The organism is Corynebacterium freiburgense, from assembly GCF_030408815.1.
In the GTDB taxonomy this organism is placed as follows: domain Bacteria; phylum Actinomycetota; class Actinomycetes; order Mycobacteriales; family Mycobacteriaceae; genus Corynebacterium; species Corynebacterium freiburgense.
This window is the reverse complement of sequence record NZ_CP047355.1, coordinates 2,421,238-2,478,908: the sequence shown is the minus strand read 5'-3', so window position 1 is coordinate 2,478,908 and position 57,671 is coordinate 2,421,238. Positions and strand designations below refer to the sequence as shown.

Below are 57,671 nucleotides of genomic sequence, written 5' to 3'. Positions count from 1 at the left end.
TAATGGTTTTTTGAGCCCCACCATTGTCGTGGAAGTGGTGGTAATCGCCATTAAACATATCGAGGAATTCGCTGGTATTACCGTCGCCTTTAGTAAACGCGCGGACTGCATCACGGTAGCGGCCATTCCATTCGCCCCAACCGCGAGGGAAATTGCCAACCTCATAGCCCCAAAGGTCCCAAGCTTCGGCAATAACTTCGACGTGTTCCTCTTCGGCAAACTTTGCGATTTCAACCAAAAGTGGATGATCGGTAAAGAAGCGTTTTTGGTTACCCCAATCATCTGGTTCCGCCCCGCCAGGCTTACGGCCAAGGACTGTGGCAAGGTCAAAACGGAAACCATCAACATGCATATCGCCTGCCCAGTAGCGAAGAGAATCAAGCACAAGTTGCTGGGCGGCGTCGGACGAGTAATTTAGCTGGTTTGAGGTGCCGGTCGCGCCGTCGACAAGAATTTTTTCGCCGGTCATTTGGTAATACTCGGCGGTGGCAAACCCACCGAGGCTAGTAAATCCAGTGGTATTTACATCCCCATTCCAGTTGCCGCCCTCGGCCGTGTGATTATATACAACATCCAGGTAAACCTCCATACCAGCGTCGTGGAATGCGGAAACCATTTCTTTGAACTCGCGAGTTGGCCCGCCCCAACTTTTATCAGATGCATAGCGGCGGTTTGGCGCAAAAAACGCCAAGGTCATATAACCCCAGGAATTTGTGGCGCTATCACGTCCACTTTCAGAAACATTAGTTTCATGCACCGGCAATAACTCAACGGTGGTGATACCCATGGCCTTGAGATAAGGTGCGAGCATACCGGCGCCTTTATATGTGCCGTGGTATTCCGCAGGGATATTTTCGACGCCCCCAAAGCCCGGCTCATCACGCAGGAGATCGGCGAGGCGTGCGACAGAAGGGTGGCCGGTTAACTGTTCGATACTTGCCTCGTAAATTATGGCTTCTTCAGCTGGCAGTTTTGGTTTTGGTGAAACTTCTGAACCTTCCGAAATTACAATGCCTTTTGGTGCATATGGTGCGGTATCAATGAGTCGACGTGGCACACCATCAATAAGGTCGCCGCCGGTGCCAAACACACCATCATTGACACCAAGACGCTGTAATTCGTCCGTGAAAACATTGTGCGTAATCTCCCTGGAATAGGGGTCAAAAAGCACTTTATTTGGGTTAAAACGATTGCCGTGCTCATCTAGGTCAGCAATAAACCCTGCATCTGATCCAGGCGTCCAAGCCTCGTCCCAAACCCAGTTGGGGCCCCATACGCGAAATCCAATAAGTGAACCGATCTGCAGGCCTTGAATTTTGGCGCGCCATACGCCGTCATTTCCGCGAGCTGGAAGGAAGGTATGCGTTGCGCTTGCGCCGAGTGCTTCAGGATACACCTCAAGTTGGATACGGGTGGCGTCAGGGGCAAACACCGCAAAAGTGACACCGTCAGCATGAGGATGAGTTCCAAGCGGCCAAGTGGCTTGAGACCACGTTGTTTGGTCAAGTGCAATGATTTTGGTCATGGGGGCCATAATTCCATGAATAGGAGAGATGCGGCAGGCCCTATAGATATTTTTTTGATTACTGTGCTGCATTGCCCCCAACTCATCGAACAGTTGAACGAGGCATTGTAATCTTCCAGATTTTTGTGCATGTACGCAGCTGACTGCTTGAATACATGACCCGTAGTGCATAACTTAAGCTCGCTGGTTTTTGCGAGTCAGGATTGGCGATGTAGAACGTCTTGCGTTATAAGGTGCGTTCCCCACCGATGGGGGTAATTTTGAACTTGCTGCCGAAAGTTAAACTGGCTTTTGTTCTATGTTGTTGCAGGGATCGGATGCGGTGGTTTGGGTGCGCTTGATTTAGTTGGTTGGTGGGGTGGGCTTGATTTAGTTAGTGGGTGGGGTGGGCTTGTTGCCACGGATTGACTTGGGGTGGATTGACTTGGGGTGAGGACTAGGAAATGGTCTGAAAGGCCTGATGCAGTCCGCGCCAGACCCGGGGAAGGTCTGAGAAAGCTTTGGGGCCTAGCCAGGCTTGGGAAAGGCTCGGGTAGGCAGATTTGTGTTGTGGGCTTTTGGTTTGGGGGTGTGAGCTGGGGAAATGTTCTGGTGGGTTGTGGGTGATGTGAAATCTGCCTGATTTTCGGGGCGTGGGGTGTCAGATCTGCCTGATATTTTGGGGCGGGTTGGCTGGAAATCCAGGGTTTCCCGGGGTTTGAGTTGGTTTCCTGGGGTACTGGCTGGCTTTCCGAGCTTTCGAGCCGCTTTCCCTGCAGTTTGATAGGCACACCCTATCAAACTAGCGATGTTTTCATCCGCATTGTCGCAGATTCCGTAAAATCGCCTGAAAAATCGCCTGAAAAAATGGAATTTGTGACAGCAACCAACATTGCACACAATCGTTGACCTGGGGTTTGTCGCAGATTCCATAAAAACAGTGAAAAAAATGGAATCTGTGACAGGTTCCCTACCTATCGTGTCGCAGATTCCATAAAATCGGCCGAAAAAATGGAATCTGTGACAACACGTCCAACCAGCGCCCAACCAGCACCCGAAAGGACCAGGTCATCAGACGCAAACAACCAAACCACAAGCGCACAATCAAACCACCGGCCAAGCCCAGATCAAACCCCGCAAACCCAGGCTGCAAACTCAGATCAAACCCAGTCTCGCCCAGTGGAGTCCGAGACGCAGCAACCACATTGGCCTCAAGAGGCACGCAAGCCCCAAGGCATTTATGGTCTCAAAACTGGGACCAAACTCAAACCCCGCACGGTGCAGTCCAATAAGTGGGGGAGTAGTTCATTTTGATAGTGGTTTAAGGTTGTACTCGGTACTCAAGCGCATCCACCAATTCCGGCAGTGCAGTGGCTGCGGTGGCTCGCCAAGAATAGTTTGCTATTCCCGTAAGCTCAGTGTCTGCTGGGGAAATTTCTAGAATTGGGATTCCTAAGTTCACCGCAATAAGCGGAAGAGAGGCCGCTGGTTGTACAACGCCCGATGTGCCTACGATAACTAGCAAATCTGCATTCGAGATATGCGTCTCGGCGGTTGTCCATTCACGCTGTGGAAGTGCCTCTCCAAACCATACAACACCAGGTCGAATGTAGTTTCCACATAGTGGACAGTTTGGCGGAGTTAAGCGTTCGATAGGGGTGTTAATAGCTTCGACATTGCGGTATGGCCTCGCGCAAATGGTGCATCGCCAAGCAAATAAGCTTCCATGTAAATGTGCTACCGCTGGCGAACCCGCCCGTTCGTGCAGATTATCGATGTTCTGTGTGGTGATATGAACATCGCTTATCGACGCCCAACGGGCCAATGCATAGTGCCCCGCATTAGGTTCTGCATTCGAAGCCAAATGTGTGCGCCAGAGGTACCAAGCCCACATGGGTTCTGGGTCGTGAATCCATGCGGAAATCGATGCCATTGCTTGCGGATCAATATTTTCCCATAGGCCTGTAGTGTCATCTCTATAAGTCTGAATGCCGCTTTCCGCGCTCATCCCGGCACCGGTAAAAACCTCGACTTTTTGTGCGAATTCTGCAAGTTTGAGGGCGTCGCTAAGGGTCATAATATCGAGGGTAACGGGGGAGTGGGTTTTTGTAACCCTATTGACATTAATTCTGAGACATATTTATAGTTCTCATAGAAAATTGGTGAACGCTGATTTTCGCGGCCTGACGCACGAGGGGCGCGTGAGCGTCTCAAAAGGTTGGTGATGACAAGCCGCCGCCATGTTGTGCCTTAGGAACAATATGGAACTTCAGGCAATCTGTAAATTTCAGTCTTATTGGGGTTTTCCTGGTGAGGCCGTTATGGTGAGTATTATCGGGAGCCTAAAAGCGCTAGGTTCATCTGGGTAAGAACGCAACCCAAAACGATATGACCGCAAACCATGGTGTATTTACAGAAGGTTCAATAGTCCGAGACCGTCAATCAAGGGCGTGAACCAGAAACATGATAGATGGGTTGGCGAATCTATTTACAATGTTTGAATACTAGTAGCTTGACCGCGAACGTTATTAAGGCGTGAAGCATTTTGTTGTTGGAAACATCAACGAAACTTCGAGAGGGAGCACGTCTTTTTGTCAATTGCTGCGCTCGTTTGGGAGTGTTTTCCTGCATTAGCAGGAGAATAAAAGGTTCGATACCTTTCGCAAAGTCACCAAAGCAAAAGTCTTCCTCCGTGATAACTGAAAGTGCCTTAATGGTTGGCAGGGAAACCTGAATCAACCCCAAATAAACGCTGCAAGCGAATGTTTGGTTCATATGGTAGTAATGCAGTTTAGGGACTAGCTATCCATAAACGAATTGAACCCTGTGGAGTAGGAAATCACGTATCAGAGTGGTGAGCTTAACTGACCAGGCACGGTGAATACCGTAGGGATACGGTGGATAAGTTGAGAACTCATAATGCAACGAAAGTTCACTATTTAAAAGGTTGAATCTAGGCCTTTTGTTTCTCTCAATGCAAGGGCGCAACCCCAAAGCATCCAAAACCTTAGGTGCGGAAGCTTTGGGGTCTTGTTTTGCGTGAAACTGCCTTTAGGAGGATTGAGGATTCTATTGCTGCATACTGCTTTGTTTAACATTCATTAGCCGCGTATTATCCAAAAGGCCCTTCAAATCACTTTCATTATATGCATCGGCCGGGCAAACATAATGCAATGAAACTGCTGCAGGTTTTTCTGTGGTGGTGAAAGTGCGGAACCAAGCCGTTGACCGATATGGAACGCCGTCCTGACCGTTATATGTAGTGTTGACGCGTATTGTTTCTACGCTGCTATTGCCGATTCCCCGAATATCGGAAGATTTTTCCGAGTTAAATACTGGATCAATAGCAGAGCCAGCTATTTCGTCTTGCCATGCAGTTACTTGTGCTTTTGTAGCATCACCATCAGATCCTGCTTCCGGGGTGACACTGTAGTTTTGGTTTGCAAAAAACTTGCAGTCATTTGTATGATCCAGCTGGCTTTTCCCTTCCGCATCCGCTGGGGTGGCAGTCCAATCTTTATAGACGAGCGGGAAATTCCAAGTAGCTGCACCATCATTCAGCGTTTTATCGATATACCCAGAATCCATGCTTCCTGGCTCGCCACTATTCGTTGTACTTTCTTGAGAACGCGTATTCTTCATAGTTGAAAGCACCGGCACATGAGTTTCGAGGCTAGGATCACTCTCTCCACTGCAACTTGAGAGTGCGAGTGTAGCCGCAAAAATTACACTGGTCCGAAATAGAGGAACAGTAAGATGTGGACGGTGCTGAGCATGCATGGGCTCGCTCCTTAGGTTTTGATGATTCCATCACGATTGAAAATATTGGGCACAAGTGTACCCAGGGAATCGGCTCATGCTGGGGAACGAACCGCAACGAGCTAGAATATTTGCGGCAAAATACGCGTAATTTCAGCAACAATTGGTCAAGATATCTGTTACGAGCATCTAGGACTATTGCAGAGATCCGTAACCAAGCAGCCCTGTGTAGTCCTTTTGATTATTGGTGTATATGCGAATTTTTCCTTCTTCATTGCCACCAACGGTGGTGAGTACGCCATTTGATTCTTGGAGCACGATATTGGCGTGGTCTCCAAATATGGGGGAGCCCTGGTAGATTGCTATATCTCCAGTTTGGGGAACGTACCCGGAATCTACTGGGTGAAAACGCCCGTTGGTTTCTAAGTATTCCTTGAGCGTGTAGATCCCTGGTATTCTCCAACCGCCCGAGTTTGGATTCTCCAAAGGAATATCTGCCTCCCGGTAAACCCAGCTGATGAAATTTGCACACCATGCCTCATTGGCGCCATCACTATATTTGGAACCCGGTGGTTGTGCTTGAAATTCTTGCTGGGAAATACCGACTATTTTTTGTTGGACGGGGTTGAGATTTTGAATAGTGGGGAATTCAGTGACGGTGTTGTTTTGGGATGGGTTGTTGCCAGGCGTGCTACCACAGCCAATTAGCATTATTGCGGCTGTAAAAAGTGCTGCGGTGAGTCGAAGCATACGTTGGGCTTTCAGTGAGAAGTCGCGGGCGGGGCGTCGTCAAGCTGTTGCAAAAAGTTTTCCTGTAGGGCGTAAACGTTTTTATTTCGCCTTATTTGCACGCCGAGTACAGCCATTCCTATACCTACAATAATGAACAATAATCCAATGCCGCGGGTATCGCCTACCCCCAGAAATACGCCAATTGAAGATGCTAGTGGGCCATTGGGTGTTAAAAGGGGGTTGAATACGTGGTCGACAAGTGGGCCGGCGATAGCATAGGCGAATATAAACCCGAATTGAGATAGTAGGGAAATTAAGCCCCAAATTCTTCCCTGGGTTTCATTTGGAATCGCAGACCGAACAAGCACTTCCAAGCTGGTATTCATAGGCGGCAGCGAACAGAAAAACAGGAAAGCAAATATTCCGATTACTACAATATAGGTGCTAGTGCCCATGCAGCTTACGGAAATTCCGGCGCAAATCAGCCCAATTGAAAGATAACGGATATGGTTATTTCCCATATTAAATACGCCGATAAGTATGCTTGCCACTAGCATTCCAGAAGCGGCTAGAGAGGTTAACATACCAAGGGTTTGTTCATTGGAAAGATCGAGTACAAGAGGGGTGAACAGGGTTTGTATAAAGCCCATGCAGAATGTTACAAGCGTAATGAGCCAAAGTAATGTGAGAATATTGCGTTCTCGTGAAAGGAAGCGGATACCAAATTGAAAATCGCTCCAAAAATCCCCTAATGTTTCTTTTGGTGTGGTTTTTACTTTTTTCCAAATAAAGACCATGCAAATAATGGTGGTTGCCATAGTGCATATATCGATTGTTACAAGTGTGACTATGTTATATTTGGAAATTAAAAATCCAGCTACCACGGGCGCTAGTAAGTACTGTGCTGCCGATGCTAATTGCACCATTCCGCTGGCGCGTGCATATTCTTCTGGTGTTAATAAGTCCGTAACGGTTGCGCGGTATGCGGGGTCCATTACTGAATTGCATATTGAACTTAAGATCACGCAAGCACAAATTATTGGCGTGGTGGCGTTCTGTTGGAGGGTAGCTACGAGCAAAAGTAGACCGATAACCGAGGCGGAATCGCCGAGGATCATAAGTAAACGGCGATCTATTCGGTCTGCAAGGACTCCCGCAAACGGTGCAAGTAATACGGAGGGGAAGAAAGCGGCCATAGTGACCATAGCGACGGGTGTTGCCAGTCCTGTTTGCTGATATAAGTACACCCCTAGTCCGAAGGCAGTAAGCCCGTTGCCAATTCGTGCAATTAGCTGGGCTGTCCAGATGGTGAGAAAGATTTGAAAGCCGCGTTGGGTTGCGCGTGAAGTATTTGCCGTGTTCATGGTTTTTGAGCCGCCGTTTCGGAGCCTCGATTGTCTTAAAATGCTTTCTTTCTACGGTCCTAGTGTACGCCACCGACTGACAGTCGGTCTAGGGTGCCGTGTAAAGATCTTTTGAAAATTCAGTGAAAGGGTTGTGGCAAAAGTCACCCCGCTTGCAATCTCAAAGCCTGCCAGGAAAACCTGCCAGCTCTACGACTAAAAATGTGTCAAAATTGAGGGAAGAAAACCCAGGGCAGCATGCCAAAACTTAACCACTGTAAGGAGCGCCCACAATGTTTAATCCGCAGTATTGGCCACAAGCAGGACTCTCGATAGGTGTGGGGCATATGCGTCTCTGTTGGGCTACGGATGAAATTCTTTGTCAGCTTGCTGAAGTGGCGGCTGAAGGGGAACAGCCGCCTCAGGAGCATCCATTCCACTCTGAGTGGTCACTAGCAAGTCCCGAAGAACGTGCCCGCTGGGTACTGCAGCAACAGTGGAAGCATCGTGGGAATGTTGCGCATGGTGTTTTAAATTTTCAGCTTGCAGTGTTGTACAAAGACGAGCCAGTCGGATTGCAAATAGCCCGCAGTCAAGATTGGCAAACCACTCGTGTTGCAGAAACGGGTGCATGGCTTGGGCACAAATACCAGCGCCAAGGCTGGGGTACCCAAATGCGTGCACTTATTTGTGAGCTTCTTTTTAGTGGATTCGATGCTTTAGAGGTTCATTCAGCATCATTTGTGGACAATCACGGTGCTATTGGAGTGTCGCGCAAATTAGGTTTCGCGCCAAATGGCACGGTGTGGGCGGACCGGGCGGGCGAGCGTGTGGAGGTTGAACGCTTTCGGCTAACAAAAGAAAAATGGGCGCAACGTCGCCTTGAAGCCTTCCCTGCTCCGGTGCGAATGGAAGGCGTCGAAAAGGTGCGTGAAATCTGGGATTTATAGGACTCATGTTTTCGCTGTTCAGGGCTTGATTTGCGAACTTTGCTTAGAGTGCGTATATTTCTCTCCAGTCGCAAGAAAACTTTCTTGTCGATAAGCTCCCATCGTCTAGGGGCCTAGGACACCGCCCTTTCACGGCGGCGACACGGGTTCGAATCCCGTTGGGAGTGCAAGGAAACTGGCTGTAATGGCCAGTTTTTCTGGCCCTGTGGCGCAGTTGGTTAGCGCGCCGCCCTGTCACGGCGGAGGTCGCGGGTTCGAGCCCCGTCAGGGTCGCAATTCCTTCAAAAGAATGCCCTTGTGTTGTTTTTGCACAAGGGCTTTTTTGTATTGCTGGGTATGAGGCAGCTAAAGCTGAGCGGGTTGTAGTAGTTGCCTGTTGCCTAATAACTCCATAATAGTTAGTATACGAATTGTGGATATGCAAGAGTTGTCTTTTCTTGATGCGTCGTTCGGATTTCGCATGAATCGCATCGCTCGCGCATTAGGTATTCAGTTTGCCAACCAGCTGAAACCTCTGGGTCTGACTCCCGCACAATTTGCCGTGTTACAGGACATTGATGAGCATCCTGGTACCGCACAACACGATATTTCGGCCCGGACCAGTATGGATATGCCCACATTGACTGAACTGCTTCTACGCATGGAGCAACGTGGCTATATCACTCGCGAGCGTGATGAACAAAATCGCCGCCGCTATGTCATCCACTTATGCGATCAGACCGACGCCATGCTTGCCGACGCCCGGGACCTCGCCAGCGCCACAAACAGCTACGCGCTCGCGGGGCTGAGTGCGCAAGAATTAGATACCCTCTTCGATTTGTTAGCTCGCGTGGAGAGGAATCTGAAATGACATGGCTTCTAATGGTAAATGCCCTGTTAGCGTTAGCTTCGAGCATGTTTGGTTTGGTTGCGCTGTGGCGACCAACTTTACTTTCCGGCGAGTCTAAACATTCCCCTTATTATGTCCAAATGTACGCTGCTCGAGCAGTTCCATTCGGCCTGGGCATGGCAGTAGTGGTGTGTTGGTTACCTAGCCAAGCTTTTATTTGGCTTCTGGTGGCTGGTGTGATTCAGGGAGTAGATGCAGTTATTGGACTTCGGCGTATGATTCCAGCTGCGGTGATTGCGCCTATATGTGCTGCAGTAGTCCATTTTTCCACCGCATGGTGGCTGACGTGATTCTGTGCCTGTTTCGCCCTGGAAAAAGGTTCTTCTACATGCGGGTTTGCGCCTGTTGAAGAATTCTCTGTATAGTTACTTTTCGTGCACAGCACGGGTTTTTGAATACAAAACTCGAGCAAGTACACGGCCCTGTGGCGCAGTTGGTTAGCGCGCCGCCCTGTCACGGCGGAGGTCGCGGGTTCGAGCCCCGTCAGGGTCGCGAGTAGCCAAGCTACTCTGGCCAGATAGCTCAGTCGGTAGAGCATCCGCCTGAAAAGTGGAAGGTCACCAGTTCGATCCTGGTTCTGGCCACAAATTTCCCCCAGTGTTATTGTCGCTGGGGGATTTTTGGTTTATAAACAGTCGGAATGCGATTGAAAGGAACTCAAAATAATGTCCGAGTCGCCAGAATTGCGTGTTGAACATGATGCTAAAAATTTTCGGTTTCTGCTTTTTTCCGATGACACCATAGCCGGCGTTGCAGAATATTGCGAAGTGCAAAAAACTGATGGTCCAAGTGTTCGGGATTTCAACCATACGGTGATCGATCCGCAGTTCCAGGGAATGGGGCTTTCTAAGCCGCTTATCCAAGCGGCATTAGCGCAAACCGAAAAAGATGGATTGCTAGTTCGCCCATCCTGCTCTGCCGTATTTGGGTTTATGAGTAAAAACCCAGAATTTCAAAACCTTATTGAACGCTAGGCTTAGTGTTTAAGTATCCGGTAAGGCGTCCACCCCAAGGAGCGTAAGCAATTGAGGTGTGATACCCGTAACCGATATTTGTGGTGCGTTTACATAGCCGCGTTGATAGCGCTGTGCACTGAGTTGAGCAACAATGGCTTTTTCCGGTTTGGCTTCGGGCCCAACGGGCGTTTCTGTTTCGCCGGTATGGATGTATCCTAATTTTTCACTGACCCGGCCAGACGCGATATTACTGGGTACCCAAGCTGATTGTAGTTTTGCAGCCTTAAAGTAATGGAAGCATAGTTCGGCGAGGCCATGACGAATAAGGGTGCCATAGCCTTTACCTTGATGCTGGTAGTAATTCCATGATCCGGTTTCTATGGTCCGGTTGGTGCAGTAATTTACTGCACGGAGATCGGCTACGCCGATAAGTGTTTCGTTTTCATATGCGGAGAAATCAAAGCTCCAGTTTCTGGCGGACATATTTGCGCGGTTTAACCAGCGTAATTGAAGACTGCTATAGGCGCGTTGAGTTGGTTCTTGGAAGATCCATGGGAATGCATGGTCGGGGATGTCGGGGCCGTAAACATCTTCGGGCTTTATACTGGCGATTTCAGGTAGGTCCGTATCTGTAATTGCGCTAAGGGTGAGGTGATGTTGTGGCGTTATCACAGTTACGCGGACACCATAGGGTGGCCAAAGTGTTGCTAGAGGATTCATTGCGCAATCTTTTCGTCAGTTAGCTGAAGGATAAAAGCGTATGCACATAAGACCCGAAACGTTAAGTACGACTAGATCCCTGCTCCGCGCTCTTTCGCTACATAAGCGTCCGGGTCAACAAGTTTGATGCATTCATCTTCTTTGCGTGGACGGTTCTTTGCGGGAATTCCAATAGCAATGTGATTGGCAGGTACGTCTTTGGTCACTACCGCATTGGCCCCGATTGCACTTCCACATCCAATAGTGATTGGCCCGAGTACTTTCGCACCTGCTCCTACTGTGACATTGTCCTGGAGGGTGGGGTGTCGTTTGGTTTGAGTGAGTACTTGCCCACCAAGGGTGACACCATGGTAAAGCATAACACCATCTCCAATTTCCGCGGTTTCGCCGATGACTACACCCATGCCATGGTCAATAAAGAAGCGACGACCAATGGTTGCGCCGGGGTGGATTTCCACGCCAGTCATAAACCGAGTAAATTGTGCGAGAATTCGGGCGGGTGCTTTAAAGCCGCGAGTCCATAATGCGTGGGCTATCCGGTGAGACCAGATGGCGTGCAAGCCGGAATACACAATGGCGTTTTCCAGGTTGCCACGTGCTGCGGGATCATGTTCACGGGCGTTAGCGAGGTCTTCGCGGATCATCGAAATGATGCGGTACATAACGCTCAATACTATCAGCGGTAACATTTATCGACGCCCACGTCGCACCGGTGCAATAAGCATAGGTCGGCGCGGGCGTCGATACGCACAAGTGTTAGCTACGGATATCGTCGAATAAAACAGTGGAAACGTAGCGTTCTCCATAGTCGCATGCCACGGTTACGATAGTTTTACCTGCGTTTTCTTCCAATGCTGCAAGCTTCAATGCAACATGAATATTTGCGCCAGTTGAAATGCCTCCAAGGATGCCTTCATTGGCGGCAAGGGCACGAGAAGCTGCAATTGCATCCTCATTGGACACGGTGTAAATATCATCAATGACCTTGCGATCTAGGACCTCAGGAATGAAGTTTGCACCAATACCCTGGATTTTGTGAGGGCCAGCCTTGCCGGTGGTTAATAGCGCGGAATCTGCGGGTTCCACACCGACGATCTGAACGCCAGGCTTGCGATCTTTAAGTACCCGCCCAACGCCGGAAATCGTGCCACCAGTGCCAAAGCCAGCAACAAAAATATCAACTTCACCATCGGTATCAGCCCAAATCTCTTCAGCGGTGGTCGCGCGGTGAATTGCTGGATTTGCTGGGTTTGCGAACTGACGTGCGAGGATTGCGCCTTCGCGAGAAGCTACGATCTCATTCGCTTTATCAACAGCACCCTGCATGCCTGCTGAGCCCGGAGTCAAAATGATCTCAGCGCCATAGCCGCGAAGCATAACGCGCCGCTCCATAGACATGGTTTCCGGCATTGTAAGAACAACCTTGTAGCCTCGGGCTGCTCCGACCATGGCTAATGCGATGCCAGTATTACCGGATGTTGCCTCCACAATGGTGCCGCCGGGCTGTAAGGATCCGTCTGCTTCAGCGGCGTCGAGAATCGCCCGTCCGATGCGGTCCTTCACGCTATTTGCAGGGTTAAAAAACTCCAATTTGACTAGGACTTCAGCGGGGAGGTCAGCTGTCAGTCGGTTCAAACGAACAAGCGGAGTTCCGCCAATGGTTTCGGTGATATTGGCGTGGATGCGTGCCATAAAAATGCTCCTTGTAAGTACTTCAATGAAGGGCCGTGCGTGGCCGACTTCCAAAGAATACCTTGCATGGCTAGGAAATTCTAGACAGGGTGGTCTAACGTTCTGTCTGTTTTGGTGCAAGCGTAGAAAAATCAAAGTTCAAACACGGCTTAATGGGAAAGGCGTGACGGAGAATCTGCTGGTGAAAGCGTGACATTTGCCTTGTACAAGCCCCCGAATGCGCAAGGCAAATAAATACAGCATGCCCGTGGCGGCGTTCGGGCGCACCTCGCAAGGAATATCAAGGCGGTCTGGGATTTCCAGAGCGAAGGGTAACCCTGGTTGAAAACCACCACTACCAGTGTATTTCCTTGTGATCCGAACAGAACCTTTCCACGGGCATGTGCGGGCTATAACTTTCCAATATGTGTTTCAATCATTAGCATTGCAGACCCAATTGCCGCCTAGGAAAAGTAAAGGGTGCCGCCTTTGAGGTGCGGGCAATGAATACGCAATCCCAAGTTGAAAACAGGTTATTGAAGTTATAGCGCAACTGGCAGGTATCGGACTTTCCGGCATACTTGCTGGTTACCGTTGCGGGACAGTTTCAGAATCGCACTGAATTCCCTCTTGCGCCTTCCGTTTCAAACAACGGAAAGACCAGTTGTGCCAACTACACTAGCCGGTTTTTATTTATGGCGATACGGCAGGGGGTGGTTCGTGATCTGCTCCCTACTTGTCGGGGATGGCTTTGGGGCCGTTGTGGCTGGGTTTGATCTGGGTTTGTGGGCTGGTTCGTGGGGTTTGGGGCTTGTTTTTGGCCGGTGGTTTGGTTGTGCGCTTGTGGTGAGCTGGGATTTGGTTGTGTACGTCCGGCGACCTGGTTCTTTCGGGTGCTGGTTGGGCGCTGGTTGGGCGTGTTGTCACAGATTCCATTTTTTCGGCGGATTTTATGGAATCTGCGACACGATAGGTAGGGAACCTGTCACAAATTCCATTTTTTTCGCTGATTTTATGGAATCTGCGACAGTAGGGATGAAAACATCACTAGTTCAATAGGGTGTGCCTATTAAACACCCGGGAAAGCGGCTTAAGCCCCTGGGAAAGCGGCTCGAAGGCTCGGGAAACCAGCCAACTCACCCCGGAAATCAGATCAAACACCCAGCGAAGCAGCCAACACCTTTGACAAACCAGCCCACCCACCCCGGAAATCAGATCAAACACCCAGGAAACCAGCCAACACCTTTGACAAACCAGCCGAGTTACCCCACATAGCCAAACAATTCGCCTGGGAAATCCGAGAAATCCCATGAAAACGGCCCACGCACTTGAAAACTAGCTCACGCACTTGAAAACGGCCCACGCGCCTGGAAACCAACCCTGACAATCGGTGGCAGCTAGCCAACGCAGGCATCAATCAGCTGAATCAGGTGTGTCAGGGCCGCATTCTCTCATCGCGAAGCAGCATAGAACACTAATCCAACTTTCCGGGGCAAGTTTCCTGGCGGGGTTGGGTGACTTTAGTAGTGCGCTGGCTGTCCTTCAGGGCTTGGTTTCGGGCAGATTTTCCGGCCCGGAAGCCGCTTGAAAAAGTGATATTGATTACGCTGTGTTCGCGCTGTGTGTTTTTGAAACTGGATTACGTAAATGGAGTTTGGGAAATATGGCATCAAACTGAACACCGATAGTAAGGGCACGGTTTATTTTTCAAAGTAATTTGTATTTTGCGGATTTCTTGTGGAACTCATTTTTATGCCCTCACGGCAACCTGCAGAGATGCAGTATTGTTCTACAATTCACCCCCAAAATCCACATCGAAAAACGGAGAAACTTGTAGAGCAATAGATCTATCTGGGGGCACCTTTTAAGGGGGAGAGTTTCGATTTTGGGGGCAGAAGGTTACCCCTAATTCAAAACCAAGTGGGCAGTCGTGGTGAAAAAACAACTCAAAAGATGACTATGCGTACCCCCGGTATGGCATTATACTTCACCTCTAAGAGTTTTCTTATGTTCGAGGCGGGTGTGTCTCTTTCATAGTTGGATGGGCTGCATCTGACGATGTTGTGGGCGTGCCGGGTTGGCCATGTATCTGTTGCAGGAGGTTAGTGTGGATTCTCAGCGCATCAAGGATGATGAGGATGCGATTCGATCGGCGTTAACGTCGCTCAAGACTGCGACGGGGATTCCCGTAACAATGTTTGCTACTGCGTTGCCGGATGGGCGGCTCCAGATTGGCGCATGGGTAGGGTTACGGACTCCGGCGTTGCAGAATCTCATTATTGAAGCTGGTTGTGGTGTTGGTGGTCGTGTTATGACTACTCGACGCCCAGTGGGCGTGAGTGATTACACTCGCGCAAATGTGATCAGCCATGAGTATGACAGCGTCATTCAGGATGAGGGATTATTCTCAATCGTTGCGGTGCCGGTGATTGTGCAGCGTGAAGTTCGTGGTGTGCTGTATGTGGGTGTGCATTCCCCAGTGCGTTTGGGGGATAAGGTCATTGAAGAGGTCACAATGACGGCTCGTTCATTGGAACAAGACTTGGCGGTAAATGCGGCGTTTCGTCGCGCAGATGGCGGCCGTTCAGGTTCGCTGAAGTCTGGTCGGGTTATGAATGGTGCAGAGTGGGAGCAGGTTCGCTCGACACACTCCAAACTTCGTATGTTGGCGAATCGGGTCGGTGATGATGATTTACGCAAGGAATTGGAGGAGCTTTGCGATCAAATGGTCACTCCGGTCCGTGTAAAGCAGACAACAAAGCTCAGTGCTCGTGAACTAGATGTTCTAGCGTGTGTTGCTTTGGGGCATACCAATGTTGAAGCTGCAGAGGAAATGGGCATTGGTGCGGAAACCGTGAAAAGCTATTTGCGTTCGGTAATGCGCAAGCTTGGGGCGCATACCCGCTATGAGGCTGTTAATGCTGCGCGCCGTATTGGTGCATTGCCTTAAACGCTGAGTATCGACGCCGCGTCGAGTGCGGCGTCGATAAGCTTATGTACGTTGGCCGCCTGGCACCCACTGCACATCTTCGCCGTTGTTTTCGGCACGGGCCAAGATAAATAAGAGGTCGCTCAGGCGGTTTAAATATTTCGCGGGGAGGGTGGTTGTGGTTTCTGGAAATTCCCTTACTGCCGCCCACGCTGAGCGTTCGGCACGCCGGACAATCGTGCGAGCAGTATGGAGAAGGGCCGACGCGGGGGTGCCTCCCGGAAGGATAAATGATGAAAGTTTCGGAAGACTCTCATTAAACTGATCGCAATCTTTTTCTAGGCGATCAATATATGCTTGTTCGATTCGAAGCGGGGGATATTTAGGGTCTTTTTCGATCGGGGTTGCTAGGTCAGCGCCAGCGTCAAATAGCTCGTTTTGTACGCGACGCAGCACGTTAGCGATATTGGGGGATGGATTTCCTAATGCGAGAACTTGGCCGAGGGCGCAATTGGCTTCGTCGCAGTCGGCATAAGCGATAAGCCGTGGATCATCTTTGGGAACACGTTCAAATGAGGCGAGTCCGGTCGTGCCATCGTCACCCGTGCGAGTGTAAATCTTCGTTAAGTGCACAGCCATACTTTCACGCTACTAGTGTAGGAAAGGTGAATGATCGTTTTTTGGTAACCGGTGGGGCTCGGTTGTGCGGTGAGGTGCGGGTATCCGGCGCCAAAAATAGTGTGTTGAAGCTAATGGCTGCTGCACTCCTTGCGGAGGGTGTCACAACTATTCATAACTGCCCCAAAATTGACGATGTCCTTTATATGCGCAAAGTCCTCGAAGGATTAGGGTGTGATGTATTTTTGCGGGGTGATTCCGTATATATCAATACCCCAGCAACGCTAAAAAGCGATGCGGACTTTGAGGCAGTCCGTAAATTCCGTGCCAGCGTCTGCGTACTTGGCCCACTTACTGCACGCTGCGGTCGCGCGGTGGTTGCACTACCTGGTGGTGATGCAATTGGTAGCCGCCCGCTGGATATGCACCAAACAGGTTTGGAAACTATGGGTGCCACAACCCGAATTCAACACGGTTGCGTGATTGCGGAAGCAAGCCACCTGCAAGGCGCAGACATTAAATTAGATTTCCCTTCGGTTGGCGCTACCGAAAATATTCTTACTGCAGCGGTGCTGGCTCACGGGGTGACCACACTGGATAATGCCGCCCGCGAACCCGAAATTGTGGATTTGTGCAATATGTTGATTGCTATGGGGGCCAAGATCGAGGGTGCAGGCACAAATACCATTACGATTACCGGCGTAGAAAAGCTACACCCTACCGAGCACAATGTTATTGGAGATCGAATCGTTGCTGGTACCTGGGCGTATGCGGCGGCAATGACACAGGGCGACATTACCGTGGTGGGCATTTCCCCAACGTGGTTGCATTTGCCTTTAGAAAAACTGAAGTCTGCTGGCGCGGAGATTGATACCTTCGAGGCGGGTTTCCGTGTACGGATGCGCCAGCGGCCGGTAGCTGTAGATTTTCAAACATTGCCTTATCCAGGTTTTCCAACAGATTTGCAACCTATGGCGATTGGGCTCGCTGCGGTTGCGGATGGCATGAGTGTTATCACCGAGAACGTGTTCGAGTCACGATTCCGCTTTGTTGATGAAATGCAGCGCCTTGGCGCAGATTGTGTGGTTGACGGCCACCATGTTGTGGTGCGCGGTGTTGATCAGCTTTCATCGACTTCCGTTTGGAGCTCCGATATTCGTGCTGGCGCTGGGCTGGTACTTGCGGCATTATGCGCGGATGGTGTTACCGAGGTACTCGGCGTTTACCACATCGATCGTGGCTACCCGAATTTTGTTGAGTCACTCAATGCAATGGGTGCGCGGGTGGAGCGCGTTACCGAAACAACATAGGCATTTCACTCTTGCTTATCGACGCATCCCGCAGGTAAAAGTATGCTTCTACCTGCGGGTTTGTAGGTTGTTGTGGTGATGTGTAGATTAGATCGAGTCAGCGCGACAGGAACTACTTCCAAAATGCTGATAAATCCCATCAAGTGAGCTTAATGCTTATAGTGTGTTGTGCTCTGCTTAATGGAATGTGTTGTTTGAGAACTCGATAGTGTGCCATGTTTGTTTGTTGTGGTTGATTGGTTTGTTTTGGCTGTTTGTTGTGGTTGGTTGTGTGTTGCTGGCGGGGTTCATGCTTCGTGAGCTGGCGTGTGGCTGGTCATGGTGGATGGTTGGGACTTGGTTTTCGACTGTTTTTTTGTTTTTGTTTTTTTGGGCAACTGATTGTTTTTGTTGGTTGTTTGTTTTTGTTGGGATGTTGGCTTTTCATGATTGTTTGAGCTGATTGTTCTTTTTTTGTGGAGAGTTTGATCCTGGCTCAGGACGAACGCTGGCGGCGTGCTTAACACATGCAAGTCGAACGGAAAGGCCCTGCTTGCGGGGTGCTCGAGTGGCGAACGGGTGAGTAACACGTGGGTGATCTGCCTCGTACTCTGGGATAAGCCTGGGAAACTGGGTCTAATACTGGATAGGACCATGCTTTAGTGTGTCATGGTGGAAAGTTGTTTCGGTACGGGATGAGCCTGCGGCCTATCAGCTTGTTGGTGGGGTAATGGCCTACCAAGGCGTCGACGGGTAGCCGGCCTGAGAGGGTGTACGGCCACATTGGGACTGAGATACGGCCCAGACTCCTACGGGAGGCAGCAGTGGGGAATATTGCACAATGGGCGCAAGCCTGATGCAGCGACGCCGCGTGGGGGATGAAGGCCTTCGGGTTGTAAACCTCTTTCGGCAGGGACGAAGCGTGTTTGTGACGGTACCTGTAGAAGAAGCACCGGCTAACTACGTGCCAGCAGCCGCGGTAATACGTAGGGTGCGAGCGTTGTCCGGAATTACTGGGCGTAAAGAGCTCGTAGGTGGTTTGTCGCGTCGTCTGTGAAATTCCGGGGCTTAACTCCGGGCGTGCAGGCGATACGGGCATAACTTGAGTGCTGTAGGGGAGACTGGAATTCCTGGTGTAGCGGTGAAATGCGCAGATATCAGGAGGAACACCGATGGCGAAGGCAGGTCTCTGGGCAGTAACTGACGCTGAGGAGCGAAAGCATGGGTAGCGAACAGGATTAGATACCCTGGTAGTCCATGCCGTAAACGGTGGGCGCTAGGTGTGGGGGTCTTCCACGACTTCTGTGCCGTAGCTAACGCATTAAGCGCCCCGCCTGGGGAGTACGGCCGCAAGGCTAAAACTCAAAGGAATTGACGGGGGCCCGCACAAGCGGCGGAGCATGTGGATTAATTCGATGCAACGCGAAGAACCTTACCTGGGCTTGACATATGCAGGATCGCGCCAGAGATGGTGTTTCCCTTGTGGCTTGTATACAGGTGGTGCATGGTTGTCGTCAGCTCGTGTCGTGAGATGTTGGGTTAAGTCCCGCAACGAGCGCAACCCTTGTCTTATGTTGCCAGCACGTGATGGTGGGGACTCATGAGAGACTGCCGGGGTCAACTCGGAGGAAGGTGGGGATGACGTCAAATCATCATGCCCCTTATGTCCAGGGCTTCACACATGCTACAATGGTCGGTACAGTGGGTTGCGAGACCGTGAGGTGGAGCGAATCCCTTTGAAAGCCGGCCTCAGTTCGGATTGGGGTCTGCAACTCGACCCCATGAAGTCGGAGTCGCTAGTAATCGCAGATCAGCAATGCTGCGGTGAATACGTTCCCGGGCCTTGTACACACCGCCCGTCACGTCATGAAAGTTGGTAACACCCGAAGCCCATGGCCTAACCGGCTGTTGCTGGAGGGAGTGGTCGAAGGTGGGATTGGCGATTGGGACGAAGTCGTAACAAGGTAGCCGTACCGGAAGGTGCGGCTGGATCACCTCCTTTCTAAGGAGTTTTGTTTTTTGTTTTTGTGGCTGCGCATCGTGTTGGTGTGTGGCTGGTTTGTTTTGTTGTTTCCAGGTGGACGGCATGTGATTGATTGCGTGCAGGTGGTTGGGGCAGATTGGTTGGCCGGTTGGTAATGGATGAGTGTGGCATGCTGTTGGGTGTCTGGGGTGACACGTGTTGTTGTGTTGTTTCGGGTGTTGTTTGTTGAACTGTATAGTGGACGCGAGCGTTTTTTCTTTTTGTGTGTGTTTTGTTGTGTTGTAAGGGCGCACGGTGGATGCCTTGGTATGCTGAGCCGATGAAGGACGTGAAAGGCTGCGATAAGCCTCGGGGAGTTGTCAATTGAGCGTTGATCCGAGGGTGTCCGAATGGGGAAACCTGGCCGTGGTTGTGTGCGGTCGCCATGCTGGTGAAGGTTTGATAGCTGGTGTGGAGGTTACGCGGGGAAGTGAAACATCTCAGTACCCGTAGGAGAAGAAAACAATAGTGATTCCGTGAGTAGTGGCGAGCGAAAGCGGATGGTGGCTAAACCATATGCGTGTGATACTCGGCAGGGGTTGCGTGTGTGGGGTTGTGGGATGTTGTTGTTGCGGGTGCTGCCGTGCCTGTGGCGTGCTGCGCGTGGTTAGGGGAAGTGGCTTGGAATGGTCTGCCGGAGTGGGTGAGAGTCCCGTACCTGAAAGCTGTGTGTGGTGTGTGTGATGATGTCCCGAGTAGCAGCGGGCTCGTGGAATCTGCTGTGAATCTGCCGGGACCACCCGGTAAGCCTGAATACTCAGTGTGACCGATAGCGGATTGAGTACCGTGAGGGAATGGTGAAAAGTACCCCGGGAGGGGAGTGAAAGAGTACCTGAAACCGTGCGCTTACAATCCGTCAGAGCCTGTGCCTCATGTGTTTGGGGTGGGGGTGATGGCGTGCCTTTTGAAGAATGAGCCTGCGAGTCAGCGGCATGTCGCGAGGTTAACATGTGTGTGTGGGAGCCGTAGCGAAAGCGAATCCTAATGAGGGTGTTGTAGTGGCATGTCCTGGACCCGAAGCGGGGTGATCTACCCATGGCCAGTGTGAAGCAGCAGTAAGATGCTGTGGAGGCGCGAACCCACTTAGGTTGAAAACTGAGGGGATGAGTTGTGGGTAGGGGTGAAAGGCCAATCAAACTCCGTGATAGCTGGTTCTCCCCGAAATGCATTTAGGTGCAGCGTCGTGTGTTTCTTGCCGGAGGTAGAGCTACTGGATGGTTAAGCGGGACCAACATCTTAGCGATGCCAGCCAAACTCCGAATGCCGGTAATGTTAGAGCACGGCAGTGAGACTGCGGGGGATAAGCTTCGTAGTCGAGAGGGAAACAGCCCAGATCGCCGGCTAAGGCCCCGAAGCGTGTACTAAGTGGAAAAGGATGTGGGATCGCGAAGACAACCAGGAGGTTGGCTTAGAAGCAGCCATCCTTGAAAGAGTGCGTAATAGCTCACTGGTCGAGTGGTTCTGCGCCGACAATGTAGTGGGGCTCAAGTACACCGCCGAAGCCGCGGCATCCATGCAGTGTTGTGTGGGTGGGTAGGGGAGCGTCGTGTGGCCGGTGAAGCTGCCGAGGAATCGAGTGGTGGAGGCTATGCGAGTGAGAATGCAGGCATGAGTAGCGAATGACGAGTGAGAACCTCGTCCGCCGAATGACTAAGGGTTCCTGGGTCAAGCTAATCTTCCCAGGGTGAGTCGGGACCTAAGGCGAGGCCGACAGGCGTAGTCGATGGACAACGGGTTGATATTCCCGTACCCGCGCACATGCGCCCATGGTGAATCAGTGAGACTAACCACCCGATAGTGCGCCTGCCGCGGACACGGTTACGTGTTCGCATGATGGTGGGTGTGGTATTCGCGTGGGGCCTAATATCTGGTAGTAGCCAAACGATGGGGTGACGCAGGAAGGTAGTCGAGCCACTGATTGGATTGTGGTGTAAGCGTGTAGCCCGCAGGCCAGGGAAATCCGGTACTGCCCCAATACGGTTGGGAGGGTGAGACGTGATGCGTACCCACAGTATGTGGGGATGTCGATGATCCTATGCTGCCGAGAAAAGCCTCTAGTGAGTGTGTGTGCGGCCCGTACCCGAAACCGACACAGGTAGTCAGGTAGAGAATACTCAGGCGATCGGGCGAACTGTGGTTAAGGAACTCGGCAAAATGCCCCCGTAACTTCGGGAGAAGGGGGGCCACGCGTGGTGACCCACCCTTGCGGTGGTGAGGCTGCGCGGGGCCGCAGAGAAGAGAGGGAAGCGACTGTTTACTAAAAACACAGGTCCGTGCGAAGACGATCAAGTCGAAGTATACGGACTGACGCCTGCCCGGTGCTGGAAGGTTAAGAGGACCTGTGAAACCCACCTGTGTGGTGGGTTGAAGCGGAGAATTTAAGCCCCAGTAAACGGCGGTGGTAACTATAACCATCCTAAGGTAGCGAAATTCCTTGTCGGGTAAGTTCCGACCTGCACGAATGGCGTAACGACTTCCCTGCTGTCTCAACCACAGACCCGGCGAAATTGCACTACGAGTAAAGATGCTCGTTACGCGCGGCAGGACGAAAAGACCCCGGGACCTTCACTATAGCTTGGTATTGATATTCGATACGGTTTGTGTAGGATAGGTGGGAGACTATGAGCCCATCACGCCAGTGATGGAGGAGTCGTTGTTGAAATACCACTCTGATCGTATTGGGTATCTTCAAACCTCGGCCCGTGATCCGGGTCAGGGACAGTGCCTGGTGGGTAGTTTAACTGGGGCGGTTGCCTCCCAAACAGTAACGGAGGCGCCCAAAGGTTTCCTCAGCCTGGTTGGCAATCAGGTGGCGAGTGTAAGTGCACAAGGAAGCTTGACTGTGAGACTGACAGGTCGAGCAGGTACGAAAGTAGGGACTAGTGATCCGGCACCGGCTTGTGGAAGCGGTGTCGCTCAACGGATAAAAGGTACCCCGGGGATAACAGGCTGATCTTCCCCAAGAGTCCATATCGACGGGATGGTTTGGCACCTCGATGTCGGCTCGTCGCATCCTGGGGCTGGAGTAGGTCCCAAGGGTTGGGCTGTTCGCCCATTAAAGCGGCACGCGAGCTGGGTTTAGAACGTCGTGAGACAGTTCGGTCTCTATCCGCCGCGCGCGTAGAAACTTGAAGAAGGCTGTCCCTAGTACGAGAGGACCGGGACGGACGTACCTCTAGTGCGCCAGTTGTCACGCCAGTGGCACCGCTGGTTAGCTACGTGCGGAAGGGATAACCGCTGAAAGCATCTAAGCGGGAAGCCCGTTCTAAGATAAGGTTTCACCAACAGGTGCCCCACAGACTATGGGGTCGATAGGCCAGAACTGCACACATAGCAATATGCAAGGTGACTGGTACTAATCCACCGAACACAACCACACCACACCACGCCACGCGTCCACTACACAGTATCAACAACCAACACCCACCCCACCAACCAGTCGGTGGCAACAGCGGCGGGGAAACGCCCGGACCCATCCCGAACCCGGAAGCTAAGCCCACCAGCGCCAATGGTACTGCACACGGAAGTGTGTGGGAGAGTAGGACACCGCCGACACCACAACCCACAAAGCCCAACCACCACGGTTGGGCTTTTTACGTACCGCGCTAATCAGACTGTTCGATGATTTCCTTGATACGTGCAAGCGTGGCTGGGATACCTTCGAGAGCGTCGCGACGTCGCGACTCAAGAACATTGGATGCGTCAGCCCCGTATTTATTTTCAAAAAACATAAACCCGTGGTCGGTGACTTCCCAAAGTTCGGTAAGAGTAGTTCCGTTATTTGCTGGTGCGAGTTCGAAACCCCAATTCACAATTCCATCTCCAACAACCCATGTAAAACGAGTTGGGCGCTCTGCTGCAGTTACCGTGCATTGGGTTTCCCAAGTGCGTTCTGGGGTCACATTGCGGCCGAAGAAAATATCTCCAACTTGCGGATCACCCGCAGGTTCAGTCTCCCACCAACATGTTTCTACGACTGGACTCCACTCGCCAGTCCGTTTGATATCTGTAATCGTGTCGAACACAGTATTAGGGCTGGCATCAATATGAATTGATTCGGTAGCGCGAAAATCTTCTGGATTCATGGTTTCGATTACACCATGAATCCGATAGGCAATGCGAGGGCAATACCGTTGAAGTGGGCTGATTGCTGTGCGGGGCGTGGCGTCGATACGCGCTTAGCTCTGTAGCACGTATCGAACACAGGGATTACTTCCAATCAGTGCCCTCGGCGCGGAGGAACTCCCGAACCTCCGAAGAAGGCTTGCGTAGCTTGGGGTCAAACTTAAGGTAGGCGGCCGTTTCGCGTGCAACCAATCCGGAGAGAAGCAGCAGCCCAATCAGGTTCGGCATAACCATTAAGCCATTAAGCAAATCCGCCACGGTCCATACGGTTTCCAAGGGGATGGTTGCGCCTATAAATACGACCATCGTAAAGATCATCCGGTAGGGTATCGACGCCCACCGCCCAAGAAGCGATGTAGCGCACCGCTCTCCATAATATGACCAGCCCAATAATGTAGAAAAAGCAAAGAACACAATAGAAACCGACACAATAGTGCCACCCCATTGCCCAGGCAGCCCAGCAGAAAACGCGGCCGCGGTCATAACGTCTGCTTTTTCCTCCCCCATTGTCCAAGCGCCAGTACACACAATGACCAACCCAGTAAAGGTCACCACAACGATAGTGTCAATAAAAGTCTGGCTCATAGACACCAAACCTTGGCGCACCGGGTGTGACGTCTTTGCCGCAGCAGCGGCAATGGCAGCTGATCCCATACCAGACTCATTAGAGAATAGGCCACGGGCAACACCCATCCGCAATGCAATTAAAATCGTCGAACCCACGAAACCACCCGTAGCAGCACTACCAGTAAAAGCATCCGTAAAAATCAACGCGAAAGCACCTGGAATTGCGCTCGCATGCATGACTAACACTACGGTTGCGCCAACCAAATAAATTACGATCATTAATGGCACAAATGCAGCGGTTACCTTGCCAATAGCCTGAATGCCACCCAAAAGGACAGTACCCGTGGCCACAAACAACACCACGCCTACAATCCACTTATCCCAACCAAATGCATCATGCAGCCCAGCCGAAACAGAGTTTGCCTGTGTCATATTTCCAATGCCGAACGAAGCTAATGCCGCAAAAGCAGCAAATAGTGTGGCTAGGACCTTTCCAATTGGGGCCTGAATGCCACGCTTTAAATATTGCTGTGGGCCACCCGACTGCTCGCCAGCGGCATCGGTTACACGGAAACGAACGCCAAGATAAGCCTCCGAATACTTTGACGCCATACCGACCAAACCCGTTACCCACATCCAGAACAACGAGCCTGGGCCACCAATAGAAATAGCCGTGGCAACGCCAACAATATTGCCCACACCCACCGTAGCGGCGAGTGCAGTAGTCAAAGCCTGATAGTTCGAGATATCGCCGGCGCCCTCAGTATCATTCCGGTCAATAATTCCATGACGCAAGGCGGGGCCCAGCGTTCGAAACTGAATCCCTCGTAGCCGAACGGTCAAAAACAAACCCGTGCCAATCAGCATCGGGATTAATAGAAAAGGACCCCAAACAAGACTATTAACAGCAGAAATTGTCTCACTAAAACTAGACAACGGCGCCTCACCCCATAACGGTCAAAGTAAATAAAGAAAAATTGTGAGCTAGCTTACGGCTGCCCAAGGTGTGGAAACACTATTACATACAAAAACCTCAGTTGGTGGAAAGCCAAGTAAGAAAGGCTAGAAAACACCAACTTCGGGGGTAGAAATTGGGAAGTTCTGGGGTAAGAGTTTTCCAGAACTCGTATTTTCGGCTCTTGCGTGTGGCGGTAACAAGTTGTGTGCTGCTGGTGGTGGTGTGCTGGTGCCGGTGTGCTGGTGCCCGGAAAGCTAGGAAAGTTTTTGTCCTAGGTTGCTAGGGGGGGAGGTTCGGGGGTGGGGTGGAACAGGTCTAGCCAGGCTTAAGGAAGGCTAAGGCAGGCAGATTTGTGTTGTGGGGTCCTGGCCTTGTGGTGTGAGTTGGGGAAATGCGGTGGTGGGTTGTGGGTGATGTGAAATCTGCCTGATTTTCGGGTGGGGGGTGTCAGATCTGCCTGGTTTTCGGGGCGGGTTGGCTGAAAATCCAGGGTTTCCCGGGTGTTTGAGTTGGTTTTCGGGGCGGGTTGGCTGGTTTCCCGAGCCTTTGAGCCGCTTTCCGGGGTGTTTGATAGGCTCACCCTATTGAACTAGTGATGTTTTCATACTGAGTGTCGCAGATTCCATAAAATCGCCTGAAAAAATGGAATTTGTGACAGCAACCAAGATTGTGCACAATCGTTGACCTGGGGTTTGTCGCAGATTCCATTAAAACAGCGAAAAAAATGGAATCTGTGACAGGTTCCCTACCTATCGTGTCGCAGATTCCATAAAATCGGCCGAAAAAATGGAATCTGTGACAACACGCCCAACCAGCGCCCAAAAAGACCAACCAGCGCCCAAACAGTACCCAAAAAGACTGAGCACATCCCAACCAGACCAAGCACCTCCCAACCAAATCCCAGGCCGCCGGACGCACACAACCAAACCACAAGCACCCAACCAAGCCACCGGCCAAAAACAAGCCCCAAACCCCACAAACCCAGATCAAACCCAGCCCCAGCGGCCACCAAGTAGTGAGTAATTTAATTCTAAGCAACCCTACTACCAATTGGCGCAAATATGTGTTCGAAGATCCCTTATTTCGTCGTGCTTTCCCACCACCTCTGGGGGAACTTATGCACGAGGCGAAAAAAGAGAGGAAGATGGGCATGAGGAGTGTGTCTTTGTAGATTGGAGTTGGAAAAGCTTATGGCTCATGAACGCGCTGGTCAGCTTGCCGAAGATCGTGATTTGATTGATATTGCCGAGCTTGTTACTGCGTATTACACTCGCCAGCCGGATCCGGAGAATCCTGATCAGCAGGTGGTGTTTGGTACGTCGGGGCATCGGGGTAGTTCATTGGATGCTGCGTTTAATGAGCATCATATTTTGGCTACTACGCAGGCGATTGTGGAGTTTCGGGAGCGCGCGGGGATCACCGGTCCGGTGTTTATTGGTCGTGATACGCACGCACTTTCGGAGCCGGCGATGGTGTCTGCGTTGGAGGTGTTGCTTGCGCATGGTTTGACTGTGCTTGTCGACGCCGCGGGTCGTTATACGCCTACTCCGGCGGTGTCGCATGCGATTCTTGCGCATAATGCGAAGCTTGATGGTGGAGTGACGGGTTCGGATCCGAAACGCGCCGATGGGATTGTGATTACGCCGTCGCATAATCCGCCTCGGGATGGTGGGTTTAAATACAATCCTCCAAATGGTGGCCCGGCTGATACGGACGCCACCGATTGGATTGCGGATCGTGCGAATGAGATTCTTCGGGGAGGTTTGAAGGATGTGAAGCGCACTCCGGTGGAGGGTGTGCTTGATTCTCGCGCGGTGCGCTATGAGTATTTGCAGAATTATGTGTCTGATCTCCCGAATGTGGTTGACCTGGCTGCTATTCGCAATGCGGGCGTGCGGATCGGTGCAGATCCGATGGGTGGTGCCTCGGTAGATTATTGGGGTGCTATTGCGGATGCCCATGGTTTGAACCTCACAGTGGTGAATCCGAAGGTCGATGCAACATGGCGGTTTATGACCCTGGATACTGATGGCAAGATTCGCATGGATTGTTCCTCCCCGAATTCAATGGCTTCATTGGTGCATAATCGCGATAAGTTTGATATTGCGACCGGTAATGATGCGGATGCGGACCGGCATGGCATTGTGACTCCTGACGCCGGTTTGATGAATCCTAATCACTATCTTGCTGTTGCAATCGAGTATCTATTCGCGCACCGTCCAGGTTGGGCTGCTGATACAGCGGTGGGGAAGACCCTTGTTTCCTCGTCAATGATTGATCGTGTTGTGGCAGAGCTAGGGCGGAAACTTATTGAAGTTCCTGTTGGTTTTAAGTGGTTTGTACCAGGGCTTATCGATGGTTCGGTTGGTTTCGGCGGTGAGGAATCTGCGGGCGCTTCTTTCTTGCGCCACAATGGCACCGTATGGTCCACCGATAAAGACGGGATTATTCTTGATCTTTTGGCGAGCGAGATTACTGCGGTAACAGGGAAAACACCTTCGGCTCGCTACGCGGAACTTGCTGCTAAGTTTGGTGCACCGGTGTATGCCCGAACGGATGCTGAGGCCAACCGCGAACAGAAGGCGGTGCTAAAGAAACTGTCACCGGAGCAGGTCACGGCGTCGACACTCGCGGGTGAGACGATTACCGCAAAGCTTACGCAGGCCCCAGGTAATGGTGCGGCTATTGGTGGCCTTAAGGTGACCACTGAAAATGCCTGGTTTGCGGCGCGGCCGTCGGGCACAGAGGATAAGTATAAGATCTATGCTGAATCCTTCCTCGGCGCTGAGCACCTTGCACAGGTTCAGCAAGAAGCCCAGGCATTGGTAAGCTCAGTGTTAGGCTAAGGTTTTTCTACTCTCCTCCTTATTATGGGAGGGGAGTTTTGCTATGGTTGGGGATTGTGTCCGTAACCGCAAAAAACGTATCGACGCCCGCGACCGGCGTTGTCAGTGAAATCGTTTCAGCACTCGCGCGTTTTGGGCTGGCTGCCGTGTGGATTGTAAGCGGTTGGTTGAAAATCGCCGACCCTGTGGCCACAAAACAATCGGTTCTTGCCTATGAAATTTTCAACGCCCAAATAAGTTACCTTATAGCTGATATTTTGCCGCCTCTGGAAATCGCCTTGGGGATCCTGCTTATCCTCGGTGTATTTCTCCGAGCAACGGGAATTGTTTCCGCACTGATTTTCGTTGCTTTTATTGGAGGTATTGCTTCCGCCTGGGCCCGTGGACTCACCATTGACTGCGGCTGTTTTGGTGGCGGTGGCTATGATGCTTCCGTTACAGGCTGGACATACTTCGTGGAAATCCTGCGCGATATTGCATTTATTGCAATGGCTGCCTGGACTGCGTATCGTCCATTTCGGCGATTTGCCATTTACCCGTAAAACTCAACAAGGAATCAAGTGAGCAATAAAGTTAAAAACCCAAATGAAAAAAGCAATGGCTTCCTCTGGGCATTGCTAATCGTACTTCTGCTTGCCGTGGGCCTTGTAGGCTACATTGTGGTCAGCGGCAAATCCGCCAAACAGGAAGCCCTCCTTGGCGATTACCAAAAAGAATCCGTTGCATTCGAAGCGAAGCTCGAAGACGGTGCAGTGGTATTGAAGTCTGATAAAGCAACCGATTCGACTCCGGTAGTTGACCTTTATGAAGACTTTTCCTGCCCAGCCTGTGCTAGTCTTGCCGAACACTCAGATGCGGACATGAAAAAAGCCATCGAGGACGGCAAACTCGTTGTGAATGTACGCAGCCTCAATTTCCTCGATCGTGGGAATAACGATGGACACTCCACCAGGGCTGGTACTTCCGCTCAAAAACTCGCATCTGCAGGCGAAGCTGAAGCTTATTGGAATTACCGAGTTTTCCTAATGAAGCAACAATCCAGCATCCAAGGAAAATGGGGCCTCGATGACTTTGCCAGCGCAGCCTCCAAACTCGGCTCCGCCGAAAGCACAGTAAACGCTATTCAAGAAGGCAACCAAGACGACTACCTCAAAGCCACACAAACCAATAGCAAGAAACTCGAAGGCGATATTGGCAATGTCTCCTCCCCACATGTGATCTACAAAGGCGAAGATGTGCCTCTAGAAAACTGGGTTGAAACCGTAGTGAACGGCTAAGTTCCTAGGCGCGAGAGCTACGCCTGTTCATTATGGAATCAACTTCAGCCCCATGCGTAGGTTGTATCTACTACACATGGGGCTGAGTCGGTTTTGAGGGTGCTTTCGAGACCACCATTGCAATTTCACACACCCAGTGAGCAGTGGATTTGTCGAACCTGAGAGATGCGTGTACATTGTTGAGAGTCGCATCAAGTAGACAAAGGGGCTATGGCGCAGCTGGTAGCGCACCACACTGGCAGTGTGGGGGTCACGGGTTCGAGTCCCGTTAGCTCCACTAAAAACTCAGTACTTAAAATCAAATACCCACTAAAACAATTTGCTCCCCGTCTTTGGAATCCTTTGAATGGTTCTTTAGATGGGGATTTTTGTGTTGCCGCACGATCGCTTGGGTGGTTGGCTTTTCCGGTGGTTCTCTGGCTAGGTTTTGTCGCTGGTGGGGTTTGTGGCCTGGTGGTGTGGTTGCGCACGTCCGGTGACCTGGTCCTTTCGGGCGCTGGTTGGGCGGGTTGTCACAGATTCCATTTTTTCGGCTGTTTTTATGGAATTTGTGACACGATAGGTAGGGATCCTGTCACAGATTCCACCAGAACGGGCCTGTTTTATGGAATCTGCGACAAACCGCAGGTCAACGATTGTGTACAACATGGGCTGTTGTCACAAATCCCACCGGAACGGGCCTGTTTTATGGAATCTGCGACACTCGATATACAAACATCACTAGTTCAATAGGGTAGGCCTATTAAACGCCCGGGAAACCGGCCCACCGGCCAAAATTATCAGGCAGATTTCACATCACCCACCTCAAAACACTATAGAGTCAAAAGTCGGTTTAACTTTCGGGGGTGTGCTCAGGAGGTGGGTTTTATGTGCTTAATTCATTGATCCCGCTGGTGTCAGTTGCGCATACTCGCAATCGGTGGCCGTCAGGGTCTGTGGCTACAAAGGTATATCCGAATTCGAGTTCTGTGGGGGCGAGTGCGATTTGGAAGCCTAGGCCTGACCATCTGCGGTGGAGCGTATCGACGTCGTTACGCTTGGCATAGCTCATTGAAAGTTCGACGCTGCCAGGTGCACCTTGAGCTTTAGGGTCGATTTCACTGCGAGTTTGGAGCCCAATAGTGACGTCGTTGGTCAATGCGAAAATAGCGAAGTCTTGGAATATTTCAACTGGTTCTTTATCAAGCGCGGCACGGTAGAATTCCGTGCTCACATTGACATCAGTGACGTAAAGAATAATGCTTGTTGGCGCGAATGTGGTCATGGGGAGATCGTAAGTGGTAACGGTGACATTTTTGTCCTTCCTGTTTAGATTTATGCTTCACCCCGTGCGAGTTTTACCAGACGTTGTTCGCGTGCAAGTTCGGTATTGATTCGCTCTTGGTCGAAAGTGATATCGGCGCACGTCCGCCGTCATTTGAAAGTGCCTGGACAAGACTGTCAATATCAATGTCGATAATATAGCCTTCGCGGTGTGCGCGAATGAGTGTTCCGCCTTCTGGGGCTTCTTTGATGGCGTGCCCGGCTTGAGATGCTCGTTCCGTTCGGTCTTTATTAAGTTTGAGTTCTCGATCTAGTGTTTTACGGAATCCTCGGGATACACCTGTTGTTAAGGTCTCCACCCGAATGGAAATAGATGTGTGGTGAATAAACGCGATTATAAGAAACACATTCAAAATGGCGAGAAGAATTGCAATGCCAACAGCCATGCGCGGTACGAAAGGCTCACCATCATCGGTGGCCGTCCGGACTGTGCGTAGTACAAGAGTGGTGTAGACAAAAGTGGATACTAAAGTACCAAGTATCCACTGGTTTTTGCGGTCTGCCATAAAGTCGCCAACTAGACGCGGGCCGTAGCTGGTACTTGCAGTTGCAATTACGGAAACTGTAATTGAAAAGGCGGTGGCGGCGGCGCCAAAGGTGGCTGCACCAATGCCGCCAAGCAGCGCGCGAGAGCCGTCGATACCTAGTTCCAATACTGAGTTAAGGATGGCTAGCCGCATACCAGGAGGTAAAGAGCGGTCAAACGCAACCACAAATTCGGCAAGAACAACTGCAGAGATTACGCAGAGAACTGGCACTGCCCAAAAACTATTGGCAAGTGATGTAAGGCGTCGGTAAATATGTCGCACACGATCTATGTTAGCGGCGAGCAGCTGACGTTATTTTATTAGTTTGTCTTTAACACCTTTGCAAGCTCGGCATGCGCAACTGGGCGTGGGTCCTTCTTTGTCTTTTTATACTGGCGTTTCTGCTGTCGGCTAAGGCGATTTTGTACAAAATCCTCTTCTGTACATGTAAACCATTCCGCGACAATTTGATAGCTTACGTTACTTGAAATGTGCTCTAGAATTTCGGACACTGCGCAGTGCCACGAGTTTTCGCCTTCAACGCGCGTAAGAACAATTGACTGATGCTCGGCGTTTTTTAATTTTTGTGTACCGATTTTCACCATTAAAATCTTTACATCGAAGACTTCTTCAGGGAAGTGAATTTCAAGGTCTTGGTTGTGTGCAAGTTTGTTAGAAGGTACGGCAATTGCGTTATTCCGCAAAGGTTTGTCTTCACCTAAGATTGGCAAGCTAAAGGTAAGCCTGCTTGGTCTTACAATGCATTTCAGTGAACTACTTTTAGCGTTGGTCGCATGTTCAACTACCGTGAATGTTTCACTTTGCGGCGAATCTATCTTCCATGTGTTGCTTGGAACCCGAAGGGAATATCCGTCTTCTACTTCAAAGGTGATATTGGCTTTGGTAAAGGCAGCACTTCCCGTGTCAGATATTGGCACAATGAAATTGCCATTAATGGTTGATTTATCGTACTCGATGCTTACTTTTAAGCCTTCAGCAATATTAAATGTGAAGGTTTGCATTTGCGTATGATTCCGGAAAACCTCAACTTCAAAGGTGCCCACCCAAGGGTCTGTTCCGTCCTCGGAGCCTTGGAGCAGTTTAAAGAAAGTGCCTTTGAAATTGTCCTCAATAATATCTGTGGAAAGTAATTTTCTATCGTTCTCCGGAGCTACTTGATAGTAGCGGAGTTCCCAGATTGCTTTGCCTTCTGGAATGCGGATTCGAGGTGATGAAGAGAATACCGGCAGGCCATTCGCTCCTTGCAAGCAGGGAATAATAAATGATTCAGTATCCCATTCAAGCTCTTGCTCACTAGCAATTTCGTCAGGTTCGCAATTTCCTAATAATTTGCAAAGGAGCTGGAATGTCGGCTCCGGCAACCCATTTGTCCCTTCGAATGTTTCTTCATCTAATGAGTTTTTATCTGCTAATGAGTACACATGCAGCTCATGTATTCGGGTCAGCAGGTGCAGTGCATGCTCTGGAAAATCTAAAGCTAAAGTTTTGAGAGCTGGTAACTTCAACTCGGTTGTTGTGGTGCCTAAAGATTCAAATACTGCTTGTGCATACGATTCTGAGTCATTGGTGGAGGTGATTTCCGAATGAATTTTCGCGGACAATTCGGCAAGTTCATGGCCAGGTATGCCCGCATGGAGGTAGAAAGTGTGTGCGTTTCGGGTGTTATCCCCGGCGTTCGGTAGCTGCGATACTATGGCAAGGTTTTTCGCAGTCACCTGTTGTTCGAGGTTATAAAGGCCTACGAGGTCATAGAAGCCTGTCTCGTCAAACGTTGCAGTATTTGTAGTGTCTATGCATTTTGCGTATTCCGTCCAGAATTCTTGTTTTGTTGAAGACTGCGCCACGGCGACTAGTGAGCCGAGGAACACCAATGGGTACCGGCCAGAAATTTCGGCAAGGTGATCGTAAGGTTGAGACACTGGCTCATTGACTGCAGTTTTAACTAGATCAATAAGCCACTGGTATTCCTCCGCCGATAGATCAAGGTCGAAGAAAAGGAGAGCACTATCCGGGTCAAGGGGCCTATTCGACTCCCGTAAATTCCGGATCCGGTCATTTAGGAGTCGCTCAGTGTTTCGAAGGCGCTCTGTAGTAGTGGCGTAACCTTGCGATTGTGTTACGTAATCATGTTCGGTCACGGCATGTCGGCGAGACTTAAGCACAGCATCCCTTCCATAATTTGACGCAATATTTATCATAACCTTAATGAAATTAGGGCTATTTGGAAGTTATCTGAGATGCTGTGATGTAGAACCCACGCTAGCGCTTACACGGTATTGCTTGTGTACTGCGTATTTCAGTGCGCACCGCGAGGCGGGCGGTAAGCACCGGGGGTACCTGATTCGGCCTACGGTCTGGGCGTCGTTACGCATTTACGACGCCCAGACCGCGAAAGTAGTTAATTAGCTCAGCGTTGTTGCCCTACACTGTTCGGCTTTGGCGTTGACGTGGTCGATAAAGCGTTGTGCATTAACGATTGCGCGGGTGTGTGTACCACTGCCGATCAGTTCGACATCGTCATGTGCCTCGACCGCCCATTTGACTTTCTTGGCGCCGCTTTCAAGCACAGTCGCCTTCGCTCTGACAGTCATCCCGGGTGTCGATGCAGCACTATGCGTTGTTTCAATCGCAATGCCAAGGCTGGTTTGATCCTCCGACAATGTTGGGTTGAGATGCTCTTAATACACGTCCACTCCAACAACCCGACCATAAAACCTGTGGCAAAAACCGGCGGTATAGCCTGAAACTCTGGGGATTCTGGATAAAGATTCGGTACTACTTTCGATTCGGGGATTTGGTATTCGAAAGTAAATACGTCGCCGACAGTAAGCATGCGTAAGGGTCCTTTTCTAAAGCGTCTATTGTTTAGCGTCCGCAGCAATGAGGCGTCCCCATGTGCGAGCGGCGTCGAGTTCTTTTTCGGCGAGTGGGCCTTCATTTCCGGTGACGACAAAGCTGCGGGTTTGCACGGCTGATTTGGGGTGTTGTTTGTGCATAATTTTGGCGATACGTTTTGCGGCGGATCCGGTGAGCCAACTCGTGCCTGTAACGGTGTCAAATGCTGCCAGATACGGGACTGGTTGGAGTGTGTTTTCGGCAAGCCATTCGGCGACGCCGGTTGTGGTGTTATTTGGGTCGGCTTTGGCGCGGCTGGTGGGGTTGGGGAGCCGTCGGTTATGGGTGGGCGCACCGATAATAAGAATGTCAGTTTCAAAGGTTTTGGGCGCATCGGAGGCTGTGCTGATCTGCGTCTCGACGCCGCGGTCGTGGAGCCCAGCCTGAATGGCTTCGGCGACATTTTTGGTGTTTCCGAAGTATGTTTCGTAAATAATGAGTGCTTTCATTGACCCTAGCCCCTTTCGTGGTATTTGACCCCGCAGCTCGTATCCCTCATGCTACCTTGGTCGGCATGGGTGCTGCCGTCGTCGATGATGGGGAATTGGAATACTGCATGGTTGATGCGGTGATTGAGCTTGCATATGAGCGGGGAATTTCATTGGGGGTGGAGGGCATTCCATTTGATGATGTGGTGCGTTGCGCCGGGGTGTCTATGGCGAAGGCAAAGCATCGGTGGAAGGGGCGTCGAGACCAATTATATTGGGATGCTTTGGAACAATTAGCGCACCGGATTGATTTACCTTTCCCAGATGATGAGGGCTTTATCGGGGATCACGCCGCGTTTTTGGCGGAGTTTCGGGAGGGGCTGGAGGACCGTCAGGTGCGCCGGGATGTGGCGGTTGAAATCGTGCGCCGGGGCGTAATGGAGGACGTGCGCCTGTTGCATGATTCTGAGGAATGGTGTGCATTTCGCACAGTGCTCAAGGGCAAGGATCGGATTGCAGATCCGCAGTTGCGTGATTCGATCTTTGCGAAGCTCACCGAGGTTTTTGAAGAATCGATGCGGGAACGTGCACGCACCTATGCGTATTTTGTAGACCTTTTCGGTTTTCGGTTGGTGCGACCATTGACCGGCCCCGAGGGGTTTGAGACGATGTCGCGCGCAGTGTCGGTTTCCTTATTGGGACTACTAACCATGGAGGATGTCGGACAAAAACAATTGTTCGACAAATTCCCCATGCGTGCATTTGGGAGTTCGCAGACTGCTGAGTGGTCACAAGCTGCATGTATGGTGGCTACTGCGATTTTTGCGCATATTGAGCCACGCCCCACAGAGAAATGGAATGCGCAACGTGTCCAGGATTTTTTCAATGTGGTGAATAAACTCGGAGGGATTGCCTAGGGGGCGTGAGGGGGGACTGGACTACGTGCGCTATTTCGCTAGATTCTTTGGGGGACTGGGTTGGGGGCTGAGCTGGATTTAGCCGGGTGGGGCTGAGCTGGATTTGTTACCAGATTTTTGGGCGCCATGGCCAGTGTGATTTCTGCGATTGATGTGGTTGCTGCTGCTCGTGTGATTGTTTGTGGCTTGTGTGATCCCTTTCCAGGGGCCGGCGTAAAGGCTGGCACGGGATATGGACTTATTAGCGGGTTAGGTTTGTGGCGCCTGTTTTTGGCGCTTGGCGCTTGGCGCTACGTTGCCTGATGGTGCGTAACTTTTGATAACCATATCCCGAGGTAGTGGTAGATTGCGGGCAATTGTTTACCTGGGGATTGTCGCGAAAAACACCATCTTGTGTGCAATTGGTGTAAAAAGCGTCACCGAACACCCTCTAGGGCTATAATTTTGTCGCAAAAAACACCAATTGCACACAAGGTGGTGTAAAAAACGACGGCATATATAGATCTATTACTGCCTTTAGGTGGTAAGGCCCGCTTTTTCGTCCCTCAGCCTCAGTCTGACGTCCCCCAGTGTGTCAAGGCTTTCGGCGCGTTCGTCCCCAAGCAATGTCGGGTCCTGTGCAACAAATAACTTGGGGCGCCTCGCTAAATACACTGTTTTGTCTGTAAATCAGGCGAAAAGCACCAATATATATAAGCTCATAAATATAACCCTTTGTGTCTCATCCCGATAGAACAGATAACCAATTTGACGTTCGGGGGCAAGTTCCGTGTAGGGGGTGTACAGCGCTCGGGGGTGGTGCGTCCCCAGGGCGGGGGTGTTTCTGCGACGAACGTTCGACTTGGGTGGAACAATAGGCGTATGGCTGAGCAGAGTGAAATTATCAAGGTACTAAGTGAAGACGAGTGCTATGAGCGGTTGGCTTCGCAGCAATTGGGTCGAATTGTTGTTCGCCGTGCGGACGATATGGATATTTTCCCCGTGAACTACGTTGTAGACGATCGCTGTGTCTATTTGCGTTCGGCCGAGGGCAATAAGGTGTTTACCATTGCCTTAAATCATGATGTGCTGTTTGAGGTCGATGTCGTGGATGAGTCTACAGCCTGGTCGGTGGTAGTAAAGGGGGATGCGCAGCTATTAACTCATAGCGATGAGATTACGCATGCGGATTCATTGCCATTAAAACCATGGCTGCCCACATTAAAGTACAACTATGTAAAGATCACGCCGAATACTATTTCGGGTCGTTCATTTATTCTCGGTGAGGAACCAGAACGTTATTAGTTTGTGCGCCACCAGGTGTCATGGGGGGTGATGGGGAGGTGGCGTTTATGTTGGCCGATTCGCCATAAGTGTTCGAGTCGCTCTGCAGCTTGCGTATCGACGTCCCGACCTTCAAGGTAGTCGTCGATACGCTGGTAGCTTACCCCTAGGGTAACTTCATCGGGGAGGGCGGGTTTATTGTCTTCTAAGTCAGCGGTGGGGACTTTCTCCCATGTAGATGGTGGTGCTCCAAGGTATTCGAGCATTGCCGCACCTTGGCGTTTATTTAAGCCTGCCAGGGGGAGAAGATCGGCGGCACCATCACCGAATTTAGTGAAAAATCCGGTGATATTTTCAGCGGCATGGTCGGTGCCGATGACTGCGAGCCCGAATTCACCGGCCACTGCGTATTGCACAAGCATTCGTTGTCGGGCTTTGATATTTCCTTTATTAAAGTCGGTGAGTTGGGCCACCCCTAAGGCTTTTGCGGTAGCGATGGCCGCGGCGTCGGTAGCCTCTTGGATATTAATAGTGCCTTGGTGGTCGGGGCGAATAAAATCGAGTGCGATCTGGGCGTCTGCTTCGTCGAATTGCACACCGTAGGGTAGGCGCAGGGCCCAGAATTCTGCGTTGCCGCCGGTGGAACGGTGCTGTTCTACAGCAAGTTGGGCCAATCTGCCCGCAAGGGTGGAGTCTTGGCCGCCGGAGATACCTAAGCAGAATCCTTTCAGTCCGGTGGTTTGGAGGTAGTTCGATAAAAAATTCACGCGATCCATTACTTCTTGGGCTGGATCGATGGTTTGTTTGGTATGAAGTTGGGTGCGTATTGTGGTTTGCAAGGAGTTAGTTTTCATGTGTCCAGTGTAAGTGCATGGGTACTCGTGAGCGTCTCTGTCCTTGGTCGTTTGGCGTTTTCTTATGATGTGGATTAACATGGTCCCTCGTGTCATAGCTGGCGATTGTGGGCGATCCGTTCACAATGTAAAACGCGCATAATAGAAAGGAGCGCCCGATGAAGGTCCGTAATTCCCTTCGGTCGCTGAAGAATAAGCCGGGCGCCCAGGTTGTGCGTCGTCGCGGCAAGGTCTATGTGATCAATAAAAAAGAGCCTCGTTTCAAGGCTCGCCAAGGCTAATTTTTTGAGCTTTGTTGCAGTAATTTTGCTGCAAAACTAACACCCTTTATTGCTTATATATTTGCAGTAGAGGGTGTTCTTTTTGTGCTGGTCATTACGTTTTTCTCAGGTTTCTATATGGGGGACGGGGCTGGGTGGGCCCGATTGAGGGGATTCTTTCGGGGTGGGGTAGCGGTATTTCTGCCCCTTTCGCTATTGAATTTTGGGCGGTGTGTTTTGGGGCTCCTGGGGATTTGTAGAACAGGCGATGATGTGCTTTAGGTTTTCCTACACCGTTGTAATTATGGCGTAAGTCACATTTTATAGAGATTTTTTCAAGGCGAGCTGGGGCTTTCAAGAAGGCCGAACGTACGGTTTGTGGGTTGAGATAGGTTGCGCACTTCTTACCTGTGAAAGTTGGTGCAACATGTTGTGTGGTAGCGAATTACATGCTGGGGATTCCCCAAGCGTAGCTACTATATATTGTGGAGGTTGCAAGATTCGGCCACAAAGTATAGTGTTTCTTCATGTCGCCGAGAATTACACCGCTAGGTGTGAGTGCTTGTACTTGCTTGTAGTGAAGCTCCCGGCACAAGGCTAAAACTGAGAAATTTTTGCCTTGTAAAGAGATATAGGTTTTGTCGAATTGCTGATGTAAAGGAATAGATTATGGCTATCACCGTCTACAGTAAGCCTGCATGTGTTCAGTGCACCGCTACCAAGAAGGCTCTTGACCGTGCTGGCCTTGATTACACCCTTGTGGACATCAGCATGGATGATGACGCCCGCGATTATGTCCTGGCGCTTGGGTACCTTCAGGCCCCTGTTGTTGAGGCTAATGGTGAACACTGGTCTGGTTTCCGCCCGGAGCGCATTCGAGGACTTGCCGCGCAGGTTGCCTAGTAGGATTGGCTTTTATGCGCATAGTTCAACGCTAAGCTTGCCGCCTGTGCAGTGTTTATTTTGACTGCGTAGGCGGTTTTTCCGTTAGGGCGCTTGTCGTGTGCATGTCTGCCTTTTCGCTGCATTAGGGATTTTTCCACCATGCTTATTGTGTATTTTTCCTCCGCTACCGAAAACACCCACCGGTTTGTTGCTAAATTAGGTTTTCCATCGGTTCGTATTCCCTTGCATAAAAAGGATGAACCGTTGCAGGTCAATGAGCCGTATGTACTGATTTGCCCTACATATGGTGGTGGGGTTTCCATTGCAGGGGGTGATCCTCGGCCGGTCCCAGTGCAGGTTATTCGGTTTTTAAATGACCCACACAATCGGAGTTTGATCCGTGCGGTTATTGCCAGTGGTAATACAAATTTCGGTGAAGACTTCGGAAAAGCCGGGGATATTATTGCCGCTAAGACGGGAGTTCCTTTTGTGTATAGGTTTGAGCTTATGGGTAATGATGAAGATGTACGGCGTGTGCGTGAAGGTCTAACAGAGTATGCAGCACGGTTGGGGCTTTCTCCGGTAGGCGTGGGAGGTGCAAAGTAAATGATTACGGTTTGCGGTGAAGGTTTAATTGACCTAGTACCAACATCTACCGCGCCGCTGGCACCATTGCAGCCTGCGCTTGGTGGGGGTCCGTTTAATGTGGCTATTGCGGCAGCGCGTCTAGGTGCGCCTACTCGTTTTCTTTCTCGATTGTCTAATGACGCCTTCGGGGAAGCATTGGTTGGTCGGTTGCGCGAAGAGCAGGTGGATATTTCCCTGGTTCAGCGTGGCCCCGAGCCGACCACGCTTGCAGTAACATCCTTAGGTATCGATGGCAGCGCTAGCTATACCTTTTATACCGAGGGCACGGCGGATCGCTATATTGAGCCTGATATGGGGCTCCAGACCGGTATTGCGTGCTTTGGCACCTGTTCCCTGGCATTGGAACCGGGTGCTTCCCGCTATGCCGAGCTCCTGCGCACACTTTCGGATAGTGGCGCTTTTATTGCCTTAGATCCGAATATACGTCCGTTTTATGCAACGGCGGCGCACCACAAATTCCTGCACGCTCTCTTGCCGTATGTCACCCTGCTAAAACTCTCCGATGAAGAAGTGGAGTTTTTGGGCCCCAGCGATGTTCCGGCTCGCGTGATTACGCGTGGCGCGCAGGGGTTGCGCGTAGAGGCACGTGGCATGCTTATCGACGTCCCGTCACCACCGGTTACTGTTCAGGATACGATTGGTGCGGGCGATACGATTATGGGTGCACTTTTAGCACAAATTGAATTGTATGGTGGGGCTGATCCCCGCCAATTTATTGCAGACCTTACTGCTGACCAATGGCGTGAGCTGTTGCAATATGCCGCCACAGCGGCCGCGATTACATGCTCCAGGGTGGGCGCGAATCCACCCACTCGAAGCGAGGTGGACCATACCTTAGAAATCTAAGTGTTTGGGGGGTTGTGTAGGATTCGTTTCACCAACCAGATAGCCGCATTGAATGCGGCATAGCCCGTCACAATTGATATCGAAATTAACCTGAAACGGGTATTGCCAAAAGAAAGGGACTAACGTCGTGTCGGAAATGGGGAAGACTGTCGCAGAGCCAGTGCGCACAGCCGAACAGTTGGACTACCATGCACTCAATGCCATGTTGAATTTGTTTGATGAGAATAAACAAATTCAATTTGATAAGGATCGTCAGGCTGCAAACCAGTACTTCCTCCAGCATGTAAATCAAAACACTGTTTTTTTCCATGATCTGGAAGAAAAATTTGATTACTTATTAGAGAACCACTATTACGATCCCAAAGTGGTGGAGCAATATGACTTCGCCTTTATTAAATCCCTTTTTAAACGTGCGTATGCGGTGAAATTCCGATTCCCCACGTTCCTCGGGGCTTATAAGTACTACACGTCTTATACATTGAAGACATTTGACGGCCGACGTTACCTTGAGCGCTATGAAGACCGCGTATGTATGGTGGCACTTACCCTTGCCGCAGGCAACGAAGAAATGGCAGAGCACCTAGTAGACGAGATTATGTCGGGACGCTTCCAGCCAGCCACACCAACATTCCTTAACTGTGGAAAAGCGCAGCGTGGCGAACCAGTTTCTTGCTTCCTTCTTCGCATCGAAGACAATATGGAATCTATCGGTCGTGCCATTAACTCCGCCCTGCAACTCTCCAAACGGGGTGGTGGTGTAGCCCTGTTGCTTAGTAACCTACGGGAATCCGGTGCGCCAATTAAAAAGATTGAAAACCAATCTTCTGGCGTTATTCCAGTAATGAAACTTCTTGAAGATTCATTCTCCTATGCAAACCAGCTTGGCGCCCGCCAAGGTGCTGGGGCGGTATATTTGCACGCACACCATCCGGATATTATGAAATTCCTGGACACTAAGCGGGAAAATGCGGATGAAAAAATCCGCATTAAAACATTGTCACTTGGCGTGGTGATTCCGGATATCACATTCGAATTGGCAAAACGTAATGATGATATGTACCTGTTCTCCCCATACGATGTTGAACGGGTGTATGGAAAACCGTTTGCGGACGTGCCAATTTCCGAACACTATGAGGAAATGGTTGAGGATCCACGGATTCGGAAGTCCAAAGTAAACGCCCGCAAATTCTTTGAAACCCTTGCTGAGATCCAATTTGAATCCGGCTATCCCTATATTATGTTCGAGGATACGGCCAATCGGGCAAACCCTATTGCCGGTCGCATTACCCATTCGAACCTATGCTCGGAAATCCTGCAGGTTTCCACGGCGTCGATATTCAACCCAGACCTGACCTACGAACATATTGGGGAAGACATCTCCTGCAACTTGGGATCGCTCAATATCGCGAAAGCAATGGATTCGCCGGACTTCTCCAAAACAGTGGAAACCGCAATTCGCGGGCTGACCGCCGTATCAGAGCAAACATCTATTGACTCAGTTCCATCAATCCGAGTAGGAAATGATGCTGCCCACGCAATTGGTCTTGGGCAAATGAACCTGCATGGATTCCTTGGCCGTGAGCACATCCACTACGGTTCCGAAGAAGCCTTAGACTTTACAAACGCCTACTTTGCGACCGTGATGTACGAAGCAATTAAAGCCTCGTGCACTATTGCAAAGGAACGTGGAACACGATTCGTCGGGTTTGAAGACTCTAAGTATGCGGATGGTTCCTTCTTTGATAACTACGACCCTGCAGATTTTGCGCCAAAGACTGAGCGAGTTAAAGAACTATTCGAACAATCTTCGATTCAAACCCCTACCGCTGAACAGTGGGAAGCCCTTAAAGCAGATGTTGCCAAGTATGGGCTCTTTAACCGATATCTCCAGGCAGTTCCACCAACTGGATCGATCTCTTATATTAATAATTCAACGTCGTCGATCCACCCGATTGCGGCCCCGATTGAAATTAGAAAAGAAGGCAAGATCGGTCGTGTGTACTACCCGGCGCCATATATGACCAATGAGAATCGAGAGTACTATCGTGACGCCTACGATATTGGCTTTGAAAAGCTCATTGATACCTATGCCGTGGCAACAAAGTATGTGGACCAAGGCTTGTCACTAACACTGTTCTTTAAAGACACCGCCACCACCCGCGATATCAACCGGGCCCAGATCTATGCCTGGAAGAAGGGTATTAAAACGATCTACTATATTCGCCTGCGTCAGACCGCATTGGAAGGCACCGAACAGCAAGATTGTGTGAGCTGTACGCTTTAAACATTGATAAGCCCCGAGCTCTGAACTCGCCCTCCAAAAGTCAGGATGGTTTTTGGAGGGCGTTGGCTCGTTTTTCGGTTTGCGTCGGACGCTCTTCCGGGGGTGTGGGCTGGGTTTCAGGGGTGTGGGCTGGGTTTCAGGGGTGTGGGCTGGGTTTCCAGTGGTCTGGCTGGTCTCTGGCGTGTTTGATAGGCGCACTCTATCAAACTAGTGATGTTTGCATATCGACTGTCACAGATTCCATAAAATCGCCTGAAAAAATGGAATTTGTGACAGCAAGCAACATTGTACACAATCGTTGACCTGGGGTGTGTCGCAGATTCCATTAAAACAGTGAAAAAAATGGAATCTGTGACAGGTTCCCTACCTATCGTGTCACAAATTCCATAAAAACAGCCGAAAAAATGGAATCTGTGACAACACACCCAACCAGCGCCAAAAAGGCCGACCAGCCCTCAACTAGACCCAACTAAATCCCAGGTCACCAGACGCACACAACCAAACCACCGGTCAAAACCAAGCCACAAACCCCACAAACCCCACGTGCGAAGCCGTAAAACTCACAAGCCCAGTTTAAAACCAGGCCAATCCAGCGGAACCTGTGCCACTGCAATCACACAAGCCCCAAAAGCACCTTACGCCCCAAAAGCTAGACAAGGAGTCCAACAAGTGGGGCGCAGTTCACTTTGTGCTTCCCGGAACGGCGAATACTCGTGCGGGAAATTAACGCTTGGGGTGGAGTACGTTAGTCTTCCGTGGTGCGTGAGCCAAGCTCGGCGTCGATACGCAAAAGGCCGGAGCCGTCCTGACCAATAAGGCGGAGGCGATCCAAAATTTCCTTTACAGTGGATTCTTCTTCGATCTGTTCGGAAATAAAGGTATCAAGCAGCGGGCGTGAGTCGAAGTCGCGCTCGTCTTGTGCCAATGCTGCTAGTTCGCGAATCATGCCAGAAATCTTGCGTTCATGAGCGAGGGATGCCTCGAATGCCTCAATTGCGGTCTTAGCTGAAATAGCGGGAGCGTCGATCGCGCCAATGGTAGGAACAACATCGCGATCCATAAGATGGTCTGCGAACATTTGTGCGTGGGTGAGCTCTTCTTCTGCTTGGAGCTTCATCCAACTGCTCATGCCAACGAGGCCAAGGTCATTAAGAACATAGGAGAGCTGGAGATATACCAATGAAGCTTCGAGTTCGGCAGTAACTTGACGGTTAAAAGCTTCGGAAAGTTTTGCTGGAATAGTCATGCTGGACATCGTACCTGTCAAGGCAAGTTAAAGCACCTGAAGAGTGCCTTTGAAGTGCGGTTTTAGGTTTGGATTGCTTTCCTAAGTGCGCCCTTGGTGGGGTGGGCGAGTCATATTGATTGTTATCTAAAGAATATGGTCAACAATGCCGTTGAAGAGTCAAAAATCAGTGCGGTTGCAGGGGGCGCTGTTATGAGTGCTGCAACGATGGTGTGATAGAAATTACACTATCATTTTGGCTTGGTTGTTTAGGTGTAGGTAGAAAAAGTGGGGTGTGGAGTGGGCTGGAGAAGGCCCGGAATGGATAAGGGGAAGGGCGCGCAGTGTTGGTGGCATGGGGTCGCTAGCTCGCGAGGGTGGGCAGTGCTAACCTCGAATGTCAGACCAAATTTGGAGGATAACGAATGGCAAAGCACTGCCCGCCTAGTTCGCCAGCGCACCGTGAACGTCACCCAGAAGCGCGCGAATGTCCAATCGCCGCCATTAACTGGAACACAATTCCGGACGAGAAAGACTTAGAGGTCTGGGATCGGCTTACCGGGAATTTTTGGCTCCCGGAAAAAGTGCCGCTGAGCAATGATATTAAGAGCTGGGAAACCCTTAATGATGTAGAGCAACAAGCAACTATGCGAGTGTTTACTGGGTTAACCATGCTCGACACCATTCAAGGAACTGTTGGGGCAGTATCACTTATCCCAGATGCGCTTACCCCGCATGAAGAGGCGGTACTCACCAATATTGCGTTTATGGAATCCGTTCACGCAAAGAGCTATTCCTCGATATTTATGACGCTCGCGTCCACTCCGGAAATCAACGACGCTTTCCGGTGGTCAGAAGAAAACGAAAACCTACAGAAAAAAGCGGAGATCATTCTTTCCTATTACGAGGGCGAAGACGGCCTTAAGCGGAAAGTTGCTTCAACTTTATTGGAGTCGTTCCTCTTTTACTCCGGCTTCTATTTGCCGATGTACTGGTCCAGCCACGCTAAACTAACTAACACTGCAGACGTTATTCGCTTGATTATTCGAGACGAGGCGGTGCATGGCTACTACATCGGTTATAAGTACCAAAAGGGTCTCGAATTAGTAAGTGAAGCCAAGCGGGAAGAAATGAAGGAATACACATTTGACCTGCTGTACGACCTCTATGAAAACGAAACCCAATACACGGAGGACCTTTACGATGAACTCGGCTGGACCGAAGATGTAAAACGCTTCCTACGGTATAACGCCAACAAAGCACTCAATAACCTTGGCTACGAAGGACTATTCCCCGCAGACGAATGTAAAGTATCCCCAGCCATTCTGTCTGCCCTATCTCCGAACTCTGGTGAAAACCACGATTTCTTCTCCGGCGCAGGATCCTCATATGTGATCGGCAAAACCGAACCCACCCATGATGATGACTGGGACTTCTAAAAAGTAGGCAGAGAGAAATTTAGAGAGGAAGAAATTAGATAGCGGGCCGACCGGGATTTCCCTGGAGTGCTATAGAGGGGAAGGGCGCTCCAGGGTTTTGAGTTTTTGCCTCTGAGCTTTCTGGAGGCACTGAGATCCTTTGTGGTTTTCTTTCGCTGCCTGGTCGGACCGTCAACCGGACAGTCCGTCAACTGTTCAACCGGGCAGTCCGTCAACCGAGCGGCCCGCTCTCGCATGGACTCGAAATTAACTATTTTGATTTACGTTGAGGTTTCTGCGTTTGCTTCTCTTTTAGGGGAGCGGATCGTTTCTGCCTCATTGGTGGGGGATTTTGTCACGTAGGTGTCATTTTGCGCTTTGGAAGTGCACGATTCGTTTCCGACTCAACCAAAAGTACCAACCCGAGATGGGGGGAGTGGGAACATAAGTACTGAGTGAAAATTCCATCGCAATTACGGGCTAAAAAGTGTTTCCAATCACATAATTTCAGTGAACTCTTAGCTCAAAGGTGTGAATGACCTACTTTCGGCACCAAACTACTTCCGAAACTCACAGTGTCGCAGTTACACTCATCTAGGTGACCAGCCTCGTGGGCTGGAAAAACGCCTTACGCTTCCACTACTATCAAGGCAGCGTAAACACTTTGATGGCTTTGTGAGGGCAAGGCCATTGCGTAGTCAGGAGGAACCTATGACCGCTGTAGCGCCTAAGGTCGGCCATGAGGCCGTACCGGTAAGGCCTGCGCCAACTGGTAATGCCCGAAAAGGCAGCCTAGCTTGGAAAATGCTCACTACCACCGACCATAAAACGCTGGGCATCATGTACATCATTATGTCCTTTGTGTTCTTCTTCCTCGGTGGCTTTATGGCGTTGCTGATCCGCGCAGAGCTCTTTACCCCTGGATTGCAGATTTTCTCGAACGAACAATTCAACCAGCTATTTACCATGCACGGCACGGTAATGCTGCTTCTTTATGGAACCCCGGTTGTTTGGGGTTTTGCTAACTACGTTATGCCGCTCCAGATTGGTGCTCCTGACGTTGCTTTCCCACGTTTGAATGCGCTTGGTTTCTGGTTGACCACTGTTGGCGGCATCCTAATGCTTTCAGGCTTCCTTACTCCAGGTGGTGCGGCAGACTTCGGTTGGACGATGTATTCGCCGCTGTCTGACTCTATTCACTCACCAGGTGTTGGTTCGGATATGTGGATTCTCGGTGTTGGTGTCGGTGGTATCGGTACCATTGTGTCTGCTATCAATATGACCACCACAATTTTGTGTCTTCGTGCACCGGGCATGACCATGTTCCGGCTCCCGATCTTTACCTGGAATATTTTTGTTACCTCGCTGCTTGCATTGCTTATCTTCCCGATGCTCACTGCAGCAGCCCTTGGTGTTCTTTATGACCGTAAACTTGGTGGACATATCTATGATCCTGCAAACGGTGGCGCGATCCTTTGGCAGCACTTGTTCTGGTTCTTCGGTCACCCCGAGGTTTACGTTCTAGCTTTGCCATTCTTTGGCATTGTTTCTGAGGTCATTCCAGTATTCTCCCGTAAGCCAATGTTCGGCTACGCTGGCCTGGTTTTCGCTACCCTTTCTATCGCTGCACTTTCCATGGCTGTGTGGGCTCACCATATGTTCGTTACTGGTGCAATCTTGTTGCCGTTCTTCTCATTTATGACCTTCTTGATTTCGGTTCCTACCGGTGTGAAGTTCTTTAACTGGGTTGGCACCATGTGGAAAGGCCATATCACTTGGGAAACCCCAATGATTTTCGCCTTTGGCTTCTTGGTTTCCTTCTTGTTTGGTGGTTTGACCGGTATTATGCTGGCCTCCCCGCCGCTGGACTTCCACGTTTCTGATACCTACTTTGTGGTTGCACACTTCCACTACACCTTGTTCGGTACGATCGTGTTCGCTTCCTATGCTGGCGTTTACTTCTGGTTCCCGAAGATGACCGGGCGCATGCTTGATGAGCGTCTTGGCAAGATTCACTTCTGGCTGACGTTTATCGGCTTCCATGGTACGTTCTTGGTCCAGCACTGGCTCGGCAATATGGGTATGCCTCGTCGTTACGCTGATTACTTGGATACAGACGGTTTTACCTTCCTGAACCAGATTTCGACCGTTTCGTCCTTCGTCCTCGGCTTGTCTGTCATTCCGTTTATCTGGAATGTATTCAAGTCTTGGCGTTATGGTGAGGTCGTAACTGTGGATGATCCATGGGGTTACGGTAACTCCCTGGAGTGGGCTACCTCTTGCCCGCCGCCGCGTCACAACTTCGTTTCGCTTCCTCGTATCCGGTCCGAGCGTCCTGCATTTGAGTTGCACTATCCTCATATGGTGGAGCGTATGCGTGCGGAAGCCCATACCGGCCGTCACTAATAAGGTGCATATGTAGAGTTTTCTAGGCTACGCAAAATGCCCCCGGTGGTTCTGTCCACTGGGGGCATTTTTTGGATTTCGGAATATTGGTATTGACGAGCAGAAACGTGAAAGAATAACCATCGTGCTTGAATTTGAATCTGCTGCTCCGCAAGACATTACTGTGAATCTTTCCCAAGGGTTTGTTCCGGCTGTGATTACGGTTGTTGGTGCCGACCGTCCAGGTGTTTCTGCGGCGTTTTTCCGGGTACTGAGTTCGTATGCCGTGCAATTGCTTGATGTTGAGCAATCGCAGTTTCGTGGTCGATTGAATCTGGCTGCGCTTGTTGGTTTAAAAGAAGATAAAGCCGAAGTTTTACGGGAAGGGTTGACTGATACGCTTCATGCCTATGGGCAGCGTGTAACGCTTGAGGTGGTCCAGAATTTACGCTCCACTCGCCCATTATCGACGCACGCGGTAGTTGTGTTGGGTGATCCGGTGACGGCTGCTCACGTGTCCCGTATTGGTCAGACACTGGCAGATTACGGTGCGAACATTGATACGATTCGGGGGATTGCGGATTATCCGGTGACCGGACTGGAATTAAAAGTTACGGTGGCTGACCCAAAGCCTGGCGGGGGGATGAGTCTTCGTAAAGCTCTTGCACTTTTAACGCAAGAGATTGGCGTCGATATTGCAATCGAACGTGCTGGACTAGTTCGTAGATCGAAGCGGTTAATTTGTTTTGATTGTGATTCCACCTTGATTACCGGTGAAGTGATTGAGATGCTGGCGGCGCACGCCGGTAAAGAGGCCGAGGTTGCTGAGGTGACTGAGCGCGCTATGCGCGGTGAGTTGGATTTTGAGGAGTCTTTGCGGGAGCGTGTAGCCACACTCAAGGGTTTGGATGCTTCGGTTATTAATGAGGTTGCCGCACAAATAGAGCTAACTCCTGGTGCCCGGACAACCATCCGAACATTAAAGCGTATGGGTTATAAAACGGCCGTGGTGTCGGGTGGGTTTATTCAGGTGTTGGAAGGGTTAGCTAAGGAGCTCGAGCTGGATTACACCCGTGCCAATACCTTGGAGATTGAAGACGGCAAGCTTACCGGCCGGGTGATTGGGAAGGTCGTTGACCGTGCTGCAAAGGCTGATTTTTTGCGGGAATTTGCAGCGGATTCTGGTTTACTTATGCACCAGACGGTGGCTGTGGGTGATGGCGCGAATGATATAGACATGCTTTCGGCAGCCGGGTTGGGTATTGCCTTTAATGCAAAGCCTGCGTTACGGGAGGTTGCAGATGCTTCGGTGAATTACCCATTCCTTGACGAGGTCCTATACATCCTGGGTATTTCCCGCGAAGAAATTGATGAAGCTGACCTCGAAGATGGTAGTTTCCGGCGTGTCCCACTCCAGTCTTAACGACGCCCACCGCAGGCTTCAGGCATGCCTGTCCCCACGACCTGGCTTCGAAAAAGAGGATGATCCTTCGACTATTTGGGCGATGCCAATTGTGCTTAATATTCCCAAGCATGATCCACCAACTCGACAAGTGCTTTTGGAGGATGCGGCCCGCGCAGTGTTGGCATGTTGTCTCCTTCCCAATGATGATTTTCGATCGTCCCTGAATACTTGGTACGGAGCTCGGATTCGGAAAATTACGCGCCGGGCACGAAATAGCCATTGGCAAAGGGTGCAAAGTGTGCCAGGTGTTACGGTCGGTTACGCCCGTGCCTGCGTGCCCAGCGCGGTCGTCGATACGCATCCTGTGGTGCAGAAATTGCAGATCAGCGGTACTGATATTGCCGCATTGGGTGTGCAAAGACCCACGGAACGCCCATGTGTGCTGCTTAATGCTGGGCTAGGTATGACGGTGGGAAAGGCTGCTGCGCAAGCGGGGCATGCAGCTATGCTTTTAGCCGCACATATGAGCGAGTCCCAGATGAGTGGTTGGTGCGATCAAGGATTTCCTTTGCAGGTGTGCGAGGTTAACTCAGTCGAATTTCAGATTCACACAAAAAGTCCGGAAGCGGTACTGGTGTGCGACGCTGGTTTTACAGAAGTGACGCCAGGAACTGTGACCGCTATCGCTTTATGCTGAAATTTTGGTATGTAAATCAGTAGGCTGGAATCCGAAACTTTCTGAAAGGACTCCATCAGATGAATGATTTGCGAATCGAAGATGCGCGCTGGGCGCCAGTCGATATCGGCAAAACGCTCGAAAAAAGTTGGAAAACATTTATGAATGCACCAGTCCCATGGGTACTGGCCGCGCTCATTTATCTTGTGATTTTCCTTGTTCTTTTTGGCATTTATTTTATTGGTATTTTCAGCCTGGCGAATACCAGCCCACAAAGTGGCGGGATATATGACCCCGCAGCGCAGCCTGCTGCGAGTAGCAGTGCGGGCATTGGGTTTTTTATTTTTATAGCGGTCATCTTCTCGCTAGTATTCTTTGTGATTCTTTTACAAAGTGTTGCTACCTATCGGTGCGCAGCCATGGCTTTTAATGGACAACCAATAAAGGTTTCTTCATTTTTTAATTTTGGAGGTGCTGGGCTGCCGATACTTACATTTTTTGTAGTCGGCCTCATCATAGGAATCGGCTATATGCTGTGCTTTATCCCAGGTATAGTTGCGGCGATTTACTTGTTCTTTGCCTACCCTGCAGTACTTAACATGCAAAACCCAACCTTACAAGGCGCATTGAAAGCTTCAATCGCAATGTTTAAGGCCAATCCAGGTCCAACATTTTTAGCAATGTTGTTTTGCGTGGTAATTAACTCTGTTGGTCAAGCCGTGGTATTTGGCACGATTATCGCAGTCCCATTGTGCGCACTATTTAGCACATTGGCGTTCCGGAGCTCTGTCACCGGCGAATTTGCCATGAACGCGCCGTACCCACAGCAAATGCCGCCCCAGCAACTTCCGCCACAGCAATACCCACCGCAATATCCACCGCAGCAACCTGGATTTGGTGGACCCGGTCCACAGGACCCCCCATTCCCACCACAGCCCTAAAGTCTGCGCATATGAATTTTACCCAAGTGGTGATCGTTGCTACTTGGGTTTTTCAATTTCACCTGCGAAAGTTGGGCTGGCGTTTTGTTTTATGGTTTTTGATGGTGCTGGTTTTGGGCTGGAGCAGGGTTGGCCGGTGTGGAAAAGGCCGGGGTAGGCAGATTTGTGTTGTGGGCTCTTGGTTTGTGGGTGTGATCTGGGGAAATGCGGTGGCGGGTTGTGGGTGATGTGAAATCTGCCTTGTTGGGTGGTGGGGTGTGTCAGATCTGCCTGATTTTCGGGGTGGGTTGGCTGGAAATCCAGGGTTTCCCGAGCCTTTGAGCCGCTTTCCCTGCGGTTTGATAGGCCCACCCTATCAAACTAGTGATGTTTTCATGTCGAGTGTCGCAGATTCCATAAAATCGCCTGAAAAAATGGAATTTGCGACAGCAGCCAACATTGCACACAACTGTTGACCTGGGGTTTGTCGCAGATTCCATTAAAACAGTGAAAAAAATGGAATTTGTGACAGGTTCCCTACCTATCGTGTCGCAGATTCCATAAAATCCGCCGAAAAAATGGAATCTGTGACAACACGCCCAACCAGCGCCCAACCAGCACCTGAAAAGACCGGCCAGCACCCAAAAAGGCCAATCAGCCCCAACCAAATCCCAGGTCACCGGATGTCCGCAACCAAACCACCGGACAAAAACCAGCAAAACCAGGTCAAACCCAGCCTAAAACCAGCCCTTCACCAGCTCCTCCCGGTGGAATCCGGGGCATCGCAACCGCACAAGCCCCAATGGCCCCAAAAATCACTCCAGCCACGCCGGGTCCTCGAGGCCAGCCACGCCGAGTCCTCGAGGCCAATCACGCCGAGTCCTCGAGGCCAACCGCAAAGCTTCTTCAAAAGGTCAAGCCAGTCCGAAACCCCGTATAGTGTAGTCCGGCAAATTGGGGTCGGTTCTGGTGTGGCGTTTTACGTGCGGATATTAGGTTCAACTAAGGGGGGCGCTACACTAGAATGTGGAATTTCTACGGTTTTGGCGGTGTTTTATGAAAAAGAAGAATGGCTGGGTGCCGGATCAGCACGGCGCTTGGGTCATGGTACTCGTTCCGATTATTGTAGGGGTGATTCTGCGGCCTTCGTGGATTCAAGTCCCACTGTTTATCGCATGGATGAGTGGATACTTTGCATTTTTCGCACTGTCGCTATTTTTGAAAGTCCGCAGCCCGCGGCGGCGTCGATACGTTCCTGCATTAGGTGCCTATGGTGGGGTATCTGCTTGCTTTAGCCTTGCAATTGTATTGTTGCAACCCTCCCTCCTTTGGTTCGCATTTGTTTTTGGTCCGCTGGTTGCGGTTGCTGTGTGGGAAGCGTATCGACGCCGTCCCCGCTCGCTTCTTTCTGGCATCTCCACCGTCCTGGCTAGTTGCGCGATGCTTCCTGTGGCGTTCTTTGCTGCGGGTGGTAATCCTCGTGATGTATGGGTGCCCACTTTGATTATGGCCATGTATTTCTGCGGGACAATTCCATATGTAAAGACTCTCATTCGTAAAAAAGGGGATGCCCATTGGCTTTTTGGGTCTGTGGCGTATCACATTCTTTGTGTTATAGCTATGGCTATTCTTTTTGCTATAAAACTTTCCCCGTGGTGGGGGATTGTGATTTTTGCGTTATTTGCTTTCCGTGCCTGGTGGGTGCCGCATTCTGCAGGTTCTAGGCGTGCCTGGTCACCTCGGGATATAGGCATTGGTGAGATGTTTTCAACCGCTGCTTTACTCGCTATTGTTTTTGCAGTAAGTGTTGCTTAATTAGGGCGCCGATCAAGTACAAGGTCTTTGCGTAGTGTTTTACCCGCAGCTGAGCGTGGAATTTCCGATACATAGCGCACTTCTCGGATGCGTTCATACCTATTTACCCGTTTATTGATGAACTCCATTACCTCATCTTGTGTAGCGGTGCCAACAATTACTGCGGTTGGCCATTCTTCTCCATTTGGTGCATAGCCGCGGACTACTGCGCAATCTTCCACCTCTGGACAGTTCATAAGTATTTTCTCCAGTTTTGCTGGGGAAACTTGAAATCCGTGGGAGAGAATAAGATCTTTTATCCGATCAACAATATAAAATTCATTATCGTTTCGGATTGCTAAATCCCCTGTACGAAGCCAGCCATCGGCAGTGATGGTAGCCGCAGTTGCCTGATAATTGTGAAGGTACCCCTGCATAATTTGTGGCCCGCGAACCCAAAGTTCACCTTCTAACTCAGTATCTTCCAGGGTTTTGGTATCAACGATCCGCGCTTCAGTGTCCGGGAGAGGTGAGCCGATGGAATCGAGCGGTGTTTTTGTACTTTGTGCGATGTGAGTCACTGGTGAGGCTTCGCTCATGCCGTACCCTTGGTAGATTTTCGCACCGACTCTTTGTTCTACGATTTTTCCAATGTGCGGATTAAGGGCCGCGGCGCCGGAAACAATTGTGCGAAGACTAGAAAAATCCGTCGATTCAACTTTGGGGTGCGTGGCAAGCAGCCTCGCCAGTGGCGGTGCAATAAAAGTGACATTTATTTTGTGAGTTTCATGGGTTTCTATAAACCGATCAGCCTGAAACGAGTCAACTACAATCTGGCTCCCAAGGAATAGGGGAGTATTCATTAGTGCGGTCAGCCCGTATATATGTGTTAGCGGTAGGACCGCCAGGCAGGTTTCATCTCCTCTAAGTGGCACTACCTGGGAAAACTGCAAGGTGTTGGCCACCAGGTTTCGGTGGGTGAGTTTCACAGCTTTGGGCAATCCGGTGGTTCCTGAGCTCATAGGCAGGCACGCCAATTGTTGCCCATCAGGGTACTCCCCAGCCCAGACTTCGGGGAATTCACGCAGTTCAGGCATATCGCTTGGGTTGATTATCAGCTGTGCTTTTGTGAATTGGCATTGGGTTGCAATATCGGCTTCGGTTGCATACGTGGCAATTGGCGTGACGACGGCCCCACAGCTTAGCGCTCCATGAAAGGCTGTGGCGTAATCGGCGCTATTGGGTAGATGTAATGCCACCACATCGCCTGGCTTTATGCCACGAGCCTTAAGTGCAGCAGCAATGTGCCGAACCTCGGATGCCAGTTCGGAATATCGAACATCTCTTCGTGGATCGCGTATGGCGATTCTCTGGGGGAGTGTCCGCTCAAAAATCAGTTCGGGAAGTGAACAATCTGGAATATTCATATTAGGTAACGAGCCGGTTTAGAGCGCCTCGCACTACATCTGGATCGGTAGTGCGCCAATAGGCTGGGATGGATGCAAGTAAAAAGTTTCCGTATCTTTTGGTTAGGATTCGACGATCTAAGATCGTAATAACGCCGCGGTCAGTCACTGACCGCAATAGGCGTCCGGTTCCTTGCGCAAGAAGCAGGGCGGCATGAGTTGCTGCAATTTCCATAAAGCCATTTCTGCCTTCAGCATCAGCGGCTTCTTTCCTTGCTTGTAGCAATGGATCGTCTGGTCTTGGAAAAGGTATTCGGTCGATAATCACCAGTGAACAGGAGCGTCCGGGGACGTCAACACCCTGCCAAAGGCTCAGCGTGCCAAAGAGGCAAGTATTTTCATTTTTGCTAAAGCGTTCGACGAGTGCGCCAGTTGCATCGTCGCCTTGACATAGCACGTCAAATGGCAAACGTCTTCGCATCTCGTCGGCGGCTTGTACGGCGGCTCGTCTCGATGAAAAGAGCCCAAGTGTTCGTCCGCCGGCGGCCATTATGAGTTCAAAGATTTCATCAAGTGTCTCTTGGTGGAGGCCGTCGCGCCCTGGATCAGGTAAATGACGAGGAATATATAAAATTCCGCTTTTCGCCGGATTGAAGGGCGTCCCAACATCGAGGGCGTCCCAGCTGCCTTTCGGTAATCCCCAACTTGCAGCCATTGCCTGAAAATTTCCGCCGATATTGAGTGTCGCCGACGTTAAAACAACCGTCTTCTCTTCAAATAGTCGGGTATGCAAAATCCCGGCGATTGAAAGTGGCGCAACGCTTAGTGTGCCGTCATGTAACCACACCACATCCCGCTGCTTGGCGGCGTCGTGCTCCGCAAAAGTTTCTTCGATGCGAACAAAAGATTCATGGAGGTCCATTAGGTGATTGGCTAAATTAATCCGCTCAGCGTGTTTTTCTGGATCCGATGTTGCTTCGCCTTCGGGAACGCGACCTATATCAACTTTTAAGGACCACAGCGTATCCCTTAGGGCAGTGAATGGGCCAGTAACACCGTCCGGCATATATTCCCACCTGCCATTGGGAAGTTGTTTCACCAATAGGCCGAATTCCTCGGCAAGCTCGGTGAGTTTAGTATCGGCTCCCAGTTTTGCTGCGCGTTTTGCAGATAACTGTAAAGAATTGGCGGTTATTTCGGATGTGGCTACTGCAGTAATCCGACCATCAAGTTCGTGGGCTTCGTCTACGATAACGACATCGTGTTTTGGCAAGATATTGATATCGGCGAGTGCATCAATAGCCAGAAGCGCATGATTAGTCACCACAATATCCACATCCTGGGCTTGCCTGCGGGCGAGCTCTGCAAAGCACTCTTCACCATGAGGGCAACGCGGAGCCCCTAAACATTCCTTTGCAGTCACACTGACTTGACGCCAAGCGAGGTCCGGAACCCCCGGCTCTAAAGAATCCCGATCACCAATTTCAGTCTCCTGTGACCATTCGTAAAGGCGCTTTACATTTCGGCCAAGCCAAGAAATTTCAGATTCATCGAGTAACGCATCAGGCTCATCGTCAATATGACTTATTTTATTAAGGCAAAGATAATTCGAACGCCCTTTTAAAATGGCAAACGTTGGGCGGCGTGCCAACAGTGGCTCCAGGGCGTCGGCAAGCCGGGGGAGGTCACGATCGACGAGCTGACGCTGCAGTGCAATCGTTGCGGTTGAAACAACCACAGTAGAATTCGTCGCCTGAGCATAACGAATTGCAGGAACCAAATACGCAAGCGATTTACCAGTACCTGTGCCAGCCTGAACTGCCAAATGCCGTTCGATATCCAGTGCGGTTGATACTGCCTGCGCCATGCGAAGCTGTCCAGCACGTGGTTGCCCGCCAATACTTTCGACAGCTGCCGCGAGTAGATCCTCAGTTGAAGGCGTGAGCGACTGATCAGACATGGGCGGACTTTCTACAACAAACAGGGGAGCGGCTAACACATTGTAGAACCTTCGGGCGTAACAAGTGCCTTCCAGAGGGGCAAGGGGGTGGGGATGCAATAACCGCGCGCCAGATAACATCTAAATAAAACCACTATGCGCTGAGGTGCAAAGGTTGGCAGTGAGGGGGAATGGCTAGGGTGTATCGCAATGACGAAAGATTACCTACGTTGTGTTTAGTTTCCTGGTTGTGAATTGTCACGGAGTGGCGGAAGGAGTGGCGGGAGGAGTGGCGGAATATATTACGAGCTTCGCTTTTGATATAAAAGGGAGGAGTTTTTGAAAAAGTTGCCCTTTTTGTATCATTGGCCGGGCTAAAACCGCAGGTCAGAAAATGGCGATTGGTACAAAAGGGAGGAGTTTTTGAAAAAGTTGCCCTTTTTGTATCACCCAGCCCGTTGACCTGCACTTTTCTTGCGGCTCGCACTCGGTGGCCCGGTTGCCCGGCGCACTCGGTGGCTGCTCTACAGCTCCGGCACCAAGCGGTGCCTAATACCAAGCGGTGCCCACCTGCTACACCACCACTTAAATCCCAACTCTCCTCTAGTGCTAAAAGAATATATTGTTTAGGTTGGTGTGTGGGCGGAATGTGGAGATTCCGTCAGAGTGTGCTGGGTTAAGCAATGAGGTGTTAGAAATTTCAGAGATAGTGCCAGAAAATTTTGTAGTTGACTCAAAGGCCGAGGAGGGGGGTTTATCGCCCAAAGGCGCAATGGCCAAATTAGGTGCAGGGTTTCTTGGTTTTAGTGGGGTACTTTTAGGTGAGCGTGGAATCCTTTTGGGATTCGTTGCGTGGATTGCTATCGCTTCGCTGGCATTGTTTCCGCTTACAGTTGTGTTGCTAATTCCGGTAGTTCTTGCGGGTATTTTTCTTGGTTTTAGCCATCCAATTGTGCCGCGTCTTGTTATGGCGTTGGCTTTTTTGGCTGGCAGTAGTGTGTCCAATCCTTTGTTCTACGCCCCTTCAGGGGATCATTTTTTATTTGATTCGCCTATCATATTCTCGCTTGTTCCATTGAGTTTTGTGGTTTGCGTGCTAGGTATGGCGTATTTGTCTATTTCGTGGGACGTATCTCGGGCAGGACTTCGTGGTAGTGAGTATTTCTGGTTTCGTTTGGCGGAGCTCAATATGGCCAGTTCGGATGTAATTTTTTGGGGTAGGTGCTTTAGCGAGGCATCTTCCAGGCAAGAGCGCCGCCGTATTGCCCGAGCCGCGCTGAGGCGTGGATGTACGTGGCGTCTGCAAGAAATGTGCGCGGCTTTGGTTGGGGACCGAGGGGCAGGCATGACGCTTTTGGTGTGGGTCATTCTAGGTTTTGTGTCTTGGAATTTCTTCTGGGCTCAGTACACTGCGCCTCTTGCAATCACAGTGGTGATTGTTGGCGCCGCGCTTTATAGCCAAGGGGCTCGTTGGCGCCGTACATTTATTGCTGCGTGCTTTACACTTGCAACGGCCGCGTTCGTCTACTTTGCCGTCGCGTTTGGCATTGGTTTTGAATATGCGGATGCGAATAAGCCAATCCCAATGGTCTGGGATTTTTCGGGGTCTGCCCTGATTATGTGGCTAGTGCTTGGGCTAAGTGGTTTTTGTGTATCACTGTGGGCCGGGTTTCAGCGTGATAAGCGTACCCCAGTCCAAACACGCTGAAACTAGCCTGGGGTAAAACACCAAAGGCATGTAAGGCACCAAGCCATGTACTAAAGATTGTTATTGTTCAAAGCCAACAAATCGTGTGTTTAAAACGGGTTCGTCGCGTGATAGGGCCAAGCCTTCCCACGGTAGGGTGACAAGTTGTTTTGCCAGGTAGTCGCGGGATTCTTTCAGGGTTGGTAGGCCTTCAACTGCTTCGCCGTCGCGGATAAAAGGCACGGTGAGTTCGTGGGCATTAAGGGTGCCAATATTGGGGCTTTCAGCGTGGAATGGATACACGATTTCTTCAACTGCAGTACCGGAGTTTCGGTGTGCGCGGAGGGCTCGTTTTGCACCACCAACACTCTTTTTATTTCGGGAGCGCTTGGATACAGGCATGCCGTCTACTTCGACCAGTTTGTATACCATGCCTGCGGTTGGGGCGCCTGAACCTGTGACTACGGAGGTGCCTACGCCAAATACGTCGACAGGGTCGCCTCGGAGTC

The 57,671-nt window shown here is 50.7% G+C and carries 46 protein-coding genes, 5 tRNA genes, 3 rRNA genes and 1 riboswitch (2 of these 55 only partly in view); of the genes, 32 read left to right on the top strand and 22 right to left on the bottom strand.

Annotated elements, in window-relative coordinates; genetic code table 11:
* From CFREI_RS11170 to CFREI_RS11150, 5 genes are all read right to left on the bottom strand, one after another.
* Positions 1 to 1,525: the 5' portion of an alpha-amylase family glycosyl hydrolase gene (locus CFREI_RS11170; protein WP_051256130.1), read on the bottom strand. 794 nt of this gene lie to the left of the window's left edge; only the first 1,525 of its 2,319 coding nucleotides appear in the window; the start codon lies at positions 1,523 to 1,525; its stop codon lies off the left edge, out of view.
* Between the two features lie 1,300 nt (positions 1,526 to 2,825).
* Entirely contained in the window at positions 2,826 to 3,581 is a 756-nt protein-coding gene (locus CFREI_RS11165; protein WP_035112587.1) for an NAD-dependent deacylase, read from the bottom strand.
* Between the two features lie 992 nt (positions 3,582 to 4,573).
* Positions 4,574 to 5,284 carry a hypothetical protein gene (locus CFREI_RS11160; RefSeq protein ID WP_027013634.1) on the bottom strand — a complete coding sequence of 237 codons (711 nt, stop codon included), beginning with the start codon at positions 5,282 to 5,284 and terminating at the stop codon, positions 4,574 to 4,576.
* A 174-nt stretch (positions 5,285 to 5,458) separates the two neighbouring features.
* Positions 5,459 to 5,974: a CHAP domain-containing protein gene (locus CFREI_RS11155; RefSeq protein WP_240483249.1), complete on the bottom strand. Its 516-nt coding sequence runs from the start codon at positions 5,972 to 5,974 to the stop codon at positions 5,459 to 5,461.
* A 50-nt stretch (positions 5,975 to 6,024) separates the two neighbouring features.
* Positions 6,025 to 7,359, bottom strand: a complete 1,335-nt coding sequence (locus tag CFREI_RS11150) for an MFS transporter (RefSeq protein ID WP_051256132.1) — start codon at positions 7,357 to 7,359, stop codon at positions 6,025 to 6,027.
* Positions 7,360 to 7,631: 272 nt separating this feature from the next.
* Between CFREI_RS11150 and CFREI_RS11145 the strand changes: the two genes are divergently transcribed.
* The 8 genes from CFREI_RS11145 to CFREI_RS11110 all read left to right on the top strand — a co-directional run bounded on the left by CFREI_RS11145 (position 7,632) and on the right by CFREI_RS11110 (position 10,151).
* Positions 7,632 to 8,288 (top strand): GNAT family N-acetyltransferase, encoded by a 657-nt coding sequence (locus CFREI_RS11145; protein WP_027013635.1) that lies wholly within the window; start codon positions 7,632 to 7,634, stop codon positions 8,286 to 8,288.
* Between the two features lie 94 nt (positions 8,289 to 8,382).
* A tRNA-Glu gene (locus tag CFREI_RS11140) sits at positions 8,383 to 8,455 on the top strand.
* Between the two features lie 32 nt (positions 8,456 to 8,487).
* A tRNA-Asp gene (locus CFREI_RS11135) sits at positions 8,488 to 8,561 on the top strand.
* A 145-nt stretch (positions 8,562 to 8,706) separates the two neighbouring features.
* Entirely contained in the window at positions 8,707 to 9,138 is a 432-nt protein-coding gene (locus CFREI_RS11130; RefSeq protein ID WP_027013636.1) for a MarR family winged helix-turn-helix transcriptional regulator, read from the top strand.
* Positions 9,135 to 9,467: a hypothetical protein gene (locus tag CFREI_RS11125; RefSeq protein ID WP_051256133.1), complete on the top strand. Its 333-nt coding sequence runs from the start codon at positions 9,135 to 9,137 to the stop codon at positions 9,465 to 9,467. The genes CFREI_RS11130 and CFREI_RS11125 overlap by 4 nt, the downstream gene beginning before the upstream one ends.
* A 128-nt stretch (positions 9,468 to 9,595) precedes the next feature.
* A tRNA-Asp gene (locus tag CFREI_RS11120) sits at positions 9,596 to 9,669 on the top strand.
* A 19-nt stretch (positions 9,670 to 9,688) separates the two neighbouring features.
* Positions 9,689 to 9,761: transfer RNA gene (locus tag CFREI_RS11115), tRNA-Phe, on the top strand.
* Between the two features lie 81 nt (positions 9,762 to 9,842).
* Complete coding sequence (locus CFREI_RS11110) at positions 9,843 to 10,151, top strand: GNAT family N-acetyltransferase (RefSeq protein ID WP_027013638.1); 309 nt, start codon at positions 9,843 to 9,845, stop codon at positions 10,149 to 10,151.
* A 9-nt stretch (positions 10,152 to 10,160) separates the two neighbouring features.
* Here the strand turns inward: CFREI_RS11110 and CFREI_RS11105 are convergent, their stop codons facing one another.
* The 3 genes from CFREI_RS11105 to cysK form a co-directional block, all read right to left on the bottom strand.
* Entirely contained in the window at positions 10,161 to 10,853 is a 693-nt protein-coding gene (locus CFREI_RS11105) for a GNAT family N-acetyltransferase (RefSeq protein WP_027013639.1), read from the bottom strand.
* A 71-nt stretch (positions 10,854 to 10,924) separates the two neighbouring features.
* Positions 10,925 to 11,515 (bottom strand): serine O-acetyltransferase EpsC, encoded by a 591-nt coding sequence (gene epsC, locus CFREI_RS11100; protein WP_027013640.1) that lies wholly within the window; start codon positions 11,513 to 11,515, stop codon positions 10,925 to 10,927.
* 94 nt (positions 11,516 to 11,609) lie between these two features.
* Positions 11,610 to 12,545, bottom strand: a complete 936-nt coding sequence (gene cysK / locus CFREI_RS11095) for a cysteine synthase A (RefSeq protein WP_027013641.1) — start codon at positions 12,543 to 12,545, stop codon at positions 11,610 to 11,612.
* A gap of 517 nt (positions 12,546 to 13,062) precedes the next feature.
* A riboswitch (cobalamin riboswitch) is annotated at positions 13,063 to 13,204 on the bottom strand.
* 1,427 nt (positions 13,205 to 14,631) lie between these two features.
* On the opposite strand from cysK, the gene ramA reads away from it, so the two are divergent.
* Positions 14,632 to 15,474: an acetate metabolism transcriptional regulator RamA gene (ramA, locus tag CFREI_RS11090; RefSeq protein ID WP_027013643.1), complete on the top strand. Its 843-nt coding sequence runs from the start codon at positions 14,632 to 14,634 to the stop codon at positions 15,472 to 15,474.
* 42 nt (positions 15,475 to 15,516) lie between these two features.
* Here ramA and CFREI_RS11085 read toward each other — a convergent pair whose 3' ends face one another.
* Entirely contained in the window at positions 15,517 to 16,092 is a 576-nt protein-coding gene (locus tag CFREI_RS11085) for a cob(I)yrinic acid a,c-diamide adenosyltransferase (RefSeq protein WP_027013644.1), read from the bottom strand.
* Between the two features lie 26 nt (positions 16,093 to 16,118).
* Between CFREI_RS11085 and murA the strand changes: the two genes are divergently transcribed.
* The 4 genes from murA to rrf all read left to right on the top strand — a co-directional run bounded on the left by murA (position 16,119) and on the right by rrf (position 22,938).
* Positions 16,119 to 17,381, top strand: coding sequence for a UDP-N-acetylglucosamine 1-carboxyvinyltransferase (gene murA / locus CFREI_RS11080; RefSeq protein ID WP_027013645.1), 1,263 nt, complete (start codon positions 16,119 to 16,121; stop codon positions 17,379 to 17,381).
* Between the two features lie 452 nt (positions 17,382 to 17,833).
* Positions 17,834 to 19,362: ribosomal RNA gene (locus CFREI_RS11075) — 16S ribosomal RNA — on the top strand.
* 253 nt (positions 19,363 to 19,615) lie between these two features.
* A 23S ribosomal RNA gene (locus CFREI_RS11070) occupies positions 19,616 to 22,761 on the top strand.
* Positions 22,762 to 22,821: 60 nt separating this feature from the next.
* A 5S ribosomal RNA gene (rrf, locus tag CFREI_RS11065) occupies positions 22,822 to 22,938 on the top strand.
* The 16S, 23S and 5S rRNA genes sit together here, the layout of an rRNA operon.
* A 50-nt stretch (positions 22,939 to 22,988) precedes the next feature.
* Here the strand turns inward: rrf and CFREI_RS11060 are convergent.
* On the bottom strand, positions 22,989 to 23,468 hold the full coding sequence (locus CFREI_RS11060; RefSeq protein ID WP_027013581.1) for an SRPBCC family protein: 480 nt from the start codon (positions 23,466 to 23,468) through the stop codon (positions 22,989 to 22,991).
* A gap of 124 nt (positions 23,469 to 23,592) precedes the next feature.
* Positions 23,593 to 25,011: an alanine/glycine:cation symporter family protein gene (locus CFREI_RS11055; RefSeq protein ID WP_027013580.1), complete on the bottom strand. Its 1,419-nt coding sequence runs from the start codon at positions 25,009 to 25,011 to the stop codon at positions 23,593 to 23,595.
* 1,212 nt (positions 25,012 to 26,223) lie between these two features.
* Between CFREI_RS11055 and pgm the strand changes: the two genes are divergently transcribed.
* The 4 genes from pgm (at position 26,224) to CFREI_RS11035 (ending at position 29,433) form a co-directional block, all read left to right on the top strand.
* On the top strand, positions 26,224 to 27,879 hold the full coding sequence (pgm, locus tag CFREI_RS11050; RefSeq protein WP_027013578.1) for a phosphoglucomutase (alpha-D-glucose-1,6-bisphosphate-dependent): 1,656 nt from the start codon (positions 26,224 to 26,226) through the stop codon (positions 27,877 to 27,879).
* 56 nt (positions 27,880 to 27,935) lie between these two features.
* Positions 27,936 to 28,421, top strand: a complete 486-nt coding sequence (locus tag CFREI_RS11045) for a MauE/DoxX family redox-associated membrane protein (RefSeq protein WP_205618479.1) — start codon at positions 27,936 to 27,938, stop codon at positions 28,419 to 28,421.
* 18 nt (positions 28,422 to 28,439) lie between these two features.
* A complete protein-coding gene (locus tag CFREI_RS11040; protein ID WP_027013576.1) occupies positions 28,440 to 29,156 on the top strand; it encodes a DsbA family protein in 717 nt (238 codons plus the stop codon).
* A gap of 204 nt (positions 29,157 to 29,360) precedes the next feature.
* Positions 29,361 to 29,433 (top strand) — tRNA-Ala (locus CFREI_RS11035).
* A gap of 588 nt (positions 29,434 to 30,021) precedes the next feature.
* Here the strand turns inward: CFREI_RS11035 and CFREI_RS11030 are convergent.
* The 6 genes from CFREI_RS11030 to CFREI_RS11005 all read right to left on the bottom strand — a co-directional run bounded on the left by CFREI_RS11030 (position 30,022) and on the right by CFREI_RS11005 (position 34,371).
* Positions 30,022 to 30,420: a VOC family protein gene (locus CFREI_RS11030; protein ID WP_027013574.1), complete on the bottom strand. Its 399-nt coding sequence runs from the start codon at positions 30,418 to 30,420 to the stop codon at positions 30,022 to 30,024.
* 73 nt (positions 30,421 to 30,493) lie between these two features.
* Entirely contained in the window at positions 30,494 to 31,288 is a 795-nt protein-coding gene (locus tag CFREI_RS11025; protein WP_027013573.1) for a DUF2254 family protein, read from the bottom strand.
* 38 nt (positions 31,289 to 31,326) lie between these two features.
* Entirely contained in the window at positions 31,327 to 33,225 is a 1,899-nt protein-coding gene (locus CFREI_RS11020; RefSeq protein WP_027013572.1) for a hypothetical protein, read from the bottom strand.
* Between the two features lie 204 nt (positions 33,226 to 33,429).
* Complete coding sequence (locus tag CFREI_RS13435; protein ID WP_051256126.1) at positions 33,430 to 33,687, bottom strand: thioesterase family protein; 258 nt, start codon at positions 33,685 to 33,687, stop codon at positions 33,430 to 33,432.
* Entirely contained in the window at positions 33,615 to 33,860 is a 246-nt protein-coding gene (locus CFREI_RS11010; protein ID WP_205618477.1) for a hypothetical protein, read from the bottom strand. The genes CFREI_RS13435 and CFREI_RS11010 overlap by 73 nt, the downstream gene beginning before the upstream one ends.
* Positions 33,861 to 33,885: 25 nt before the next feature.
* Complete coding sequence (locus tag CFREI_RS11005) at positions 33,886 to 34,371, bottom strand: flavodoxin family protein (protein ID WP_027013571.1); 486 nt, start codon at positions 34,369 to 34,371, stop codon at positions 33,886 to 33,888.
* On the opposite strand from CFREI_RS11005, the gene CFREI_RS11000 reads away from it, so the two are divergent.
* The 3 genes from CFREI_RS11000 to CFREI_RS10990 all read left to right on the top strand — a co-directional run bounded on the left by CFREI_RS11000 (position 34,371) and on the right by CFREI_RS10990 (position 36,551).
* A complete protein-coding gene (locus CFREI_RS11000) occupies positions 34,371 to 35,267 on the top strand; it encodes a hypothetical protein (protein WP_156907820.1) in 897 nt (298 codons plus the stop codon). The genes CFREI_RS11005 and CFREI_RS11000 overlap by 1 nt on opposite strands.
* A gap of 126 nt (positions 35,268 to 35,393) precedes the next feature.
* Complete coding sequence (locus CFREI_RS10995) at positions 35,394 to 35,570, top strand: hypothetical protein (RefSeq protein ID WP_156907819.1); 177 nt, start codon at positions 35,394 to 35,396, stop codon at positions 35,568 to 35,570.
* A 558-nt stretch (positions 35,571 to 36,128) separates the two neighbouring features.
* Positions 36,129 to 36,551, top strand: coding sequence for a pyridoxamine 5'-phosphate oxidase family protein (locus CFREI_RS10990; RefSeq protein WP_027013569.1), 423 nt, complete (start codon positions 36,129 to 36,131; stop codon positions 36,549 to 36,551).
* Here the strand turns inward: CFREI_RS10990 and nadE are convergent.
* On the bottom strand, positions 36,548 to 37,384 hold the full coding sequence (nadE, locus tag CFREI_RS10985; RefSeq protein WP_027013568.1) for an NAD(+) synthase: 837 nt from the start codon (positions 37,382 to 37,384) through the stop codon (positions 36,548 to 36,550). The two genes, CFREI_RS10990 and nadE, sit on opposite strands and share 4 nt — an antisense overlap.
* 158 nt (positions 37,385 to 37,542) lie before the next feature.
* Between nadE and ykgO the strand changes: the two genes are divergently transcribed.
* From ykgO to nrdE, 5 genes are all read left to right on the top strand, one after another.
* Positions 37,543 to 37,665, top strand: a complete 123-nt coding sequence (ykgO, locus tag CFREI_RS10980; RefSeq protein ID WP_003857945.1) for a type B 50S ribosomal protein L36 — start codon at positions 37,543 to 37,545, stop codon at positions 37,663 to 37,665.
* A 648-nt stretch (positions 37,666 to 38,313) separates the two neighbouring features.
* Positions 38,314 to 38,547 (top strand): glutaredoxin-like protein NrdH, encoded by a 234-nt coding sequence (gene nrdH / locus CFREI_RS10975; RefSeq protein ID WP_027013567.1) that lies wholly within the window; start codon positions 38,314 to 38,316, stop codon positions 38,545 to 38,547.
* 141 nt (positions 38,548 to 38,688) lie between these two features.
* Positions 38,689 to 39,135, top strand: coding sequence for a class Ib ribonucleoside-diphosphate reductase assembly flavoprotein NrdI (nrdI, locus tag CFREI_RS10970; protein WP_027013566.1), 447 nt, complete (start codon positions 38,689 to 38,691; stop codon positions 39,133 to 39,135).
* Positions 39,136 to 40,023, top strand: coding sequence for a carbohydrate kinase family protein (locus CFREI_RS10965; RefSeq protein ID WP_027013565.1), 888 nt, complete (start codon positions 39,136 to 39,138; stop codon positions 40,021 to 40,023).
* Between the two features lie 136 nt (positions 40,024 to 40,159).
* A complete protein-coding gene (nrdE, locus tag CFREI_RS10960; RefSeq protein ID WP_027013564.1) occupies positions 40,160 to 42,307 on the top strand; it encodes a class 1b ribonucleoside-diphosphate reductase subunit alpha in 2,148 nt (715 codons plus the stop codon).
* A 745-nt stretch (positions 42,308 to 43,052) separates the two neighbouring features.
* On the opposite strand, the gene CFREI_RS10955 is transcribed toward nrdE, so the two are convergent.
* Positions 43,053 to 43,553 (bottom strand): ferritin, encoded by a 501-nt coding sequence (locus CFREI_RS10955; protein WP_027013563.1) that lies wholly within the window; start codon positions 43,551 to 43,553, stop codon positions 43,053 to 43,055.
* Positions 43,554 to 43,957: 404 nt separating this feature from the next.
* On the opposite strand from CFREI_RS10955, the gene nrdF reads away from it, so the two are divergent.
* From nrdF to CFREI_RS10925, 6 genes are all read left to right on the top strand, one after another.
* Positions 43,958 to 44,971, top strand: a complete 1,014-nt coding sequence (gene nrdF, locus CFREI_RS10950; RefSeq protein ID WP_027013562.1) for a class 1b ribonucleoside-diphosphate reductase subunit beta — start codon at positions 43,958 to 43,960, stop codon at positions 44,969 to 44,971.
* A 690-nt stretch (positions 44,972 to 45,661) separates the two neighbouring features.
* Positions 45,662 to 47,356 (top strand): aa3-type cytochrome oxidase subunit I, encoded by a 1,695-nt coding sequence (gene ctaD / locus CFREI_RS10945; RefSeq protein ID WP_027013561.1) that lies wholly within the window; start codon positions 45,662 to 45,664, stop codon positions 47,354 to 47,356.
* Between the two features lie 124 nt (positions 47,357 to 47,480).
* Positions 47,481 to 48,758: a phosphoserine phosphatase SerB gene (gene serB, locus CFREI_RS10940; protein WP_240483244.1), complete on the top strand. Its 1,278-nt coding sequence runs from the start codon at positions 47,481 to 47,483 to the stop codon at positions 48,756 to 48,758.
* Positions 48,739 to 49,437 carry a peptidyl-tRNA hydrolase gene (locus CFREI_RS10935; protein ID WP_240483243.1) on the top strand — a complete coding sequence of 233 codons (699 nt, stop codon included), beginning with the start codon at positions 48,739 to 48,741 and terminating at the stop codon, positions 49,435 to 49,437. The genes serB and CFREI_RS10935 overlap by 20 nt, the downstream gene beginning before the upstream one ends.
* 59 nt (positions 49,438 to 49,496) lie before the next feature.
* A complete protein-coding gene (locus tag CFREI_RS10930; RefSeq protein WP_027013558.1) occupies positions 49,497 to 50,357 on the top strand; it encodes a hypothetical protein in 861 nt (286 codons plus the stop codon).
* Between the two features lie 1,035 nt (positions 50,358 to 51,392).
* A complete protein-coding gene (locus CFREI_RS10925) occupies positions 51,393 to 52,151 on the top strand; it encodes a YwiC-like family protein (RefSeq protein ID WP_027013556.1) in 759 nt (252 codons plus the stop codon).
* On the opposite strand, the gene CFREI_RS10920 is transcribed toward CFREI_RS10925, so the two are convergent.
* Positions 52,148 to 53,557, bottom strand: a complete 1,410-nt coding sequence (locus CFREI_RS10920; protein ID WP_027013555.1) for an AMP-binding protein — start codon at positions 53,555 to 53,557, stop codon at positions 52,148 to 52,150. The two genes, CFREI_RS10925 and CFREI_RS10920, sit on opposite strands and share 4 nt — an antisense overlap.
* Position 53,558: 1 nt before the next feature.
* Positions 53,559 to 55,496 carry an ATP-dependent DNA helicase gene (locus CFREI_RS10915; protein WP_027013554.1) on the bottom strand — a complete coding sequence of 646 codons (1,938 nt, stop codon included), beginning with the start codon at positions 55,494 to 55,496 and terminating at the stop codon, positions 53,559 to 53,561.
* Positions 55,497 to 56,247: 751 nt separating this feature from the next.
* On the opposite strand from CFREI_RS10915, the gene CFREI_RS10910 reads away from it, so the two are divergent.
* Positions 56,248 to 57,183 (top strand): hypothetical protein, encoded by a 936-nt coding sequence (locus CFREI_RS10910; protein ID WP_156907818.1) that lies wholly within the window; start codon positions 56,248 to 56,250, stop codon positions 57,181 to 57,183.
* Positions 57,184 to 57,243: 60 nt separating this feature from the next.
* Here the strand turns inward: CFREI_RS10910 and CFREI_RS10905 are convergent, their stop codons facing one another.
* Positions 57,244 to 57,671: the end of a nicotinate phosphoribosyltransferase gene (locus CFREI_RS10905; RefSeq protein WP_240483246.1), read on the bottom strand. It continues 835 nt past the right edge of the window; only the last 428 of its 1,263 coding nucleotides appear in the window; its start codon lies beyond the right edge, outside the window — the gene reads right to left on this strand; its stop codon occupies positions 57,244 to 57,246.

Coding starts and splice junctions, on each gene's coding strand:
- CFREI_RS10915 (WP_027013554.1), bottom strand. CDS start 55,496: ATGTCTGATCAGTCGCTCACGCCTTCAACTGAGGATCTACTCGCGGCA.
- CFREI_RS11110 (WP_027013638.1), top strand. CDS start 9,843: ATGTCCGAGTCGCCAGAATTGCGTGTTGAACATGATGCTAAAAATTTT.
- CFREI_RS11010 (WP_205618477.1), bottom strand. CDS start 33,860: ATGCTTACTGTCGGCGACGTATTTACTTTCGAATACCAAATCCCCGAA.
- CFREI_RS10995 (WP_156907819.1), top strand. CDS start 35,394: ATGGCCAGTGTGATTTCTGCGATTGATGTGGTTGCTGCTGCTCGTGTG.
- CFREI_RS11085 (WP_027013644.1), bottom strand. CDS start 16,092: ATGGCTGTGCACTTAACGAAGATTTACACTCGCACGGGTGACGATGGC.
- ykgO (WP_003857945.1), top strand. CDS start 37,543: ATGAAGGTCCGTAATTCCCTTCGGTCGCTGAAGAATAAGCCGGGCGCC.
- nrdH (WP_027013567.1), top strand. CDS start 38,314: ATGGCTATCACCGTCTACAGTAAGCCTGCATGTGTTCAGTGCACCGCT.
- CFREI_RS10955 (WP_027013563.1), bottom strand. CDS start 43,553: ATGACTATTCCAGCAAAACTTTCCGAAGCTTTTAACCGTCAAGTTACT.
- CFREI_RS10910 (WP_156907818.1), top strand. CDS start 56,248: ATGGCCAAATTAGGTGCAGGGTTTCTTGGTTTTAGTGGGGTACTTTTA.
- nadE (WP_027013568.1), bottom strand. CDS start 37,384: ATGAAAACTAACTCCTTGCAAACCACAATACGCACCCAACTTCATACC.
- CFREI_RS11125 (WP_051256133.1), top strand. CDS start 9,135: ATGACATGGCTTCTAATGGTAAATGCCCTGTTAGCGTTAGCTTCGAGC.
- CFREI_RS11145 (WP_027013635.1), top strand. CDS start 7,632: ATGTTTAATCCGCAGTATTGGCCACAAGCAGGACTCTCGATAGGTGTG.
- ctaD (WP_027013561.1), top strand. CDS start 45,662: ATGACCGCTGTAGCGCCTAAGGTCGGCCATGAGGCCGTACCGGTAAGG.
- CFREI_RS11150 (WP_051256132.1), bottom strand. CDS start 7,359: ATGAACACGGCAAATACTTCACGCGCAACCCAACGCGGCTTTCAAATC.
- CFREI_RS11030 (WP_027013574.1), bottom strand. CDS start 30,420: ATGACCACATTCGCGCCAACAAGCATTATTCTTTACGTCACTGATGTC.
- nrdF (WP_027013562.1), top strand. CDS start 43,958: ATGGCAAAGCACTGCCCGCCTAGTTCGCCAGCGCACCGTGAACGTCAC.
- CFREI_RS10920 (WP_027013555.1), bottom strand. CDS start 53,557: ATGAATATTCCAGATTGTTCACTTCCCGAACTGATTTTTGAGCGGACA.
- CFREI_RS11165 (WP_035112587.1), bottom strand. CDS start 3,581: ATGACCCTTAGCGACGCCCTCAAACTTGCAGAATTCGCACAAAAAGTC.
- nrdI (WP_027013566.1), top strand. CDS start 38,689: ATGCTTATTGTGTATTTTTCCTCCGCTACCGAAAACACCCACCGGTTT.
- CFREI_RS10990 (WP_027013569.1), top strand. CDS start 36,129: ATGGCTGAGCAGAGTGAAATTATCAAGGTACTAAGTGAAGACGAGTGC.
- CFREI_RS11005 (WP_027013571.1), bottom strand. CDS start 34,371: ATGAAAGCACTCATTATTTACGAAACATACTTCGGAAACACCAAAAAT.
- CFREI_RS10965 (WP_027013565.1), top strand. CDS start 39,136: ATGATTACGGTTTGCGGTGAAGGTTTAATTGACCTAGTACCAACATCT.
- CFREI_RS10925 (WP_027013556.1), top strand. CDS start 51,393: ATGAAAAAGAAGAATGGCTGGGTGCCGGATCAGCACGGCGCTTGGGTC.
- CFREI_RS10930 (WP_027013558.1), top strand. CDS start 49,497: ATGAATGATTTGCGAATCGAAGATGCGCGCTGGGCGCCAGTCGATATC.
- CFREI_RS11020 (WP_027013572.1), bottom strand. CDS start 33,225: ATGATAAATATTGCGTCAAATTATGGAAGGGATGCTGTGCTTAAGTCT.
- CFREI_RS11130 (WP_027013636.1), top strand. CDS start 8,707: ATGCAAGAGTTGTCTTTTCTTGATGCGTCGTTCGGATTTCGCATGAAT.
- cysK (WP_027013641.1), bottom strand. CDS start 12,545: ATGGCACGCATCCACGCCAATATCACCGAAACCATTGGCGGAACTCCG.
- CFREI_RS11155 (WP_240483249.1), bottom strand. CDS start 5,974: ATGCTAATTGGCTGTGGTAGCACGCCTGGCAACAACCCATCCCAAAAC.
- CFREI_RS11105 (WP_027013639.1), bottom strand. CDS start 10,853: ATGAATCCTCTAGCAACACTTTGGCCACCCTATGGTGTCCGCGTAACT.
- pgm (WP_027013578.1), top strand. CDS start 26,224: ATGGCTCATGAACGCGCTGGTCAGCTTGCCGAAGATCGTGATTTGATT.
- nrdE (WP_027013564.1), top strand. CDS start 40,160: ATGGGGAAGACTGTCGCAGAGCCAGTGCGCACAGCCGAACAGTTGGAC.
- CFREI_RS11160 (WP_027013634.1), bottom strand. CDS start 5,284: ATGCATGCTCAGCACCGTCCACATCTTACTGTTCCTCTATTTCGGACC.
- epsC (WP_027013640.1), bottom strand. CDS start 11,515: ATGTACCGCATCATTTCGATGATCCGCGAAGACCTCGCTAACGCCCGT.
- CFREI_RS11060 (WP_027013581.1), bottom strand. CDS start 23,468: ATGAATCCAGAAGATTTTCGCGCTACCGAATCAATTCATATTGATGCC.